Raw genomic sequence first — 55,212 nt, 5'->3', positions numbered from 1 at the left:
TGACTGCTCCGGGCGAGGTGCGCCCGTAACGGCAGATGACCAAGGCTTTGCCTTGGTTATCCAATAATCAGCGGCTGAAAATCGGGCTTTTCGGCATCCCTAAGCCGCCAATTTCCGGCTGATGAGTAACTTGTTCGGAGTTTCCCTTGAGGCCGTCAGGGGGCGACTTTCCACTCAAAACGCGATTGGTGCACATCATGACCCGGAAGGTGCAGGGCCGTTTGCAATCTATTTCGCGCCTGCTTGAAGCTGGAGTAGGACGAACTGAAAATACGAAAAGAACGGAATATTAAGGCTTTGATTTTTCGGCAAAATTTAAAATTTTTTATCTTTCAATACTGCTGGAGAAAAGTAAAAGCTAAGTGGTAGCGCTGTAATGACTCTGCCATGAACTAAAGATCAAAAATGGTAGATGATGACATCGACCAATATATATAGCGATGCGCCATACACATGGCCAGCATGGAATAAATAGAGGGTTTTTTATTGGGAAATAGTCTAGGGGTCTTGTTATCATCTGATATCTTGCCAGTGGGCCATCTCCACCTGTGCGACACAGTACTTATAAGAGAGATCACCATGGACCCATCTATTCCTTGTGCTAGGGAGGATGGGTTGTGGTTAGGCGCAATTCTAAGATTTCAAACTTTACCAATCGTGGCCAGCACTTTGGGAACTCATGGGTAGTCTATAGCCATAAAGCTCGAAGAAGCCTTACGATTGTTAACGACATTGAGCTATGCTACTGGCTTACATTTTTGGAGTTTCAGCCAGACGTACTTAAGTTTAACCTTCATCCCGCATTCCGTATATTACCCACCAAAACGCCACGAAAAATCCTACTGACATCCGAAGCTACTCTCGTAGACGGAGCGTTAGAATGGCATTTACTTTATTCTCCAGAAAAAATCAATTTTGACTATCTGGCCGAGCTGAGAGAGCACGCCAACAGTTGTGGTGCAACGCTGCGAGAATTTACACCAGCGACTATCATTCCGCACAAATATAAAATAATGCCTCTGCTGAAGGTATGTGCATGCTTGGCAGCTGGAAAAGAATATTCTCTTCCGCCAGAAATAGTAAGCAAGGCTCAGTTTTACATCAGGCAGCGCGTCAGAGGTCGCATGAGTGATCTCTACGAGCAACTACGAGATTTTGACACGGCAACGGTGCACTATCTTGTTGCAAGAATGTTTGTCGAGGGTCGTCTTAAAGTTGAGTTGTCACCGTATTTTTTCAGTCCCAGCACCGAATGGGTGAGCGCATGAATGTTCGTGGGCGCTTAAAGGGTATCAATCTAGAAGAACTGATGCATGTTAATCCGGAGGCACTTCAAGAAAATATTAGAGAGGTGTTTGCCAATAGATTGACTGTTATTCGGTTAATTAACCAGGGTAGAACAGGAAACTTCATCTATCGTCGATGTGGTATCTCGAACTCCGAGCAAACTCGACTAGCTAATAGATTTCTCCAGCGTGACCCTGAAGGTAGATATTTTGGCGATCGTGCCCTGATTCCCCAGATGCGTACAACAGAGTATCGGAGGAATGCGCCTGTACAGCCAATGAGAAGCCAGCAGCAGGGTGGTTTGAGCGGAGTTCTTAAGCTGACATTAGAAAGGCATCCTACAGTTGCGACTGAAATTTCTAATTTCATTCTCCGATTTCACAGTGACTTTTCTGGTCAGAAATTTGATCGAAAATTCATTGCAGCAAAATTCAGATCGATACTGAAGGAGTCCGGTGTTACGGAAGATGAGTGGCCATTTAACCATAAAGGGTTAGGTCAAAGGACGATTGAGAAATATATTAATGAAATCCTGCGCAGCGATTTCATGTGTGCTGCTTCGACGCTTGGAGAGTTTGGCGTAACACATGCACAAATAGGTAGTGGGGAGCAAGGGTTGATCAGCCCCAGTCTACCATTTGACGTAGTGCAACTGGATGCCTACAAGGTCGACCAAATGTGCATAGTTAAAGCGGAGCCACTGCCCGGAATTCACACATCAAGAGTTATAGATCGTTTTTGGCTGTTGGCCGCTGTGGATACCGTGTCAACGGGAGTGCTTGCTGCGAGATTCGTGTTTAGCAGCGAGGTAAGGGCTCAAGACGTAGAGGATGTTTTGATCAGCGCTTTTCTGGGAAATTGGAAACCACGCGACGAAGCTGAGTTGCAGAACTTATCCTATGTTCCAGGTAGTGGAATGATTGGCTATGTGCTTCCGGAAACGAAGGGAGCGCTGTGGGGGGCGCTTTTTTTAGACAATGCGATGGCGCATCACGCGGACAGGATCAAGATTAAGCTAAAGGAATTGATTGGCTTCTCCGTAAGCTATGGTCAACTTAAACGACCTGAACGGCGATCCATAATTGAAAACACTTTTAAGCAGATTGCAGAACAAGTTATGCATCGGAGCCCGTCAACAACTGGGAGTGGACCCGGATTTGGCCGAGCAACTGACGCCGAAAGTAATGCAGAAAAATATGAGATATTTGTGGACGAGGCTGAATGTCTGCTCGACGTTTGGTTGGCTAACTTAAATGTAACCCCCAGGTCCGGCTCTACCTTCTCAATGAGTCCTGTTGAATTGATTCGAGCGCATTTGAATAATTATAAAGTGCCAATTTACCTTCCGACGGCGCGGGAAGAGAGCCTTAACAAAACTAAGCTAAGCCTGGATGTTGAATACTGTATTGTCAGAGGAAGTGCCGAGTCAGGAGTGGCCCCGCACATCACTATCGATAAGGCTCGGTATACCAACAAGGTTCTATCAAGGTCGCTGGAGTTAGTAGGGCAGCGACTGCTCGTCAAAATTGACCCCAAAGACCTTCGGCAAGTGGAAGCGATTCTTCCCAATGGGCAATCGCTGGGTTGCCTGAGCGTATTGGGCTACTGGTCTAAGACTGCCCACAGTCGAATCACACGGAAGCTGATCAATCGTGCACTCAGGGACAGAACGCTGGAAATAACGCGAAAAGACGACATTGTAATGTCCTTTGTAGATAACCTCTTGAGGAAGCGGAATAAGCGAAGCTTACTGGAATGGCAGCGAATGGAAAGGGAGCTTTCATCATTAGGGCAAAGCTCGTCAGGTGACGATTCAGAGAGCATTGAACGAACTGCATTTCAGCTCACTGACGGTGGAGTGACTAAGTTGGAGTTTCTGGATGATTTCTTTGATCAGTCCGCAGGGGGCGTTGCTGATGAATAGAGATCAGATGGATGCTCATGCCGTGTTCAGAAAGGATTTCACGGTAATAACCAATGCAATAGCAAAAGCAAGCAGCACGGCATTGGAAGCCATATTCATGCGGCAAACTGGCCTGATTTTTCACGGCCTTTCAAGAGTGGGAAAAACTTCGTGCATCAAGACCATCAACTCCAAGCTTCGCGGGTTTATGCCGCGCGCTTATGTAATCCAAATTGAGGTGGTCAAGAAAGAGGGTTCCTTCACAAACAATATACTCGATCAGCTAGCCACGGAGGAAGGTGTGAAGTTTCGAAGTCGAGAAACTCCGGTAGGTAAGTTAGATAGGATATCAGAGCACGTCATTAATCGTTGCGCCGAAAAATTTTGCAATCATTGGGTGCTGCTTCTTGACGAGTTTCAAAGACTTCGACCTCATGATCTGCATGTGCTTTTTGATTTGTTTAACAGGCTGGATCGTAAAGGTATTACTATGACCATACTATCGTTTGCGATGCCAGCTGTTTTCAAACAACGTGAAGATCTCATGTATGCTGGAAACAGCGAGCAACTAATCGCGCGATTCATGAGTGAGCTCATCGAGTTTAAAGGCTGCACCAGCGCTCAGGATCTCGCGGTAATATTGCAGACTTTTGACGAAAAATCGGAATATCCTCCTAAATCAGGTATCACCTATACCAATGGTTTCGCACCTCAAGCATTCGCAACGGGGTTCAGGCTGGAGCCACTTCACGGCTCATTCTGGAAAGCTCTTAACTCCGCCTCTGCCGGAGGCTATAAGAACAACGTACCTCTTGAACATCTATTTTTATCAATTCGCTACCTGCTAAGGTATCTGTCGCAAAATGACTATTCCAGGATTGTCATTCCAGATAAGTTGCTCGATGAGGTGGTGCAGAAATCGAATCTTCCGCAATTTTGTATGCTCAATGGAGGAGGGCAGGGGTGAAGCAACTGCCATTTTTTATTCGACGTGCCTATCCATTCGAGTCTACTGTCGGAATCATTGCCAGCCTGGCGCGATTCAATGGGGTCAATCCTGTCGATGTAATGCGGTGGCTGGAAATAAGAAGCGCTGGGAGTGTTCATAAGCTTTTCTATCTACCCGAGAGGGTTGCCAGCGCTCTGCCCTCAAGTCGGGCGCATGACTACAGGATGCATTTCCCCTCAGCGTTCCGACTGGCACCGTTCTCAGCGACAATGGTTGTACGGTACTGTCCGGAGTGCTTAGTCTGGGGATATCACTCTACCTTTTTTTGCCTGCCTCAGGTTGAAACATGCCTGATTCACAATGCCCCCCTCAAGCCGCTGTGTAAATGGTGTCACAGCATGTTGAGTCGTGATCTGCTTGATGCACCATGCTCACAGTGTGGTTTCTATGTTTGCCAAGCATTAAACCAAGTTAAATACCGCTGTTCCCCAACGATCGCGTTAAAAACATATAGAGCGGGAAAAGCACTAGCGGCGTGGTTTAAATTTGTCCGGAGCGGTGCACAATCAGGATCACCTTTCTTTATAAAACTGGACAAACTAGATAGCTACACTGAAGACCCCATTGATAAAGTACTCATCACTTCCCTCGGTTGCCCGATTGCTAAGAATGAGGGCGTCGTACGGCGTCAAACCAAGATCGTGAACTGGGAAGTGCCGTCCAATCGCCGTCATTGGAAAGATTGGCAAGGCGCATGCCGAAATATAGAGACAGTCCATTTGCAGAGACATGAGTATTGTCTTGCGCATTGCGAAGGGTTGCTAGGGTATTGGGATGGAGTAAAGACACCTAGACCAACATGCCTCAAAACTGCTATTTACCTGCTCATTCGGTTGCGGCTAGCCATAACCTCCAGTGTGCCGTGGCTGCCTAGCAAGTTGGATTGCTTAGGTTTTGGATACATTGATGCGCTTCAACAATCGACATTCATTGATCAAGAGATTCCAGTGGTTTTGGTGAAAGTATATTATTTGAAGTTGTTATACGATGCTAGCATTTATCTCGAGCTTGGTTATGTCATAAGATTTAGAGTTAGAATGTGGCAAGGGCTGCTCCATGAGTTGGCGGCGCCCGCCGGCATCTCGATGAGGCGGGAAACAGTATTGGGGGTCGTTTCTGAAAAAATGTTGCGGTGCCCACATGTGCGTCGCGTCGTTAATACTCCTCATCTCTACATCTGTCGCGACAGCGACTCTAGTTGGACTTTGTCCTTGGCTTGCAGTGGAACTCAGCAAGTCATTATGGATTTATAGTGCTGTAAACGAAACAGCTATTTAGGAGTTCAATATGGTACCTAAAGGACCTTCCATTACACGCTTGGATGTAGCGCGCGCGGTTAATTTTTTGATTGGAGCAGGTGAGCAGGTGACGATTAGGGCAGTGAGAAATACTATCGGAGCCGGCAGCTTTACTACAATCAGCAAATATCTTCATGAGTCTGCGGTGCACTTGGACGGTGTTGGTACGCATGAGACGGATGAAGTCGCTGAGCGTAAATTGCCCAAAAAAGAGCTGGCTCCGCTACTGAAAAGCTCTGCAAGGGTGGACTGCCGTACAACCTCAGTGCTTGATGGCCTTGCAGGAGAGTTACGAGAGATTTTTTTTCAATGCGATGAGGTCATCCGCAAGGCTGAAATTGAAATAATTACTGCGCGAGAAAAGCTTCAGAGATCCATCTCAAACGCGGATAGACTAACGCACGAAAAGCACGCGCTTATTCATGAGGTTCGTAAATTGCGGGCTGAACTCGCGGCGCTCAAGGTGCATATTCAATTCAAGAATCAGTAGTAGCTTGTATCAAGCCCCGACTTCACTGGTTTCGGCTCGAGCGCTGTCGAGCTATTCACCTTGAGGCGGCGAGACCAGCCTTCAGCATATTGCTTTGGGCTGCAGGTTAACCGTGGCTTTCTGTTCTGCATGGTTCAGGATCACGAAGGCTATTAATCGCGGAGCGCCGACTGATCCGACAAAGCCCTTCATCGAAAATGCCCTCAGTAACCATGCTCCGACTTGTGGGGCAGCGATTTCGTAAAAGCGAATGTTTGGCGTTTTCTCAGGGACTTCTGTCGCTGTCAGATCTTTCTTCCGAAGCAGTGGCACCCACGGCCGGGCCTAGCAACTGGCTCGCCTGACTGGATAGCAGCGACCCCGCCTGGAAGTAGTTCATCACCGTGGTGACGCTGCGGTGCTCAGTCATAGCCATCACTTCGCCGAGCGGTACGCTCTGACGCCCTGCCTCGGTGACGAAACCTGAGCGCAGGCTGTGCGCGGCCCAATCGCCGTCCAGGCCCGCCAACTGCGCACGGCGCTGGACAATTCGCGCCACCTGGTCGGCTGACAGGCCTTGGGTGCCGACCTTGCCACCCCTATAAATTCGACGGAACAGCGGTCCGGATTCGGCAGGCGCGACTTCCAGCCAGGCGGCGAGGGCTAGTGCTGCCGGCCCACGTAGCGGTTTCTCGCGGCGCAGCCCGCCGGTGTCGGTTTTAGTCGTGCCCAGTGCGTAGAGCCAGGTGTCAGCATCCAGTCGGCGTACATCACCGATCTGCAAGCCGACCACTTCGGAGCGACGGCGGCCACCGCCACTCCATGCCAGCAGGAGGAGGGCGCGATCACGTATCCCGCGCACGCCGTCGGTGCAAGTGGCAAGTAGCGCTTGCAACGGCTCGAGGATGATGGCGGTTTTCTTGCGCACCGACACGCCATGGCGCGACTGGGCTTTGCGCGCTTCGCGCAGCAAGGCCTTCAACGCCGCCGTCTCGGTTGGACTGCCCCAGCCGTTAATCCGATGCCATTTACCGAGTACCGCCAGGCGATGGCTGACGGTGTTGTAGGCCAATGGGCCGAGTTTGGCCTTGACTCGCGCAGCCACCAGCGCGGCGTCGATGGTAGGTGGCAAAAGGTGCACCCAGCCACCGCCAGCCGTCGGACGAGCCAGGTGGTCAACCACAAACTGTATGGCTACCGAGGAGGGCAATGCCGCATCGCCCAGCGCCTGGCCGTAGCGCAGTTGCAGCCACGCCGACCAGTAGGCGAGAGCGCTGCGGTAGCTGCGCAGGGTGTTGGCTGCGGTACCAGCGGCGATGAACGCCGCTGCCGCTTCCTGGGCGTTGATCGCCAGAGAATGTAGGTCCAGCTGCGTTTCGTTGGCCAGCGATAGGTGTTCTGTAATATTTAATACGTTCAACGTATTATATTTCCAAATTCAAACAAATAAGGTCGGATAACATTTGTTTATCAGATCTAATTTAACAGGAGACAGGGTATGGCGGTAGGCGTGCCGGAAACCGATGTATTCGCGGCTGCGGATGCGGTCTTGGCCCGCGGCGAACGGCCGACGGTGGAACGAGTTCGGCTGGAGCTCGGGCGTGGCAGCCCGGCGCGCGTCGGTGCACTACTGGATCAGTGGTGGGGGCATCTGGCCGAGCGGCTTCGCGGTGAAACACGGCTGCCAACACTACCGGCAGAGGTTTCGCAGTCCTTTGTCGCGATCTGGCAGCAGGCCATGCTATTGGCGGAGGGCGTTGCCGAGCAGGCGCTGGCCGAGCGACGCGCCGTGATAGAAGCCGAGCGGTTACAAGTGGCCGCAGTCGAGGATGAGGCACGACAGTTGATAGCCAAGGCCCGGCAGCAGGTAGCTGCCGCACAAGCAGCTCAGCACACTGCCGAGACTCGTCTAGCCGACTTGGAGCTGCTGCTGGTACAGCACCAGACACAGCTGGCGGACCAGAAAAGCCGCTGTACGGAGCTTGCCGAGGAGCGCAGAGTAGCTGTGCAGGAGGTGACTGTGTTGCGCCAAGAGTTGCAGGTCGCACAGCAGCAGTTGATCCACGAGCGTGATACCGCGACGGCCTACCTGCGCGGTATCGAAGATCGCGCCCACCGCGAGGTCGATCGAGCTCGTGAGGAGAGTAGGCTAGCCGCCGCTCAACTCAAGATCGTGACAAGGCAACACGGCCAGTTGCGCCAGCGGCTAGACACAGTGTTATCCCAACTTCTCGAGGCACAACAGGTCGCTGCCGCTGAGAAGGCACGGGCCAGCACCCTTGAGCAGCAACTGGTGAGACCTACCCGAGCCAGGCGCACAAAGGCTAAGCCGACCAAGTCGAAATCCAAAGCGGCTGCTCAAGCGGAGACTCCCGGCTCTGGGTGTTAGTTCTGGTTCCTTGAGGACGCTGATTCGCCTAGTGGCTAAGCGTTTAACTTTGTCGCGGAGTCCATGTGCTCAACTAATTCGTCCGTTCGGTCTGGAACGAGGGGGGTCTTGCTCAGCACAATACAGCGAGTAGTGCCGACATACTCTTCGATGAGATAGAGACTGTCCCCGACCTCAACGCCCATTACTTGGAGAATTTCATCAGGAATCCGGATGGCGCCATCGCCGTCCCAGTCTTGAATCACTACCCGAGTTGCAGCCATCTTTCGAAACCTCTGATGGTAGAGCTGGCGCCCTACAATGACGGACTACTTCTGTCGTTGCGAAATGCCCTCTAAGCATTGATGTCATTCCGTCGCAGATGCATTTCGGCCGAAAAAATAACGTCGGTGACAATCAGTGCCTCCAAGTTTTTCCGGTGATGCATTGAGTAGCTGACGCCATCGGCGACTTTATAGAGGTAGCCCGGATCTCCGGCGGGCCCATCTCGAACGATGCAAATTTCTTTCAGTGGCTCCATCAACCACGTTGAGTGGCCATTGACGTGTGCCGGTGTGACCAGCTGCACTTCCTCCACCCAGGCCAGATTCGACTGATCATCAATGATCTTTTTTAGATCATGGGCGTGATTAAGCATCAGCATGCTTCGATAGGCCTGACGGCCGTGGCGTCGGGCGATTTGCAGGTAGAACCAGGGCCAGCTGATCTCCTGCTCAACATAGCTCCACAGTTGGGCGGTGGTGCCCTTTGCGGTATCCAAGTGGATCTCCGCACTCCGGTAAGTCGTGAACATAGCCCTGCACCTGAAAATGAAACCTATAGATTGTAGCCCTATAGTGTACGTGAAGGCTTCATCGATCCCTTTTTAAGGATCGGCAAAATGGAGCTGAACACAGCATTCGGGCTGGCGCTTAAAAGGCTGCGCAAGCAGCAGGGCCTTACCCAGGAAGACTTTTCCAACGTCAGTAGCCGAACCTACCTGAGCAGCCTGGAGCGCGGCATTAAGGGGCCGACCATCGAGAAGGTCGAGCAACTCGCCAGCGTGCTGGATGTCCACCCGGCTACCATTCTGGCCGCCGCCTATCTGATCAAAGAAAGCGGAGTAGCGCGCCGTGACCTCGTTCTGCGGATTGAGGAGGAGCTCAGTCGCCTTGAGAATGCGCATTATTGATAATACGACTATGATCTATCAGTCACGCGATAGGATTTGAAATGGAGCGCAATCCCTGAGCCCAATGAGGCCTTCCGGGCATTACTTGTGAGATCTACTGCCAGAGTGCTCGGGTGGAAGGTTACGTTCGCAGCTAAGCTCAAGTGCTCTGCGCATCCACTGAGGCATTTTGCAGGTCATCAGGGTGATTTGGTCTGCAGGCTTGAGCGCGTTTTGGATGGCTGTAATGCATCCTGCGTTTGCACCTTCTTTGCCTAGATAAAAGAGAGCACTGATTGCTGTCCCAACTTCGGTTCCGGCATGCTGCATAACCGATGGCTGAGCATGTATCAGACGTACCTCACCTTTCCCGAAATGGAATGATCGACTTGGCCCGCTAGTGTAGTAAATCGGGACCAATGGCATCTGGGTGCTGAGACCAAACATTCGTACAGCATTGGCGCCATGCATTTGGAGGGTTTGACGGTTCTGCCTGGCAATCAACCTCACGACCTCCCAAGCACTAGGCCGGTACCGCGCTACATACCGACTAGGTTTGGGGCGCATGTAGATGCCTCGATGTAGCCTCTCTAAGTCGCCTCTGTTGACCAGCAGTGCTATTGCCTTGTAAACGGCATTGCGGGTGCCAAACTCCGCAAAGTTCCTGATAGAGAAGGGCTGTCCTTTCGGTAGGCGCTTGACCCGCTGTGCAATGCGGATAGATGTCGATTGAGATTTATCATTCGGCATTGCGGTTTCCACGCCTAGGATATGAACTCTATCGCTGCTTCCTGCGACTGAGGAAGAACAGCGATCTAAATAGGTCTCGGTTTTTTTATAAACCGTCCTGCCTAAGAAAATAACGACGCTCGAACTCTATCGGCGATAGCTTCTCGGTGAAACTATGTCGTCGCTTGGGGTTGTCGAATACATCGCTCCATGCTTTGCCGCGGCTCTCGTAGATTCTGCGCTTGATCTGCTCGCGCTTGAGCACTTGGAAAAAGCTCTCGGTGACTGCGTTGGCATGATGTTTGCTGGGTGACTCATGCTGCTCGTCAGATTGTTGGCTCGGATAAAGCGCTGCCAGTCCGCACTACTGAACTGACTGCCTTGGTCGGAGTGAATCATCACCTCTTGTCGCGGCTTGCGTCGCCATACCGCCATCAGCAGCGCGTAGATAGCCAGATCGCTGCTCATGCGGGGCTCCATCGACCAGCCGATGACCCGACGAGAGAACAGGTCGAGCGCTACTGCCAGGTAGAGCCAGCCTTCATAGGTGCGTATGTAGGCGATGTCGGTGCCCCAAACCTTGTTCGGCTCACTGACATTGAACTGGCGTTCCAGTCGATTCGGTGTCGGCGTAGCTGGCTTGCCATCGTAACGGCCAGGCCAACGACGATAGCACGTCTGCGAGCGCAATCCTTCCACACGCATCAGCCTGGCAACACGATGTCGTCCGCAGCGCTCACTCAGTTCACGCAAATCCGCATGGATCTTGCGGCAGCCGTAGACACCACCGCTTTCCAGCCATGAATGCTTGGTCATGATCGTCCTTGGCTCGCGCAGACTTAGGCCCGTTCAGCCAGCCTTAGTAGCCGCTGGGATGCACTTTCAGCACCTGACAGAGGCGTTGAACGGCGTAGTCCGCCGAGAGCTGGCGGACAAAAGCGTACTTCAGCCGGACTCCTTGGCAAAGTACGCGGCGGCCATTTCAGGATGTCGCGCTCCTAGGTCACTCGCTGAGCTCAGCACGTAGGCGGCGCAGTTCGGCCTGCTGATCATCTTCGCGCTTGCGCTGGGTCCGGTATAGGCCGGGGATGTCTACTGGAGCGGGGGTAGTCCACTTACTGTAGTGCTTAGTCCACACATACAGGCTTTGTGTGGATACGCCCAGCCGAGCCGCAACCTCGGCAGCAGGGAGGTCGCATTGGGTCACTTGCTTGACCGCTTCGATTTTGAGTCCTCAGGGTAACACTGGTTGCTCATGGTACCTCCTAAAGGCCTCAATTATGAGGCCCGGAGGCCTCTAGGGAAGCGGGGCGATACACCTGCCTGCAGAGAAAAATTGCAGCGCTTCGCGCACGGAATGAAAATTTTGTGATCGGTGCAGGGTATAAATTGGCAGGCCATATTCAATTCCGCTATATGTCCAGGCGACAGCTCAAGCTCCCGAGCTGAATCAGCGCCTAAAGAAATTGGCAAGTCCTGTAGCAAGCAGTAGAGAATGTTAAAAATAAGCGGGAATCACCTGTAGAGACATGGGAGCAGAACAGTGACGATGGCATACGAACGCACCCGTAGCGTCGTGCAGACACGGGAGTTTTTGCAGGCTCTGTCCAAAGATAAGAGCCTTCCTGAGAACATACGACGTCAGGCAGAAAATCTGCTTAGACACTACCCAACAGCAGAAGCCATCTGGTTGGCTGGTCGGGTGGAAGAGCGATCAAAGGAAGAACTCTCGCTGCTGGCAGACAAGCATGGCCCCATGCATCCAGTGCTAGTTAGCTGGCTGCTGAGTGACCCCATGTTCTGTGGCCGCGAGGTCGGCTCCATTAGTATCGTCCACGATTTTTGAGTTGTTAGTTCTGAGCGCTTTCTCGCCATATGCAGGGTGAGCTGATAGTCGCCACTGGGGCTAGCGTCGCCAATAAATGGGGGCTGACAACACAGGTTCCTGTTCGGTATGTATTCCTAACCACCGGACGTTCTAGGGTGCTTCAGGTTGGCAAGACCACGGTATCGATTCGGCATGCGCCTCGATGGCTGATGGCTCTTGGCGCTACTGGAGCGGGGGATGCCATTCGAGCATTGGATTGGCTGGGCAAGGCAAGCGTAGGTGATGCCGTTTCAAAGCTTCATAAACTACTACCCGAGAGCGAATGGCGGGCTCTAGTGTCAGCTCACCTCTCGTTGCCTGCCTGGATGGCGAAAGCCATCTGCGCTCGGTCGAATTGCACCTGAGCTCGCTTTGTCATGCTGGGCTAGCTGTCAGCTGTAGTCTGCTTACCGGCAGACCGACATCAGCTGGAATGGGGGAATTCAATGTGAAAGCCCGTGAGGCCAGCCGCTGAAGTACACCAAATGCGGCCTTTGTGAGCCTCGATTATGGATCGGGTGATGGCAAGCCCGAGCCCGGCATTGCTCGGGCTACCTTCGCGTCGAGCAGGATCTACCCGGTAAAAGCGGTCGAAGAGTTTCTCTAGATGCTCCGAACTGATTGTGTTCCCAGGGTTCTCGATGCTGAAGGTAGTTGAGTCCGCTGTCTGGCGGATCAGGACCGAAATTGTCTTTCCCGCCGGCGTGTAACGCAGCGCATTGGACAGCAAGTTGGACAGCGCTCGATCAAGCATCAGCCGATCTCCTAGCACTTGGCCTTTGCCTGTGAGCGATAGTTCAATGCCGCGCTCTTCGGCCAGGAGGTGGTAGTAGTCAAACAGTTTGAAGACTACGTCAGCCAGTTCGATCCTGGCCTGCTCTGGGATGATCAGGCCATTATCAGCCTTGGCCAAGAACAGCATGTCATCGATCATGCGAGACATGCGCTTCAATTCCTCCAGGTTCGAGTACAGATTCTCCTCGTAGGCATTGATATCGCGCTTCTTGCTTAGCACCACTTCAGTGTGGGTCATCAGGTTGCTGACGGGGGTGCGCAGTTCGTGTGCGATGTCAGCGGAGAAATTGGAGAGTCGAATGAAGGCCTCTTCAAGTCGGGCCAGCATCGCGTTGAAGGACAGTACCAACTGCTGAAGTTCCTGTGGCACCGGCTCAAGAGGAATCCGTTCCTGCAATGAACGGGCTGACATCCCGGTGGCCACGCGAGTGACCTGTCGCAGCGGCCTGAGGCCACTGCGAGCAACCACCCAGCCAAGCGCTGCACTGACCAAGGCACTGATGACCAATCCAATCCAGAACCATCGCTGCAGCGTGTCGAAAAAGTGTGTGTGATTGGTGACATCGAGAATCAGCAGAGCTGTAAGCGGTTCAGGTTGGTCAATCACAGAGATTTGAGCCGTCATGCCCCGGTACATGTGCTCGTCTTTCTGCCACTCCCACATGCTCTGCTCATCGGCACGCCTGAAGCGTTCCGGCACTTCGACTGCTCTGGGGTCGGAAAAGAGCACTGCGCCGTCGCTGGCCAGGATGGTTGCGGCCAGATCCTGATGCGCCCCCAGTAAGGCTCGCAACTGCGGTAACTCCTCGGAGAGGCTAGCTCCGCTGCGAGCGTTGTTGAGAATATGTTTGGCTGATTCGAGTTTTTCCACCAGGGCCTGCCGGTCCAGCATCTTGAAGTGGTGCTGGCTGAGCATGTTGAAGCTCAGCCCCGCTACTGTCAGGACGGCAATCACCGCGGACATGAACATCAAGCTCATGCGGGCGGTCAGCGAGAGGTGCTTCATATTCACTCCGGCGCATCCATCATATACCCCATGCCGCGGGCGGTATGGATCAGCTTGAGATCAAAATCGTCATCGATCTTGGCGCGCAGCCGACGTACAGCGACCTCAATGACGTTGGTGTCGCTGTCGAAGTTCATGTCCCAAACCTGCGAAGCAATCAGCGATTTCGGGAGCACTTCGCCGCGCCGGCGCAGTAGCAGTTCCAGCAGTGAAAACTCCTTCGCCGTCAGGTCAATTCTTTTCCCACCCCGGACAGCGCGCCGTTTCATCAGATCGACTTCCAGATCGGCAATTTTCATGGTGGTTTGCGTGGGTGAGCCATTGCCTCGGCGCAGCAGCGTTCTGACCCTGGCCAGAAGCTCTGAGAAAGCAAATGGCTTGATCAGGTAGTCATCCGCGCCCAGTTCCAACCCTTTAACGCGATCCTCCACACCATCGCGTGCGGTCAGGAACAGCACTGGGACGTCTTTTCCGGCGGCGCGCACCATGCGCAGCACTTCCCATCCGTCCAGCCCCGGCATCATCACATCCAGGATCAGCAGGTCATAGGGCTCGCTCAGCGCGTGCTGCAGGGCATCCGTACCTGTCATAACCCGGTCGACATTGAATCCCGCTTCGGTGAGGCCTTGCTGCAGATATGCACCGGTTTTGGGTTCATCTTCAGCTACCAGTAGTTTCATGCGAGCAGACTCCAAAAAACGGGTGGCCTGAGTTTGCAGGCAAACAGCGGCACCAACCAGAAGCTTACGAAAATGTAATCCTGGTTTCAGGTCGCTGACAGGGTGGCTTGTCTAGGGTGCAAGCATGAGCACTAGGTTGTGCTCTCGGCCCTCGACAGACCAAAAGCAGAGGTGCCGGCCTCAGTTTGCAATGATGGAGACTGCCCCATGAAATCGCTGAAACCTTTGCTTCTGGTTGGTTCGCTACTGCTGTCTTCTATGGCTTGGGCCGAAGGGGGCAGCGACCGTGTATTCGAGCGCATCCAGCAGATGCGCGACAAAGCAGAAGCCGTGCTGATCCAGGCGGAGAAAGCCCCAGCCAGCGAGCGACATGTGCACATGCAGGAGCACATGAAAATGCTCGAAAACATTATGAGTCAGCTGCACGACGAACATCCTGCTCCGGGTATGTCCACCGAAGAGCATCTGGCCTGGATGGAAAAGCATGACAAGCTGGTAGACGACGTGCTGGGCCAAATGATTCGCGAGCACAAGCTGATGATGGCCGACAAAGAGTGCCATCCGTAAGGATTCCCCCATTTTCCAGGCCTTCCGTGATTGCTCCTTTGGCCTAGCGGCGCCTCTATGGCGCCGTGCTTTTTCCCAGCTGACGCAATTGTAGTTTTGGGGTCAGCGGCCTGGCAGCAAGCGGGTAATAGCATGAGATTTCCAGCATCCCAGCGAGGTCTCACCATGAAACGCCTACCCCTTAAGTTACTGATCAGCACGCTGTTCATCAGCACTGCTATTCCGGCAATTGCCGAGCCCAGTGGAAGTGATTTTGGGCAACAAGCCAAAGCGACGCCGGCGACTCGTACCATCTTGGTGAAGATGGACGACATCAACTACAGCCAGAAGACGATCAACGTAAAGCCCGGCGAGACCGTGCGCTTCGTTCTGAAGAACGAGGGCGCATTGATGCACGAGTTCAACATAGGGCAAGCGGCGTCCCAACTGGCGCACCAACGCAAGATGGCGGCCTTGTTCAAGGACGGCACGTTGACACCGACCGGCATGGCCGAAAGCATTGTCTGGCATGAGCGTTATGGCATGGGAGACTCCAATCCTCCCGGGTATCCGGAAGTCATCAAAGCCAAGCATGAAGACGCAAACGCCATCCTCGTTGAGCCCGGCACGACCAAAGAGTTCGTTTGGACATTCCCCCAGGCCGGGGCCTTGAGTTTTGCCTGCACGTTGCCTGGGCATTACCAGGCGGGAATGGTAGGTGATTTCGCCCTGCGTTAGATCGGCACCGGTGCTACCCATTGGCCGGGGGCTGGGTGGCACCGATCTGACAAACCTTACTGCAATGTAGTTTTCGCGTCAGCGTGCCGGCAGCTGCACTCAATCAGCATAGGGGCGCATACCTCCTAACTACCCCAGAGGCACACCATGAAACTCAAATCCCTTTCTTTGATCACCACCATGGGTTTGCTGCTCAGCGCAGCCAACGCGATGGCCAGCCCGGGCCACAACAAAGACAGCATCGGCCAGCCGGGAGATATTCAGGCAGTAGATCGCACCATCGAGGTACGGATGGGGGACATCTTCTTTGAACCCAAGGCAATGGAAATCAAGGCGGGCGAGACGGTTCGCTTCGTACTGCTGAACGAGGGAGCCCTGCTGCACGAGTTCAACCTTGGCAAAGCGGCATCCCATGCTGCACACCAGAAAGAAATGGCTGCGATGTTTCAGAACGGCACGCTGTCCCCGACTGCAGCGCATGACATGAGCAAAATGGACCACGCTATGGGCGGTATGAAGATGGTCGGCATGGAGCACAACGATCCCAACAGCGTTCTGGTCGAGCCAGGTGCACGCGAAGAGCTGATCTGGACCTTCTCCAGGGCTACTGATCTGGAATTCGCCTGCAATGTTCCTGGACATTATCAGTCGGGAATGGTCGGTAAGGTGACCGTACGCTGAACACCATTGATACGCGTCAACTCTGCCTGGCCTGAGCAACCTATGCTGATTCTATGGTCATTGAACCGAGGCTATTGTCATGGACCACACGCACCATACCGGCACTACGGAACCACCTTTTTGGAAGAGCAAGATTGGCATCGCACTGATCATGCTGGCCGTAATCGGCATCTTCTATGTCGCGCGCGAGCATTACGGTCATCTTTCGCAGGCTTTGCCATACCTCATCCTGCTGCTATGCCCGCTGATGCATCTGTTTGGCCACAATCATGGCGGGCACTCCCACTCCAGCGGAGCCGCAGTTTCCAAGGACGAGGATAGGAAGTAACTCGAATGCAAAAGACCTCCTGCCATCATGACCAGGGCCATGCACATCACTCGCACGGCCACCCAGAGAGCCCACGCGATCCGGTGTGTGGCATGGAGGTCAAAACTGATAGCCCTTACCAGGAGAACTTTGAGGGAAGGGCCTATCGGTTCTGCAGTACAAAATGCCAGGAGAAGTTCCAGGCAGCCCCTCATCAGTACATGAGCCATCAATCGCATGCTGTGCATCACCAGCATGCCGCTCCGCCAGAGTCCTCAACTCAGGCAAGACTGGGGGCTGAATACACCTGCCCGATGCATCCCGAAATCCGCCAACCGAGCCCTGGAAACTGCCCAATCTGTGGGATGACGCTCGAACCCGTCATTCCAGAGCTGGAAGAAGAAGAAAATCCGGAGCTGAAAGACTTTTCGCGACGGTTCTGGTGGACCCTGCCATTGACCGTCATCGTGACCGTGCTGGCGATGGCTGGTCATTCCTTGCAGCTGTTCCATGGAACATCCCAGAACTGGGTTGAGCTGGTTCTGGCAACGCCCGTGACGCTTTGGGGTGGCTGGGTATTTTTCACTCGCGGAATAGACTCCATCCGGCACCGCAGCCCTAATATGTGGACCCTGATCGGATTAGGAACTGCAGCCGCCTACCTCTACAGCGTGGCAGCCACCCTGGTGCCGCAGTGGTTCCCGGCGGCCTTCGTTCAGGATGGACGCATCGGCGTCTACTTTGAGGCCGCCGCGGTGATCATCTCGCTCACGCTGTTGGGCCAGATGCTCGAACTCAAAGCCCGCTCGCAGACCTCTGCCGCCATTAAGTCACTCCTGGGATTGGCCCCCAAGACTGCCCGGCGCATCAGGCCTGACGGCCAGGAAGAAGATATTCCGCTGACCCACGTCCATAAGGGTGATCACTTGCGTGTCCGGCCGGGCGAAAAAGTCCCGGTGGATGGCACCGTGCTGGAGGGCGAGAGCGCTGTCGACGAGTCGATGCTCACCGGCGAGCCGGTGCCCGTCACCAAGCGGGCAGGGGATACCCTCATCGGTGCCACCCTGAACACCCACGGCAGCCTGGTGATGGAAGCGCAGAAGGTGGGCGCCGAAACCATGTTGTCGCAGATCGTCCAGATGGTGGCTAAGGCCCAGCGTTCCAAGGCGCCCATGCAGCGTATGGCCGATGCCGTGGCAGGGTATTTCGTGGTGGGGGTGATCCTGATCGCGATCCTGACATTTTTTGGCTGGGGGGTGTTCGGGCCGGAATCAGGTTGGGTATTTGGCCTGATCAACGCTGTGGCCGTACTGATCATTGCCTGCCCATGCGCCCTGGGCTTGGCAACGCCGATGTCGGTCATGGTCGCGACCGGCAAGGCCGCCAGCAGCGGTGTGTTGTTCCGCGATGCCAGCGCTATCGAGAACCTCTGCAAAATCGACACCTTGATCGTCGACAAGACCGGGACACTGACGCAGGGGCGGCCGGCCTTTCATAGTGCAGAGGGAACCGGGCCGTTCGACTCGGTCGAGGTTCTGCGCTTGGCCGCAAGCCTCGACCAGGGCAGCGAGCATCCGCTGGCGCATGCCATTGTCGATCATGCGCGTGAACAGGGTCTTGCCTTGGTGAAACCGGAGACCTTCGAATCTGGCTCTGGTATTGGTGTGCGCGGACAGGTCGATGGCCATCAACTGCAGCTTGGGAACACAGCGTTGATGGAGGAGGCGGGCGTCGATATTACTCCGCTGCGTAACCGTGCAGAGCAACTGCGCCTGGAGGGCATCAGCATCATCTATCTGGCCGTCGATGGTCGCCTGGCGGGTCTCCTGGCCGTTTCCGATCCAATCAAACCGACCTCCCAACAGGCTGTTGCTCAACTCCAGAACGCTGAGGTGAAGGTCATCATGGCCACTGGCGATGGCCTCACCACAGCAAGAGCCGTGGCGAAGCAGTTAGGCATCGAGGAGGTGCATGGCGAGGTGAAACCGCAGGACAAGGAGAAATTAGTCGCCGAACTGCAGAGCTATGGCCGGCGTGTTGCCATGGCAGGCGACGGCATCAACGATGCGCCGGCCTTGGCCAGGGCCGACGTAGGCATCGCTATGGGCACGGGCACCGACGTGGCGATGAACAGCGCCCAAGTGACCCTGGTCAAGGGAGACCTGATGGGCATCCTGCGGGCGCGCACCTTGTCGGTGGCCACGGTGAAGAACATGAGGCAGAACCTTGCCTTTGCATTCCTCTATAACGCGATGGGAATCCCGCTAGCGGCCGGGCTGCTGTATCCGCTGACAGGACATCTTCTGTCGCCCTTGATCGCTGCTCTGGCAATGAGCGTCAGTTCAGCTTCGGTGGTTTTCAATGCGCTTAGGTTGAAAGCAACGGACGTTGGCTAGTCTGCTAGACAAGACGATGTGCCTACCTGCAGGGCGACTTTTTAAATGCGCATCTGACCGGGAAATGCCGTACGGTAGCTTGCAACTTGACCTATCAGTCGCATTACCTGATGACGGGGGGACGTTCTATGGATCGTTGCCGCTGCGAGTAGGAGACTGACCTTCGTTACCCCATGAGGATTCTCCGTGGCCCGCATTCGCCGACTGCAAATTAGCAACTTCCGGTCTATCCAGACGCTCGACTGGGTGCCGGCCCCCGGAATTAACTGCCTCATTGGTCCGGGTGACAGTGGGAAGTCCAGCATCCTGGATGCGATTGACCTTTGCGTCGGCGCCCGCAGAGGCGGCACGTTCGGCGACATGGACTTCTTCGCATTAAACGTCGATGTACCCATCACCATCAGCGTGGCGCTTGGCGATTTGCCGGTATCGCTGATGGATATCGATGTCTACGGCGAGTTCTTGCGTGGATTCCATCCCGGTACGGGGGAAGTCGAAGACGAACCGCGAGCGGGGCTGGAGACCGTCATCACCTTGCGTCTGCAAGTTGGTGCCGATTTGGAGCCTGTTTGGACACTTTTCTCCGAGCGCGCGGAGCAGCAGCAACTTGAACGCACTCTTCCCTGGAAAGAACGAGCGGCACTAGCGCCCGCCCGTATCGGCAGCTTTGCGAGCTCGAACCTGTCGTGGAGTCGTGGCTCAGTGCTCAATCGACTTACCGATGAGCGCGCCGAGCTTGGTGCTGAACTGGCGCGCGCCGCTAGGCAAGCAAGAGCGAACTTTGGCAATCAAGCAGCCGAACATCTGACCCAGACGCTTGAGGTCGTGCAACGCACAGCACAGCATCTTGGCGTTTCGGTCGGGGCTATGCCTCAGGCGCTCCTTGACGCACATTCTGTGTCGATTGGCGAGGGGGCGATCGCGCTGCACAGTGAAACAGGTATTCCGCTGCGCTCCCTTGGCACGGGCTCGTCACGCTTGCTAGTGGCAGGGCTTCAAAGGGCTGCGGCCAGCGCCGCGCCAATTGCCCTGGTTGATGAGGTGGAATACGGGCTTGAACCTCATCGGCTCATGCGATTCCTGGACTCGCTGGGTGCAAAGGACGCTGCCGCTCCGTTGCAAGTGTTCATGACGACGCACTCGCCGGTCGCGCTGCGCGAGCTGTCCGGCAGCCAGTTATTCGTTGTTCGGTCAGCACCTCAGCGCCACAGTGTTATGCCAGCTGGGGAAGCCAACGAGGTACAAAGTACCCTTCGGAAGGACCCCGAAGCATTCCTCGCCAAATCCATCATCGTTTGCGAGGGGGCCAGCGAGGTTGGCTTCGCGCGTGGCCTTGACCAATGGTGGGTCAGTCTTGGCGCTACCTCATTCCTGGCCCATGGCGGCGCGTATGTGGACGCCGGCGGGGGAAGCCCCGATAACAGTCTTATCCGGGGAACAGCACTTCTGAACTTGGGTTACCGCGTGATGGTTTTTGTAGATGCCGACAAGCCTTCGACCGCGGGGCTCGCTGAAGCATTCTTGGCCGCCGGCGGGCAAATTCTTACATGGCGACCAGGTCTCACTCTGGAGGACGAGATCTTCCGCCATCTCAGTGACCAAGCACTCGATGCACTTCTGGCGAAAGCCGAAACAATAGTGGGTGCAGAGCTGATGAACGCACACATTCAGACGAAGTCCCAAGGCCGCGTGACGCTGAACGATATCCGAGCCGAGCGACTCGTGGATGGGTACTCACCTGAGAGACGAGAGCTGCTGGGAACCGCATCCCGTATCCGCAACAGCGGCTGGTTCAAGTCGCTGACAACCTATCAGGAGGTTGCAAGGGACATCGTCGGTCCGTCTTTACAGAACGCCGAACCGGGCTTCATGGCAGTCACGAATCAGCTCTGGACGTTTACAAGTGCCCCCTGAGATTGATCTTTTCGCTATCGAGCGTGGCTCCATAACGGCCCCCGCAGGTTGTGGAAAAACGCAATTGATTGCCGAGACGCTCATCGCGCATAGGCAGAGCAAACCCATCCTCGTCTTGACACATACGAACGCCGGCGTTGCGGCCATACGGGCGCGCCTGAGACGAGCCGGTGTTCCTAACTCCGCATATCGAGTCTCCACCATTGACGGATTCTCGATGCGCCTGATCGCTAAGTTCCCAGCGCGAAGCGGCCATAACCCGCAGATCCTACAGCTGCATCAACCCAATACTGACTACCCGGCAATTCGGGAGGCCGCCATGCAGTTGTTGCAGGCCGGTCACCTCGCTCAGCCCCTTCGCGCCACCTATGCACGGTTGCTTGTCGACGAGTACCAAGACTGCAACGTCGTCCAGCACGCCATCGTGTCTGGTTTGGCCCAGGTGCTTCCGACCTGCGTGCTCGGTGACCCGATGCAAGCCATCTTCGACTTTCGTGGCAATCGACTGGTGCATTGGGCGAATGAGGTGCAACCCCTGTTTCCCGCAGCGGGAGAGTTGAGGATACCGTGGCGCTGGCGGCTGGCTGGAGCTGAGAACCTCGGGCAGTGGCTGCTCGCCATAAGGCAACAACTTCAAGCTGGTCAGCCGGTGGATCTGCGCACGGCTCCAGCAGAAGTGCGTTGGGTGCAGCTAAACGCCGGAACCGAAGTTCAGCAGCGACTGGTGGCCGCGAGAACCGAAGCTCCCAACGCTCAGGGTAGCGTCCTCATCATCGGGGACTCCATCAACGTGCAAGGTCGCCATCAGCTCACGAGCCAGACACCCGGTGCCATGGCCGTAGAAGCCGTCGACCTGAGAGATCTCGTCAACTTCGCCAGGAACTTTGACTTGCAGGGTGCCAATGCTCTGGCACAACTTGTGGAGTTTGCTTCCAGCGTAATGACGGGGGTAGGTGCAGCAAACCTGCGAACGCGCGTGGAGTCGCTGCGTGCAGGAAGGGCCCGAACGCCTCCGACCGCGGCCGAGGCTGCGGCGATCGATTTCGTAGCAGCGCCAACATTGGGGCAAGCGCTCCGTGTGATCGATACGCTCGCTGAGCAGCACGGGGCACGTGTATACCGACCGGAGGTTCTGTACTGCTGCCGGTCTGCAATGCAAGCGGTGGTGGGAGGTGCTGCCGACTTTCTGAGTGCAGCCATTCAAGCGCGAGAGCGCAATAGACACCTTGCCCGACCGATCGCAAGACGCTCTGTAGGCAGCACATTACTTCTCAAGGGGCTCGAGGCGGATGTCTCGGTTGTCCTGCATCCTGAGCTTATGACCCCCCAGAATCTATACGTCGCACTGACGAGGGGCGCAAGGCATGTCGTGGTGTGTTCACCAACCCCCATCCTTACGCCCGTGGTAAACGGCTGATCCTTTTGTAGCGCTTACGGGCTTGACCTTGCCATCGTGTCAAGGTCGATGCTGTCCGTGCGGTAACTTGAGCCGCGGACGAAATGAGGTGAAAGACATGTTTAGTCTGAGTGTTGCGGGGATGGGCTGTGGCAGTTGCGTGAGCAAAATCACGAAGGCCATTCAAGCTCTGGATCAGGATGCACGAGTAGAAGTGGATCGAGCGGCCGGCAAGGTCACCGTTGAGAGCACAGAAAGTGCCGAATCGATCCGCGAACTCATCCAGGAGCTTGGCTATTCGGCCCAGGTCAGCGCTTGAGCGCTGACCTGCTATCCCACTAAATATCCAGTTCTGAGAGCTCTTTTAGCCCTGGGATACTGGTGACCTCGTTGGTCATACCTTCTGAACCATCTCGGCCGCGAAGCCAGTTTGAGTGATCGCCTGGCTCGCGCATTTCCAGCGTGTCATAGGAGTACCGCTTGCGCTTGAACAGGCTTTTCAATGCAGCGAACTCGTGGCTTTTTTCGTCTTCTATGCCGACGACTTCTCCTGCAAGCCGCTCCCAGTGACCAACGCCGTCGGCCAGCATTGCCTGATAGGTCTCCGGGTCAAGCAAGGCTTGCTGTTTGAAATGAATGATGCGGTGAGTCATAGAAGCGCTCGGAGTGGCCAAAGAGAGAGCGCTAGCCTAAAGGTTCCGGGTCATTCGTGTAATAGCTGGCCGCGCTTTAGCAAACCGTCGTTGACCCACAACTTCAACCAGGTCGCGGCTTGCAAGGGAGCTTGCTCGCCATGCGTGGCGCTCAACGACTCGCAGAGTTCAGCGAACGATCCGCCCTCGATGAGAAACTGCAATGCCGAAGCCTCCGCTGGCTCCAGGCTCCGGTACTGGCAGACGAGTTCATGACGCCAAACAAGACAGGCTAGGTTCGTTGGCAGGCGGGTAATATCAGGCAGCAAGCTGCCGGACTTGGCGGCTTTCCACAACTCCAGCGTGTTGTACTGCAGCTGCAACCACCGGGCAGATGCAGTCAGGGAAACCCTGAGTGAAATCCAGTCTTCAGCCGAAAAATCACTGATGGCCTGCAGTGAAAGCACTTCGACGTCCTGAGCATCGAAAGCCAGTGTAAAAGCCCACTCAAGCTCCGCGAGTTCGCGCATCGGCGATAGTTGGGGTTCTTCGACGTAGCTGCTAATGAACTCGGGCAGCTTCTCGCCCAGCCAGCGAATGCTGAAATGTCGTGGTGGCCAGGCGGCCAAGTAGGCCAGTGCGAGCTGCTCGAATGATTCGTTGCCGATCCAGTGAAGCAGGGCAGGGAAGTCTTCTCGCAAGACCGCAAGCAGGCGCGAACGGTAAGCGTTGTGGTAGATCTGCAGGCCTTCGAGAGCACTCAGCGCTGTGCTACCTCGGATCTGCTCCAAAAGCTCGTTGGAGGGCAGGGCACTGTCACCTGTCAGGTAAGTTTCAAATGCAGTCTGTAGGGCGATCAGGCTCAAGGGGTGGCCCCCGATATCACAGATTTGGCGATAGCACGGGCATGTGCTAATTCGGACAACAGCTCTTCCAGCGGCGGAAACTGGTCATCCCGCTCGATCAAGGTCGATGTCGGGCCCAAGTAGCTCAAAGTCTTGCTGTAGAGAGACCAAACCGGATCAGCGATGGGCTGGTCATGGGTGTCGATGAGGTACTGCCCGTAATCGCTGTGCCCGGCCAGATGAATTTGACGAATCCGCTCGTGCGGCAATTCCAAGATGAACTGCCATGGGTCGAAATCCTGATTTCGTGCGCTGACGTAGACGTTGTTCACGTCAAGGAGCAATTCGCAACCGGTCAGGAAACTCAGTTCCGAGAGAAACTGCGATTCGCTCATGCTGGACGTCTTCCACTGCACGTAAGAAGAAACGTTCTCCAGCACAATGGGACGTTCCAGAACATCCTGCACTAGACGCACCCGCGCGGCGACATGCAGCAGGCTTTCTTGGGTAAACGGCAGCGGCAGCAGGTCGTGGAGTTGATGGGCGTTGCCGCGACTCCAGCACAAGTGGTCGGAAACCCACTGGGGCTGTATCCGGTCCGCCAGTTGCTTGAGCTGTCGTAGGTAGCCCATGTCCAGGTTATGCGAACCGCCGATCGACAGCGATACTCCGTGCATCACCAACGGGTATTGCTCGCCAATCGCATCGAGAAAGTAGAGGGCCTTGCCACCGCCCACCAGGTAATTCTCGGAAATGATCTCAAACCAGTCGACCGCAGGTCGCTGTTCAAGAATCTGCTGGTAATACTCACTGCGAAGGCCAAGACCGAAACCCAGTGTTTTGCGCTTACTCATTCAAGACTCCAGCAGGGGAGTGGCAGGCACTCCCCGCAACGGCATTATTCGCTGGTCTTGCCACCGGCCTCATCGCACTTGGCCTGAGTCATCAGCTTGAAGCCCTGGCCTTTGCATTCTCCCTGGCCTTTGCAGGCATTTTTGGCGGTCATGCAGTCGTTCTGGCCCTTGCAACCGTTGACGCCGAAGCACTTCACTTCAGCTGCTTTGGTGTCCTGGGCGGCCTGGACAGGCAGGGTAGCAAACAGGCTGGCGGCCACGAGAGCCAGAGCGGCACCGGTAGCGACGTTGGATTTATTCGACATAGTGACAATCTCTCTTAATTGTTGGTGGTCTTATCCGCGGGTGCGAATGACCCTGAGTAGCTTAGGCATCGCTGCCGAGCATGCCCTCTCAAGAAATTCGCAAGGCTTTATGAGGGCATGAAAGACAGTACCGAGCCTTCTGGATGGGCTACAAGAAAGAAATAGCAACCTGACAGAACTGTAATGTTCGGCTCAGGTTGCTGACAGGCCCTCTTAGTTAACGTGACATCGAGCCTAAAGCTCGGCCTCTGCAGTTGCAGGGACCACTTAACTTACGAGGAATACCCAAAATGAAATCGATCAAAGCTCTGCTTGTAGTTACTGCTCTGAGCATCTCCAGCTTGGCAATGGCTGAAGGTGGTGCTGACCGAACCTTCGCGCGCATGGAGCAGGCACGCCAGACGTCTCTGGAGGCCTACCGGGTGGCCCAGCAGCAGAAAGTTGAGGCTCCTGTAGCCAGCAGTCCAACCGAGCAAGCAGAGCACACCAACTGCTGAAGTCATCTACCTTACAGAAATGTAATCACCCGGATGGTTGGGATATGGCAGTTTCATACTGCTCATCGTCGGTAAGGCTTGTGCAATGCACCGACGTGGAAAGTTGAGGGGTAAATCCCCGACATTGAAGCAGCCATGAACCCGAGACCGGGCACACCATCACCGGCTCATTTGACGGATTGGACAAAACGGCATGCAAAGCAAAACCACAAGGCGCACCTTCGTCAAAGGCCTGGCAGCCACCGGTATTATCGGCGGACTTGGCCTGTGGCGCACGCCGGTCTGGGCGGTGAACAGCCCCGGCCAGCCCAACGTACTGACTGGTAACGAATTCGACCTATTCATCGGTGAAACCCCGGTGAACATCACCGGCGCAGCGCGCACGGCCATGACCATCAACGGCTCGCTCCCTGGGCCGATTCTTCGTTGGCGCGAAGGCGATACCGTCACATTGCGCGTGCGCAACCGCCTCAAGGAGGACACCTCCATCCATTGGCACGGCATCATCCTGCCGGCGAACATGGATGGTGTTCCTGGCCTGAGCTTCCATGGCATCGCCCCTGACGGCATGTATGAGTACAAGTTCAAGGTCAACCAGAACGGTACCTACTGGTATCACAGTCACTCGGGGCTGCAGGAGCAGGTCGGCGTATACGGCGCGCTGGTCATCGATGCCAAGGAGCCCGAGCCCTTCAGTTACGACCGTGATTACGTCGTGTTGCTGAGCGACTGGACGGATGAAAATCCAACGCGGGTACTGGCCAAGCTCAAGAAACAGTCGGACTACTACAACCAGCACAAACGCACCGTTGGTGACTTCATCGATGACGTAAGCGAGATGGGTTGGTCCGCCGCCGTAGCCGATCGCAAGATGTGGGCCGAGATGAAGATGAGCCCGACGGATCTCGCTGACGTCAGTGGCTACACCTACACCTACCTGATGAATGGCCAGGCACCCAATGGCAACTGGACCGGCATATTCAAACCAGGCGAAAAGATCCGCCTGCGCTTCATCAACGCCTCGGCGATGACCTATTTCGATGTGCGCATCCCGGGCCTGAAGATGACTGTGGTTGCGGCCGATGGTCTGCACGTCAAACCGGTCAGCGTCGACGAGTTCCGTATCGCCGTGGCCGAGACCTACGACGTGATCGTCGAACCAGACAGCGAACAGGCGTATACCGTGTTTGCACAATCCATGGATCGCACTGGCTATGCGCGCGGCACCCTTGCTGTACAGGAGGGGTTGAGTGCACCAGTACCCAGCCCCGACCCGCGTCCGCTGATTGCCATGGGCGACATGGGTATGGATCACGGCAGCATGGGCGGTATGGATCACGGGAACATGGCCGGGATGGATCAGGGCAATATGGCGGGAATGGATCATGGCAGCATGCAGGGTGGCATGGCCGGCATGGATCACAGCCAGATGGCTGGAATGGATCATTCGGGCATGGCAGGCATGGCAGGCATGGCAGGCATGGCAGGTGCCATGCAGGCACACCCAGCCTCAGAGACCAACAACCCGCTGGTCGATATGCAAACCATGACACCAACGCATAAGTTGGACGACCCAGGTATTGGTTTGCGAGACAACGGCCGACGCGTCCTCACGTACTCTGACCTGCGCAGCACCTTCCTCGACCCGGATGGTCGCGAACCAAGTCGCACCATCGAGCTGCACCTTACCGGGCACATGGAGAAATTCTCCTGGTCCTTCGATGGCATCAAGTTCTCTGACGCCGAGCCTCTGCGCCTCAAGTACGGCGAGCGTGTTCGCATCACGCTGGTCAACGACACCATGATGACTCATCCGATCCATCTTCATGGCATGTGGAGCGACCTGGAGGATGCGAACGGCAATTTCCTGGTGCGTAAACACACCATCGACATGCCGCCAGGTTCCAAGCGCAGCTATCGAGTGACTGCCGATGCGTTGGGTCGTTGGGCCTATCACTGCCACCTGTTGCTCCACATGGAAATGGGCATGTTCCGTGAAGTTCGTGTGGATGAGTAAAGGAGATTTCTGATGAGCACTTTTATGAAGCGAAATGCCCTGGCTGGCAGCGCAGTCATGTTCAGCCTATTGGCTGCCCTGCACGCACCGGTTTCGTTGGCAGGTGAGGGGCACAGTGAGCACGAACAACATGCTGCCGAGTCGGCTGTGCCCAAGACCGCCAGTGGCAATCACGCAGATCAGTCGAAGGATAAGGCGGCTGGCCAGCATATGGATCATGGCGCCATGGATCACGGAGACATGAAGCATGACGGCATGAATCACGAAAACATGATGGATAAGCATGGCGGCACCGAAGCCGAAGCAGGTTCGAACCATGACCACTAGGTTTTCACGTCCATCTCTCTTGGCGCTGGCTGTGTCGCTGAGTGCGTTCAGCGGCGGCGTTACTTTGGCTGCGGAAGAAATGGATCATTCGGCAATGGGGCACGGCACCATGTCGATGGACCATAGCCAGATGAGCCACGGCGCTACCAAAGCGCAGATGGAGGGCATGGATCACAGCAAGATGGACCATGGTGCCATGCAGGGTGCTTCGGGCAGCATGGATCATAGCCAGATGGGCCACAGCCAGAGCCAGAGCCAAGAAAAGGCTCCAGCCATGGACCACAGCAAGATGGATCACGGCGCCATGCAGGGTGCTTCGGGCAGCATGGATCATAGCCAGATGGGCCACGGCCAGAGCCAAGAGAAGGCCCAGGCTATGGATCACAGCAAGATGGGGCATGGCGCCATGCAAGGACAGATGGAGGGCATGGATCATTCAAAGATGAACCATGGCTCCGCTGAAGCCCCGAGAACCACCAGCCGTACGCCGATTCCCGTTCTGACGGATGCTGATCGCCAAGCGGCTTTCCCGCCATTACCTGGCCACAAGGTTCACGACAGCGCCATCAACAGTTTTTTCCTGCTCGATCAGCTCGAATACCAGGACGCAGATGAGGGCAGCACCCTGGCCTGGGATGCGTCGGGCTGGGTAGGCGGTGATATCAACCGGGTCTGGTTCCGCTCCGAAGGCGAGCGTACCAACGGCGTGACCGAGGATGCTGAATTACAGCTGCTGTACGGCCGCTCGATCGGCCCTTGGTGGGATGTCGTCGCGGGCGTTCGCCAGGACTTCAAACCGGAGTCGCCGCAGACTTGGGCCGCCTTCGGTATCCAGGGCATGGCGCTTTACGCCTTTGAGGCCGAAGCCACGGCCTTCGTCGGCGAGAATGGCCAAACTGCTGCCCGACTGGAGGGCGAGTACGACATTCTGCTGACCAACCGGCTGATTCTCCAGCCAACTGCCGAAATGAACTTCTACGGCAAGAACGATCCTGAGCGAGGTGTGGGGTCTGGGTTGGCAAATACCGAGCTCGGCTTGCGTCTGCGTTACGAGATTGTCAGGCAGTTTGCCCCCTATATCGGGGTTTCCTGGAGCCGCTCCTATGGCAACACGGCAGACATGGTGCGCGACGAGGGCGGTGATGTAGACGAGGCGCGTTTTGTCGCCGGTATCCGGATGTGGTTTTGAGAACCTGACATGAAAAGAACAATTAAAACTTTGGTGGCGGCCGGCGTGGTCGGTAGCACAGCTGTCCTGGCCGGCGCCTACTTTGGCGTGGTCAACGTGGGGGCCGACGATCCCCATTTTCCTGCAGTGCATGCGTTTCTCACGATGGCCCGTGACCGCTCTATCGAAGTCCGTTCGCGGGACATCGAGGTTCCCAACCTGGATGATCAAGCTCTTATTCGCGCCGGTGCGGGCAACTACAACTCCATGTGTATCGGCTGTCATTTGGCGCCAGGTGTGGCGGAGACCGAGCTAAGCCAATCGCTTTATCCTGCGCCCCCCAACCTCGCCAAGATCGGTGTCGATGGCAATCCGTCAGCAGCGTTCTGGGTGATCAAGCATGGCATCAAGGCAACGGGTATGCCTGCGTGGGGCAAGAGCATGGGAGACGAGTACATCTGGGGCATGGTTGCCTTCCTCAACCAACTGCCGACGATGGATGCCAAGCAATACCAAACACTCGTCGCATCCAGTGGCGGCCATCAGCACGGTGGTGGGGAAACGCAGATGCATAACCATGAAGGACAGCACGGCGACAACAAGCCTGGCCATCATGACAATAGTGGCGGTGGCGATGACCATCATGGATCAGGTGATGCTGGAGAGCCTGGTCATCACGATGCCGCGGCTACGGATAGCGAGGGTGGCTCCGCACCTAAGGCAGGTCACCATTCGGATATGAGTGGCGATGACCACCATGCTGGGGATGAGGCGTCGTCCAACGGAGGTGATCATCACGCCGAGCAGGCTCCGAACGCCTCGCCCAAGACCCACACCCACGCCGATGGCAAAGAGCACGTGCATGAAAGCTAAATATCTGGCCTTGCTGGCCGCTCTCTCCGTCACATCTGCAGTTCAAGCAGCTGATGCCCTGACGATTGATGTCCATCGTGATGCCAATTGCGGATGTTGCAAGAAGTGGATTTCACACCTCGAAGCGAATGGCTTCAAAGTCGTCGACCATGTCGAAAGCAACATGTCGGCAGTGAAGCAAAGTCTGGGCGTTGCGCCGCGGTTGGCGTCTTGTCACACCGCGGTGATTGACGGCAAGTTCGTCGAAGGTCATGTGCCGGCGGCTCAGGTCATCGAGCTCACCAAGCGCGATGATCTCGTGGGCATCGCTGTTCCCGGGATGCCGGCGGGCTCCCCCGGTATGGAAGTCGATGGCGTACAGCATGCCTACCAGGTCATTGGCTTGACCAAGGCGGGGTCTGATCAGGTCGTTGCAGAATATCCCGCTCAGTAGTACTGCCTGCCAGCACGGCCGCTTGTGTGTAGTGGCCGACTCTTTTTCATACGCCCTTTAACCTAAGTAAAAAAGGCGCCCGAGGGCGCCAAGGGCTGTCTCCAAACCAAAGGAGCACTACGAGGGGACAGCAGGACCAAGGCGCGAGCGGGCAATCAACCCGCCCGCTTGCCAGGGTTAGAGAACTTCCAGCGGGTACTCGACAATCAGGCGGACTTCATCCAGATCCGACTCGTAATCGGTCGCGCGAGTGGTCATTTGGCGAACACGGAAAGACATATCCTTCAGTGATCCAGTCTGCACAACGTACTTGGCCTCGATGTCCCGCTCCCAGCGCTTCTGGTTGGTCAACGGATCGCCGTTGTCATCACGGCGCATATAGACTTCGTTGGCCTTGCTGTAGTCGGCATCCCAGCCTTGGGCATATCGAGTCATGAAGCTCAACCCAGGCACACCGAAAGGCTCCATATCCAGGTCATAGCGCACTTGCCATGACTTCTCCTTCGGCGAGTTGAAGTCGCTGTACTGGATGGAGTTGTCGAGGTAGATGGAGTCCGATTGGCGCAAGTAGTCGAAGTCATCATCGCCATTGTTGCGCTGGAGACCCACCAGCACTGTGTGAGCGCCGAATTGGATGCCGACCTTGCCGCTCCAGATGTTGTTATCGAAGCTCCCGAGGAGCTGCTTCCCTTCATCGACCGCCTTGTAGTAGTTCAGCCCGCCGATCAAGGCGACATCGTCCGCAAGCGGGTAGCTCAGCGTGGTGCCCGCGTAATATTGATTCCAGGCATCCTTGAGGCGGCTGGTGTAGAGACTAAAGCCGACGTTGTCATTAAGCGTGTAATCACCACCGAAATAGGCGATCCATGGCGAGTCCACTTCGCCTGCGTAGAAGGTAGCGAAGCCGTCGCGCATGCTGCTGGTATTGGGTTGGCTCATCGAGTGGAGGCGACCACCTTGAAGCGACAGTCCTTCCACGCTGCTGTTGAGCACGGTGATACCTCGGAAACTCTCCGGTAAAAGCCGCGCATCACCGTATTGGACGACAGGGCTGACAGGAAAGACGTCGCCTACCTTGATCTCGGTATCCATGAACCGAGCTTTCACCGCGCCACCCAGTTTGGAGTAGTTATCCTCAGCCTGCCCGAGGCTGTTGTAAGGCAGCACATCGACTGAGCCACCGGCTCCTGAACGGCCGTCGCCGGTGTCAAGTTTGAGTCCTAGCATGGCAAAGGCATCGACACCGAAGCCTATGGTGCCCTCGGTGAAGCCAGACTCGAATCGGCCTATCACGCCATGCGCCCACTCTTCCGAATAGCCATTACCCGAGCTGCTGGACTGGCCTTTGCGGAAGTCACGGTTGAAGTAGAGATTTCGATTGAGGATGGTCAGGCTGCTGCCTTCGATAAATCCCTCGCCTTTCTCGTCGGCGGCCATTGCAGCTTGCCCGGTACTGATGCTCAGAGCGAGTAGAGAAAGTCCTAACAGGGTTCTGTTATTCATAAATGCTCCTGATGTTATTGGCAGTTGTCATTGTGTGGTCGCATATATGTGCCAAGCGCGCCGTGCATAACCAGGCGCGCCTTGGCCATATTTCCACATGCCAAATAACGTCAGGGTGACTTGAAAATTACTTTTCAGTCAGCGCGATGTCATTTATTAGTTTTGGTTCCGGCAACCTGTTCCGGCTGCACGGTATTCAAGAATATTCAGATCGCCGTTGGAGTCCTCGTAGGTCATCTGGGCTGGCATCACATTGCAGCTAGAGTCCGTTGAGGTAGTGGCCACGACCCTGGCGATATCGAGCTTCATGCCGTAGCGGTAATGAATAACTTCAGGCGGATTCTTTCCGTTAGCGGCAGCATACTCTTGCATGGCCTGCTCATTGGCCTGAATCATCCGACCATAAACACGATCAGCGCCGCCTTCTGCCAGAGTGGCAGAGGAAACAACCATAGCGGCAAGGGCTGCAATAACTTTGAGGCTTTTCATGTTTAATCACTCCTTCAAGGTGGTGATTAAAATATATCCGCTCAACCTGTCATAAAAATGAAGTCAAAGTTACATCGCCGTAATGCTTCCTGCCGCGTTACCCGGGCGAGTCAGCTTGGCGCGTGGCTTGCCCGGGTTTGTAAAGCTATAGCTCCTGCGGTGCGCGAACCTTCTGTGTACGCTGCCTTCGCATCAGCCAGTACGCGGCCGGCAAAACCAACATGGACATCAGCGGCGCGGTAATCATGCCGCCGACCATGGGCGCGGCGATGCGCTTCATCACTTCAGATCCGGCACCTCCGCCCCAGAGGATTGGCAACAGGCCGGCGATGATCACGGCCACCGTCATCACCTTGGGCCGCACGCGCAGCACTGCGCCTTCACGAATTGCCTCCAGTAGTGCCGGGTCACCGCTGCGCCCGGCATCCATACGTGCATGCCAGGCATTCTTCAGGTACAGCAGCATGATCACCCCAAATTCCGCCGAGACGCCGGCCAAGGCGATAAAGCCGACCCCAGTGGCAACCGACAGGTTGAAGCCGAACCAGTAGAGCAGCCAGATGCCGCCCGATAGGGCGAAGGGCAGGGTTGCCATGATCAGTAGGGCCTCACCGAAGCGGCTGAAGGTCAGGTAAAGCAGCACGAAGATGATCAACAAGGTCGCCGGTACCACCCAGGCCAGCCGTGCATTGGCGCGCTCCAGGAACTCGAACTGACCGGAGTAGGAGACGGTCATGCCAGCATCGAGTTGTACCTGCTCAGCTACGCGTTGCTGCAACTCGCGCACGGTCGATGCCAGGTCGCGCCCACGGACATCGACATAGACCCAACCGGACAGACGCCCGTTCTCGCTGCGCAGCATTGGCGGCCCTTCGGTCAGACTAACCTGGGCGACGGTGCCCAAGGTGATCTGCTGGCCGGCTTGCGTGAGGATCGGCATACGCCGTAGTGCCTGCGGACTGTCTCGCCACTCCTTGGGATAGCGCAGGTTGATCGGGAAGCGGGCCAGTCCTTCAACCGTCTCACCAATATTGCTGCCGCCGATGGCGCCCGATACCACCGCCTGCACATCGGCGATGCTCAGGCCATAGCGCGCCGCGGCCAGTCGATCGATCTGGATGTCCACGTAACGGCCGCCAGTAAGGCGTTCTGCCAAGGCCGAACTCACCCCAGGCACCTCTTTGGCCACGGCCTCGATATCGCGCGTTATGCGCTCGATGTCGACCAAGGAGGTTCCGGATACTTTCACCCCAATGGGGCTCTTGATCCCCGTCGCCAGCATGTCGATGCGGTTGCGGATGGGCGGCACCCAGATATTGGACAGCCCCGGAACTTTTACCGCGCGATCCAGTTCCTCGATCAGCTTTTCGGGTGTCATCCCCGCGCGCCATTGATCGCGTGGTTTGAACTGCACCGTGGTCTCGAACATTTCCAGCGGTGCTGGATCGGTGGCGGTCTCTGCTCGCCCGGCCTTGCCGAATACCCGTGCCACTTCGGGCACCGTGAGGATCATCCGGTTGGTTTGCTGCAGCAGCTGGGTGGCCTTGCTGGCCGGCAAGCCGGGCAGGGCTGATGGCATGTACAACAAGTCGCCCTCGTCCATCGGCGGTAGAAACTCTCCTCCGAGTCTGCTGAGGGGCCAGAGACTGGACAAAAACACTAGCAAGGCCAGCGCTAGGGTCACCTTAGGCCAAGCCAGCACCCACTCCAGCACCGGCCGGTATGCACCGATCAGCCAACGATTCAAGGGGTTCTGTTGTTCGCTGGGGATATGCCCACGAATCCAATAGCCCATCAGCACCGGTACCAAGGTGATCGAGAGGCCAGCGGCGGCAGCCATGGCATAGGTCTTGGTGAATGCCAGCGGGCCAAACAGGCGACCCTCCTGGGCCTCCAGGGTGAAGACCGGGAGGAAAGACAGGGTGATGATCAAAAGGCTGAAGAACAGCGCCGGCCCGACCTCGGCCGCAGCTTCGCCGATCACCCGCCAGTGCGCCTCGCCCTGAAGCGGTTCACCGGGGTGTCGAGCCTTCCAGGCCTCGATGTGCTTGTGCGCGTTCTCGATCATCACCACGGCGGCATCGACCATGGCGCCGATGGCGATTGCGATCCCGCCGAGCGACATGATGTTGGCATTGACGCCCTGGTAGCGCATGACGATGAAGGCCATCAGGATGCCCAGGGGCAGGGTGATGATCGCGACCAGCGACGAGCGCAGGTGCCAGAGGAAGATCAGGCAAACCAGGGCAACCACCGCGAACTCTTCCAGCAGCTTGTAGCTGAGGTTATCGATGGCGCGGTCGATCAATTGCGAACGGTCATAGGTGGTGACCACCTCGACGCCGGCCGGCAAGCTGCCCTTCAGGCTGTCCAGCTTGGTCTTCACCGCGGCGATGGTATCGCGGGCATTCTTTCCGGAGCGCAAGATGACCACGCCGCCTACCACTTCACCCTGGCCATCCAGCTCGGCAATGCCACGACGCATCTCTGGCCCCAGCTGAATGGTGGCCACCTGACCCAGCAGCACCGGAACTCCGCTGGCCGAAGCCCGCAGCGGCACATTGCGGAAATCCGCCAGGCTCTCTAGATAGCCTGAAGCCCGCACCATGTACTCGCGCTCTGCCAGCTCCAGGATGGCGCCGCCGGTTTCCTGATTGGCGCTCTTCAGCGCCGCTTCGACCTCCTGCTGAGTTACCCCATAAGCCACCAGCTTCTGCGGATCGAGCAGCACTTGGTATTGCTTGACCATGCCGCCGAGGGTGGCCACTTCGGCTACGTTGGGCAGGCTCTTGAGTTCGTACTTGAGGAACCAGTCCTGCAGTGCCCGCAGCTGGGCAAGATCATGCTGGCCGCTGCGGTCGACCAAGGCGTACTGGTAGATCCAGCCCACGCCGGTGGCATCCGGCCCAAGGGTGGTGGTAACACCCTCGGGCAGGCGTTCCTGCGCCTGGTTGAGGTACTCCAGCACCCGCGAGCGCGCCCAGTAGAGGTCGGTGTCGTCCTCGAACAGCACGTAGACGAAGGAGTCGCCGAAGAACGAGTAGCCGCGCACCGTCTTCGCCCCCGGTACCGAGAGCATGGTTGTGGCCAGTGGGTAGGTCACCTGGTTCTCGACGATCTGCGGTGCCTGTCCGGGAAAGCTGGTTCTGATGATGACCTGGGTGTCAGATAGGTCCGGCAGTGCATCCAACGGCGTGTTGCGCAGCGACCAGAGGCCCAGGGCGGTGATGAACAGGGTGGCCAGCAGTACCAGGAAGCGGTTGCCGATCGACCAATGGATCAGGCGCGCGATCATGGCTGGTCTCCTTCCTTGCGGAGCTGCTCGATCAGCAGGCCGGAGTTTGTCTGACGTGCGGCGATGCGTACGTGATCTCCTGGCTTAAGTCCCACAGCTACTTCGGAGCTGACCAGAGGAAAAGCCATGGTCATACCTGGCATATTCAGGCTCTCGAAGGGGCCATGCTCCAGGGTGACTTGTTTCCCGTCCAGTGCGCGAATAACGCCGTGAGACACATGCAGCCCCTCCGTGCTGTCCTGTTCTGCATTGCCGGCCAGGATGCCCTGCAGGCTGGCTTCCGAATCGATGAGGAACTGGCCGGAGGTAACGACCGCCTGACCTTCCTCAAGACCGGAAAACACCTCCAGACGCCCATCGGCCTCGCGGCCCAAGGTGATTTCCTGGGGACGGTAGCGTCCGTCGCCTTCGGCCAGCATCACCAATGCACGCTTCCCGGTGCGAATCACGGCTTCACTCGGCACAAGAAGCGTGGATTGTTCGACGGCACTGTTCAGGCGTACGGCGGCGAACATGCCGGGGCGCAACTTACCGGCAGGGTTGGGTAGCTCGCTGCGTACCGTGAGCGTGCGCGTTTGCGGATCGGCACTCGGCAGCAAGGCTATGACGCGGCCCAGCAGCGGTCGATCAGGAAAGGCCGTCAGGTTGGCGCGGATCTCGTCCCCGACCTGGATACTTCCGGCCATGGCCTCGGGTATCGCCGCATCGAGCCAGACACTGGACAGCCCGTTGATCAACGCCAGATCCTGCCCGGCTTCAACGGTCATCCCGGCGCGTACCTGCAAGGCTTGGAGCTCGCCGCTGATAGGTGTGGTGAGGGTTTGCACTGCCCGCGGTTTGCCGCTGCGGCGAACCTGCTCTATCAACGCTTGTGGCATGCCGAGCAGGCGGAGGCGCTCTTGGGCCGCAGTGATCAAGCGGGCGTCACCGGTACGCAGTACCGCGAGGAACTCCAACTGCGCGGCGGACCACTCGGGAATCAGCAGGTCGACCAGGGGTGTTCCAGCTGGCAGTACATCGCCAGGGGCACGCCCGTAAACCCGCTCGACGAATCCGCCAGCGCGGGCCTGGAGGTTCGCTACCTCTCGCTGGTTATAGGCCAGGGAGCCGACCACCTCGATATCCGAGGGCAGTACACCGCGGATCACCGTCGAGGTCCGCATTCCGAGGTTCTGCACGGCTTGAGCGGGGACGCTCAGGACAGACGGATCTTGCTCGGATCCTGCGTATTTAGGGACAAGCTCCATATCCATGAAAGGTGACTTGCCCGGTTTATCGAAGCGCTGCTCAGGCTGCATCGGGTCGTACCAATAGAGCACCTTGCGCTCGTCCGTCGGTGCGGAGCTAGGCAGTAGCTCGTGTTTGGCTTGCCGCTGGGCCAGCCAGTAGCCACCGCCCGCCGCGCCAATGCCCACGGTCAGCACGGCGACCGCAAAACCAAATGTCGATATCTTCATTTCAGGCCCTCCACATAGGCGTAGTACAGGCTTGCGGAGAGCTGGCTCAACTTGCGCTGTTGTTCAATCTGCCGCAGTTGCGCATCAATCAGGTCGCGCTGGGCAGTAATAACGGATGTGAGCTGGCTGTTACCGGCTTGGTAGGCGGCCAGTTCGAGATCGGCACGTTTGCTTGCAAGCGGGATCAAGGTTTTTTCGGTGCGTGACAAGGTCCTGCGCAGTTGCTCAAGCTCGGCAATACCGCCTTCCAGCTCAGCCTGATGGGCGCGCAGTAATGCTTCCTGCTCGGCTTCCATCTGCGACACGCTTTGTTGTCTGGCGTTGATCTTGGGCCCCTGACGTGTGCCTACGAACAACGGCAGGTCGAAGGTAAATTGCACCATCACCATATCGCCGAACTGGTTGTCGCGATTGTTGTAGGCAAACTCAACACCCCAGTCGGGGGTCTTCTCGGCGATGGCCTCGTTCAGCTCGGCGCTAGCCTCGCCGACTCGGGCGGAGGCAGCGCGCAACTCAGGGTGTGAGGCAATGCGTTGCTGCAGGTGCGGTGCCACCAGGTTCAGACTGGGAACACCTCCTTGCAAAGGCTGGTCAGCCTCGTTGCCTATCCAGCGGCGCAGCTTGGCACGAGCTACTGCCACATCGCGATTCAGTTCATCTCGCCGATCTTGTAACGCCAAAGCTTCCTGGTCGGCCTGCAACAGCTCGCCAGGCTGAGCACTACCGCCGGCAATCAGCGATTGCACGGTCGAGCGGAGCATCTCGATCTGACGGTCCAGTTGATCGAAGAGGCCAACACTGCGTTCGGCGTAGTACACATCCAGCCAGCTCACTGCCGTCTGGCGCTTGATCTCCAACTGCATGGCACGCTGCTCGGCCTCGGCTCGGCCTACTGAAGCCTCGGCCAACTGGCGCCGAGCCTGACGCTTGTCACTGTTGGGGACTTCCTGCATGAACCCAATGCGGCGCATGGTCATGGAGTCACGATTAAGCGTGTAACGGTCAGGGCCTTCGATCGGCAGGTTGTCGATGCCTAGAATCAGCTTGGGATCGGGCAGGGCGTCTGCGGGCTCGACAGCCTGCTGTGCCGATGCCACCTGCGCCTGGCGCGCGAGGTTCTCAGGGGCACTCTGCTCGGCCAGAGCTTGGGCTCGTTCGAAAGTTAGGGGCTGCGCCTGCGCGGCAAGCCAGGGAGCTGCCCAGAATGCGGCAGCCAACACACCGAGAAAGCCACGGCGTGGAAAAAGGAAAGCGGACATGCTTTCGCCTCCAATGCGATTGATCGAAGTCGCGACTACGAAACGTGACCGCGACGATGCGCCTGACTGTAAGGCGCGGGATGATCACTGCATTAGACGAAACGAGGAGGGCGCCAGAGTCCTGCGGGCTCTCGCTTAATCACCGACTGGGTCAGCAATATCTCGGGGCGTGAGGGGAGAGGGGATATGCTCTTGATCACGGTGGTCTGGAGAAGTCCTCCGGTCTTGCATTCCTGGCCGGGTTTGCAAGGGGACTTCTTGGCCACCCCATCAGACTTGTCCATTTGCTCGCAGCACGGAGCATCGGCCATTGCATGGCCCTGATGATCGGCGCTCTGCATCGGGCAAGGTTGTGCCGGCATGCTGAAAGCCACACCGCCGAAGGCCGGCAGCACGAGGCTAGCAATCATTACCAGGATCAATCCAATCCGACGCACAGCAATTCACCAGGCGGGGCGATAGGGCGACGATAGCAGATTGCCCCGGGGCATGAACGCTCGTTTTGGCGATAACAGCACTTCGTTGATTTGGATCAAATAGAGTGTCATGCAGGGTAGGGTGCCAAAAGCAGAGGAACTGTCAGGTGATTGCATCACAGAGTGCCAGCTGGCACGGCAAAGCCTGGGTATCTCCAGGTTTCGGGGTGTTTTTAGGGCAGGTAGGCAATCATGATTGGCATCGCCACATGGCTCACCAGATCACCATTGGTATCAACCGCGACTTGACGGTGACTACATCTGACAGCCACGTCACGGCCCGAGCCATTTGCATTCACGCGGGCGTCACTCATCGAATCGAAGCAGTTGAGGTTATTTCGATTTACCTTGATGCACTTTCTGAGGAGGCACGGGCATTCAATGCCTCTACGAGCATCTTGCCTATCGATGTGCAAAGCATTGTGTCTCTGCAGAGACTGTTGGCAACTCCCTGTATCACCGCACAGCAAATGCGGGGAGCGGTTCGCCAATTTCTTAATCTCACCGATCTGCCGATCATCGATCCACGGCTGCAACTTGTCCTTGAAGCCTTGAACGAGCCCGCCAATGGCAGACAAGAACTGGCAGACCTGATGCACCTGTCGACGACTCGTTTTTCTCATTGGTTTGTTGAACAGACTGGCTTGCCATTGCGCAGCTACCGTAAGTGGCTTCGCCTAGTCGCTGCGTTACAGCTCATTACGGCTGGCCAAAGTCTGACAGGGGCCGCCCATGCTGCAGGATTCTCGGATTCCGCGCACTTTTCCCGCACCTTTCGCAGCCTATTTGGCCTCGATCCTTCGTCAGCTCTGAGCCAGGTCAGTCTCAGCAGCTGAGGTCAGCTTTTTTGTTCAAGCCAGAACCCTGGGGACCGCCTAACGTAGGGGCATCAAGAAGAGGGGGCTGCATGATGAGCAATTGCTTCAGGTTTCTGATCCGCTGGTTCAGCTATCCCGTCATATTTGGCGGTACGGCTGGCTGGATGATCTGGCAGCTTTACGAGGGCGTGCCATATTGGCCCAGCACAGCCCTGATTGCAGTAGTCGGAATTATTCCGGTCGCCATGCTGGAGCGTCTACAACCGTGCCGTCAGAGCTGGCTTACCGACCACGGCGACACACTGACCGATCTGCTTCACCTGATCGTGAATCTGTCCGTCATCCAGTTCACCGCTGCGATTCTGGCTCGACTGGGCGATTGGGTGCCTGATGCCGCTCGCACCTTTCCAACGACTTGGCCGCTCTGGATCCAGTTGCTCATCGTAGCCATGGTTTTGGATCTCAGTCTCTATGCCATGCACCGACTCAGCCACTATGTGCCGTGGCTATGGCGCTTACATGAGCCCCATCACAGTGCAGAGCGCCTCTATTGGATGAATGGCGAGCGTCGACATCCACTACACGCGGCGATCATGGCGGGCCCTGGACTCTTGGTGCTCTTCGCGATGGGGACACCTTCAGCTCTCGTCGCAACCTGGTTTGGCATCCTGACAGTGCATCTCGCATTTCAACATTCCAACCTGGACTACTCGCTAGGCTGGATGCGCAATGTGATTGGCGTCGCGGAGACACACCGCTGGCACCACAAACGGGAGTTCGAAGATGCCCAGGTCAATTTCGGCGAGTTCTTACTGCTGTGGGATCACCTGTTTAGAACCTTCTATGACGCGGCAGAAAAGCTCGGCGATGCCCAGGTAGGACTGCAAGAAGGTGACTACCCGACTGGGTATCGGGCTCAACTGGTAGCTCCGTTTAAGCGGGTTTCACAAGCTAATAGGATTCGCCGTACCCACTCGGCGGGCTAGCACAGGACCGACCTCGCTGGCCGTTCAGTCGAGCCCAAAGTGGGTGTTGGAGCCCAGGTCAAACAGCATGCCTAGCGGGAAGGCCTGAGCCAGCGGGACACAGGTTTTTGGATCTTCACTTCCGGATGCTGAAGAACAAAACAGGTAAAGCGTTCTCCATTTTTGAAGATTAGTGCTGGGAATTTTCTATTTTTAGTTCGGTGTACTGCTGGTGACATACGAAGCACATCTAACCGAACACGTTATTTAACATAATATACATTATACGAACCTAGACGTATTCCCCCCAGCCCACACCCAGAGTACATTTCAACCCCTGAACCCCACCCGGAACGCTGCGCCTCAATCCAAGGATCGACACCCTCCATGCTTCACCATCCCTCCGCGCACCAGATCATCGATCTCTACGACCGCCATGCCGACACCTGGGATCGACTGCGCGGCAATCATTTCCCCGATCGCAAATGGATCGAGCGTTTTCATTCGCTGCTGCAACCGTCTTCACAGGTCCTGGATATCGGCTGTGGTTCCGGTCAACCGGTGGCACGTTTGCTGACCGAGGCTGGTCATCAGGTGACTGGCGTGGATGCCTCGGCGCAGATGATTGCCCAGTGCCGCGTGCGATTCGCCGAGCACGAATGGATTCGCGCCGATATGCGCAAGCTGGACCTGGGTCGCCAGTTCGCCGGCATCCTTGCCTGGAACAGCTTTTTCCATCTGCACCCCGACGACCAACGCCGGATGTTCCCGGTGTTCCAGCGCCACGCAGCACCCGGCACGCTGCTGGTGTTCACCAGCGGCACTGGCCTGGGCGAAGCCCTGGGTGAATTCCAGGGCGAGACGCTGTATCACGCCAGCCTCGATCCGCAGGAATACCGCAATCTGCTGTGCGAACACGGTTTCGAGGTGCTGGAGCATGTGGTCGAAGACCCGGAAAGCGGCGGCCTGACGGTCTGGCTGAGCCGTGCCCTGTCCTCTTGAACAATGCAATTAATTTATAACTAAACTAAATAATCATTTAGTTTAGTTATAAATAGGTGCACGAAGCGCTGACATCGTCACCCTCCTCGCGCACGCCGTTCCCGCTCACGGAATCACGAAATCCACCTCGATATTGCCGCGGGTCGCTTTGGAGTACGGGCAGATCTGGTGCGCTTCGGCGACCAGGGTCTGCTTGTCTTCCTGCGTCAGGCCCGGCAGGTGAACGGTCAGTTGCGCGACCAGGACGAAGCCACCATCGGCGCTGTTGCCCAGGGACACGTAGGCATCTACCGCGACGTCATCGGGAATGCGCACCTTGTACTTCTGCCCCGCCCGGCGCAAGGCGCCGATAAAGCAGGCGGACCAGCCGATGGCGAACAACTGCTCGGGGTTGCTGCCCGGCCGCCCGGAACCCGGCGGGCTCAATACCAGGTCGAGTTCGCCGTCGCGGGTACGACCGCGGCCTTCGCGGCCGCCGCTGGTGTGGGTGTGGGCGGTATAGAGGATGGTGACAGGCTTGGTCATGCTGATATCTCCAGATGGCTACGTCGCTCATGCCCGCCGCCAGGTGCGTTCGGGCTGCTCCATTTGGACCTCGGCATGTATCGGCGACGTATCCAGCGGCAGCGCTATTTGTAACCGAGTCCGCGCTGTTCGCCCGGTGGATACACAGCGATACAACCCTGCAGGGTCACTTCGCGGTCTTGCGCCACTCGCGGATCTGCTCGAGGGTTGCGGTCACGCCACCGCAGACCACCACCAGCACACGCTCGTAGCGGCGCAGTTCGGCACTCGGCGCATAGGCCAGGGCCAGCGCAGCACCACAGGCCGGCTCGACCAGCAGCCGATGGTCGGACAGAAAGCGCTCGCAGGCGTCCAGCGCGTCGGCATCGCTGACCACATGGCTGAACACCTTTCCACCCTGGCTCAGCATGAAAGCCTGTTCGCTGACCTGCTTGGCACCCAGGGAGGTGGCGACGCTGTCGATGCTGTCCAGCACCACCCGTTCGCCCTTGGCCATGGCGGCTGCCAACGAGGCGGCACCGGCGGTTTCCACGGCGAACACCGGCACATCGTCCCAGCCGTTGCGCCGCAGCCCTTCGCAGACACCGGACAGCAGCCCGCCCCCACCCACCGCCAGGACCACCGCATCCGGCGTGAAACCGTCTGCGGCGACTTCGTCCACCAGGCTGGCATGGCCCTCCCACAGCAGCGGGTCGTCGAACGGATGAATGAAGGCATCGTCCTCGCCCAGCAGTGACAAGGCCAGTTCATTGGCCTCCTGCCAGACCTTGCCGTGGACGATGACCTCGGCCTGCTCCTGGCGAATCAGCTCGCGGGCGCGCTCGGTGGTGGTTTCCGGTACGACCACGGTCACCGGCAGGCCCAGGCAACGTCCGGCATAGGCCACGGCGATCCCGGCATTGCCGCCGGAGGACGAGATGAACCGGCGCTTGCCCTGCCGCGCATGGTGTTCGCAGGCCAGGCCGATACCGCGCAGCTTGAACGAACCGGCAGGCTGCAGCGCCTCCAGTTTCAGCCAGACCTCCTGGCCGCTGGCCAGGCTCAGCGGGCGTGACGCCAGCAAGGGCGTGTGCAGATGCAGGCTCATGCCGAGGCTCCGAGGAACAGGCTGCCGCGCATATACAGGCGCGCTTCGCCGCTGATGATCACCCGGCCGTTGTCCGCCAGCTCGCAACGCAACTGGCCGCGCCGCGCACCGCCCTGGCGGGCGACGAAGCGGCGCTTGCCCAGGCGTTCGGCCCAGTAGGTGACCAGCGAGGTATGCGCCGAACCGGTCACCGGGTCTTCGTTGACCCCGACCCGCGGGCCGAAGAAGCGCGAGACGAAATCGAAACCGTCGCTGCCCAGCGCCGTCACGGCGATGCCGCGCACGTCGTAGTGCATCAGGGCGGCGAAGTCGGGCTTGAGGTTCTCCAGGGTCTGCGCATCCTCCACCACCACGATGTAGTCGTCGCTGCGGTACAGCGCTGCGATCCGGCAGCCCAGGGCTTCGGCCAGGCCGGCTGGTGGCGTGTGTGGCTGGGGATGCTTCTGCGGGAAATCCATCGCCAGGCGATCGCCCTCGCGGCTGACCCGCAGTTCGCCGCTGCGGGTGAAGAAGCGCAGGGTCGACTCGCGGGCGCCGAGTTCGTTGAACAGCACCCAGGCCGCGGCCAGGGTGGCGTGGCCGCACAGGTCGACTTCCACCTCGGGGGTGAACCAGCGCAGCCGGTAGCCCTCGCCTTCGGCGACGAAGTACGCGGTCTCGGAGAGGTTGTTCTCTTCGGCGATGCGCTGCAGGGTGACGTCGTCCAGCCAGTGCTCCAGCGGGCAGACCGCCGCCGGATTGCCGCCGAATACGCGATCGCTGAAGGCATCGACCTGGTAGATCGGGAGTTGCATGGCGCTTTCCTTAACCGTTGCGGATTTCTTCGAGGTAGTTGTAGATCGTGTAGCGACTGACACCTAGCGCCGCCGCGGCTTTCTCCACCGCGCCCTTGACGATGAACAGCCCGCCGTCGTGCATCTGCCGTACCGCTTCGAGCTTCTGCGTCTTGCCGAAACGCACGCCACGCTGGCGGGCGTCCTGCAGCGCGCCGTCGATGATGCGGTTCATCAGCTGTTCCAGGTCCGGGGCCTCGCTGGGTGCCGGCGGCGGTTCTTCGGCGCTGCCGAGCAATTGCTCCAGGCAGGCCTGGGCGGCGGCGATACCGCTGAGGTCGCTGTTCACGCAGAGGCTGGCGAAGGGTTCGCCGCCGGCATCGCGGAATACGGCGGTCGCGCTGCGCAAGGTTTTGCCGTCATGGCCCTGGGTCGGGTAGTTGCCGATCACCACCGGGGTCTGGCTGCCCTTCTCCAGCGCCGCCCGCAACACGGCGTCGAAACCGCGGTCATGGCGCGGGCCGGCGAGGATCGGGCTGCCAATCTGGCGCCCGCTGATATGACCGTTGACGATGGCCAGCACCGAATGTTCCGGGTGGGTCAGGTCGTGCAGGACCACTTCGGTGTTGCGGCCCAGGACGGTGCCGAGCATGCGCACGGTGGCATGCAGCACGTCGAGGACCAGTTGGCGTTCCGGGGAGGCAGGCATGGGACTGTCCGGGGTGGTTGGACAGGCAAAATATCAACATTTAGTTTAATTTTCAACAAAACATCTGTTCTGCCCTGACCGCGAGCACGTCGATCAGGGCTGCTCCACATCCAGCGCCTCGCCGATCGCATAGAAGTGCCCACCGGCCACATAGTGCAGGCTGCGCAGCGCCGGATCGGCCTTCTCGAACAGCCAGTGCCCATCGACGAACACCCGCTCGTCCGCCCAGGCGGCCACCACTTCGGCGATGAACAGGTCGTAGGTGCTCTGGTTGTGGGGCTCGTCGATCACCCGGCACATCAGCCAGGCCGAACACCCGGCCACCAGCGGCGCCGGATAGCCATCGACGCGAAACAGTTCGACGCCGGCCTGGTCGAGTTTGTCCGGCTGCTCGGCCAGGCTGTGGCTGCCGACCTGGTGAGTCAGTTGCAACTGCCCGGCATTGGGCACCTGCACCACCATCCAGCCGCTGTTCTCCACCAGCGCGCGGGTACGGGTGATCTTGTCGATGACCACGGTGACCTTGGGCGGGTCGAAGTCCAGGGCGCAGGCCCAGGCGGCGGCCATGACGTTGTCGACGCCGGCGTGGCTGGCGGAAACCAGGACGGTCGGGCCGTGGTTCAGAAGGCGGTAGGCTTTTTTCAGGTCGACGGGGTGGAAGTGGGGAGACATTCGGAACCTCGGTGTCAGTGGTGGGACCGCGTTGCGGTCCTTCGCGAGCGAGCTCCCACAAGGATCGCGGGAGCGAGCTCGCGAATACTGACTCAACCGCGATACAGAATCACCAGGTCATTGATCACCGAAGGCCGCTCCTGCCCCAGCACATGGATATTGATCTCCAGGGTCAACTGCGTCCCGCGTCCGAGCAGTTCCACGCTCTTGACCCGCGCCCGCGAGTGAATCCGTGCCCCCGCCGGTACCGGCGCGGGGAAGCGCAGGCGGTCCGAGCCATAGTTGATCTGGGTGCTGAAACCAGTGATCTCGAAGCCCAGTGCCAGCTTCATCCGCGACTGCAGCACCTGGACCAGCGCGCCATGGGCGATGGTGCCGCCAAACGGACTGTGCAACCGCGCCCGCTCGGGATCGGTGTGAATCCAGTAGTCATCCCCGGACAGCTGGGCGAAGGCATCGATCAATGCCTGGTCGACCACGATCACATTGCTCCAGTCGCTGAAACTGTCGCTGACCAGCGCCTGCAACGCCGCGGCATCATTGAAGTCGATGCGGGTGACCGCCGACGTCTCCACCTCCACCACCGGTGCCAGCCCCGGCAACGGTTCCAGCGCTGCGGCGTCCTTCTCCACGGCGGTAAAACGCAGCAGGCGATTGCCCTTGCCGTCGACCTCGGCGAACACCGGCTGCAGCTCCATGCCGACGCGGATCTCGTCCTCGTTCAGGCCGACCAGGGTGGTGTTGATCCGCACCCCTTCAGCCAGTTCCACCACCGCCAGCTTCTGCGGCATCTCGTCGGCGAAGTCCGGCAAGGTGGCAATCCGCGTCAGGGTGTAGCTGTACAGCATCGCCCTGCCCTGCACCTCGCGCCAGGCCAGGTCGTGGGCCAGGCATTGCGGACAGTGCCGGCGCGGATAGAACACCCAGTGTGCACAGGCATTGCACTGCTGGATCAGCAGGCGGCGGGCCTTCAGGCCTTCCCAGAACGGCGCGGAGATTTCCGTGGCGACGGGCATCGGTTTGTTGTTGGACATCGCTCAAGCTCCCTGAAGAATCAATGCGCCCTGCTCGCTCATCACGCCGCCGGTACCGGAGACGTAGACGTTGTCGCAGCGCTGCAACTGGCGCTCGCCGGCGGCGCCGGCAATCTGCGTCACCGCCTCGATCACCTGCGACATGCCGCCGGCCGAGCCGGCCTGGCCGAAACTGAGCTGGCCGCCGTGGGTGTTCATGGGGAAATCGCCGCGGAAGGTCAGGTCGTGCTCGCGCACGAACGCCATGCCCTCGCCCTTGCCGCAGAAACCGGCGTCTTCCAGGGTCAGCAAGGCGGTAATGGTGTAGCAGTCGTAGATCTGCGCGGCGTGCATGTCGGTCGGTTTCACCCCGGCCATGGCGAAGGCCCGCTGCGAGGCCGGGCCGATCGGCGTGCGGAGCATGTCCTCGGCATAGGACGGCGACTTGAACGCCAGGTGCTCGCCGAAGCCGGTGACGAAGGCCGGGCGCTTGCGGGCCCGGGCGGCCACTTCCTTCGAAGCGACGATCATCGCCGCGCCGCCGGCCACCGGCATGACGATCTCCAGCACATGCAGTGGGTCGGCGACCATGCGGCTGGCCAGTACCTGCTCCACGCTCAGCGGCTGGCCGAAGAACATCGCCTCCGGGTTGGCCAGGGCGTTGGTCCGTTGATCGACGGCGATCTTGGCCATGGCCCGCGGGTCGTAGCCGTACTGTGCGGCATAGCGCTGGGCGATCATCGCGTAGCCGGTGTTCTGCCCCATGTGCCCGTAAGGCAGGTCGAACTCCGCTTCCGGCGCGCCGAACGCCGTGCTGTGCCCGCCGAAGCGCATGGCCCGGGCCATCCAGCTCGGGTCTTCGTCCGGGCCGAACGGCGCCATGCGCGCCGGCAGCACGCACAGCACTGCCTGGCACAGGCCCAGTTCGATGGCGGCGGCGGCGCGCCAGACCATGCCCACCGAAGTGCAGCCGCCGAGGTCGACCACTTCGGCGAAGTTCAGCCGCAGGCCGAGGTATTCCGCGGCCATGGCCGGGACGAACACCGAGGCTTCGTGAAACTGCGGGCCGTTGATCACCAGCCCGTCGAGGTCCTGCGCGCTCAGGCCGGCATCGCGCAAGGCGCGAGCGGCGAGGTCGGCGACCTGCTCCAGGTGGAACATCTTCGGCGCCGTGGCGTACTTCTCCGGCTTGTATTGCGCGGTGCCAACAATGGCCGCGTGCCCTTTGAGGCCCATGTTTCCTCCCTGCCCGGGCCCCTGGCCCGGGTGTCGTGTCGATGGATGTGGATCAGAAGCTGTATTTCATCGAGAAGGTGGCGTAGTCGCGGTCGGCGAACGGCCGCTTGATCGGGTCCGGCGAGCCCAGGTAGCCGGTGTAGTTGAGGCCGACTTCGAGGTTGCCCAGGTACTTGAAGGTGGTGCCTACGCTGATGCGTCGGTCGCCCTGCACCCCGGAGATGCTTCCGGCCATGGGTGTCGAGCCGCTGAACACGTTGGAGAAGCGCACTGGCACTTCCAGATCCCAGCCCTGGAAAACCCCCGGATAACTGAACGATGCGCCCAGGGTGTAGGCGCTGGCCGTGCGGCTGCGCCAGGCGGACGAGGTCTTGTAGCTGTAGTCATCGGACTCTCCCACCATGCCGGCCAGCGACGGCAGCAGGTTGACGCCTTGCAGGTTGGGCGCCGCCGAGGTGGCGTCGACGCTGTCGGCCCGCACATGAATGATTTCCCCGGTCAGGGTGGTCTGGCTGGCCCACGGCCGATCGCCCAGCACGCGCATGGCCGAGAGCTGCATCTGCTGGCCCTTGCCGCGGGCCGGGACCGGGCCCAGGCCGGTGTTGACCATGATCGGCGCGCCGTCGCGGTACGACCATTCGCCGCCGATCTGCACCTCGCCGATCTTGGTCGAGGCGCTGATCCCGGTGAGCTTGATGTCCTCGAAATACTTGACCCGGTAGCCGTTGGCGGCGAAGGCATACAGGCCGCCGCCCACTGGTAGCGGGTTGTAGCCGACCAGGGCGGTGGCCGGGTTCTTGTCGTGGTAGTTGACGTGGAACAGCGACATTTCGATCGCCGGCACCGGCCGGAAGCGCACCTGCACGCCCCACTGGCCACTGTCGCGCGGCTCGTCGGTGCCGCGGTAGGCGACCCGTCCGGTCGGGGTGATGAGGAACTCGCGCCCCGGGCCGATCACGTCGCTGCTCGACAGGTAGCTGCCCACCGGCGGCAGTTCGGTGCCCTTCCATTCGTACTGCACGTAGGCGCCGAAGGTGATCTGCGGATTGAGGCGGAACGAGGCGGACACCTGCCCCACCGGCAGCAGCACTTCCTTGACCTCGACGCCGGGCTGCGCGGCTTTCACCGCATCGGAGGGGTTCTGCACGCCGTTGACCCCGGGGTAGTACAGGCTCTCGCCCCAGGACTCGATGTGCCGGCCGGCCTTGACGTCGAGCATGGTGTCGTTGTCGAAGCGCCAGCCACCGAACACGTAGGCATCCAGCAGGCGCGTGCGGCCGCCGCTGTAGTAGCGGGTGCGGCTGGTGAACTCGTCGTGGTCGCCGCTCTTGTTCACCGTGGCCGGCGAGTCGTTGTCGTTGCCCTTGTGGTAGACGTCGTCGTAGAAGGTACTGGCGCGCACCACCGCGCCGTAGTTGTCCTTGCGCAGAATCATCTCGCCCAGCGCGCCGACGCGGTGGGTGGTCAGCGCGCCGCGGTCGAAGTTGCGGTTGGCGTCGTCGGCGTTGACCCCGAGCAGGCGGTCGCTCTGCTTGCCAAGGCGCATGCCGATGCCGTAGCTGGTGGTCACCGACCAGTCGATGGTGGTGCCATCGTCGAACTCGAGGGTCTCCCCGGCCGAAACCTGGGTCGCCACCAGGGCGATGGCCGTGGCCAGGCCGCTGAGCTGAAGCCCTCGTGAGCCAAGGCCAGGCGTTTTCTTGTTGTTATCGATCACACTGACTCTCCTGTTGGGCAGCCATTCCGGCCGCCAGTTTTAGGCAAGGTTGGCGCGGCGCCGGTAGCGATACAGGTCGCCGTCCTCCTCGCGAAGCAGCAGCCCTTCGGCCATGAGGTAGTTGGCATGGGCGAGGGTTTCGCCCAGCGCCATCAGTTCGTCGAAGCGCCCGCTCAGCCGGGGGAACAGCACGCTCATCAGCTCGCGCGCGGTGCGTGGTTCGGCGCAGCTGTCCAGCAGGCGCGCGAGGTGGGCGTGGTGATGCGCCGCCAGTTGCTCCAGGCGCGCATGCAGGTTGCGGAACGGTCGCTCGTGGGCCGGCAGGACCAGTACGTCATCCGGCACGCCGCGCAACTGCTCGATGGACGCCAGCCAGTCGCGCAGCGGATCGGCGTCCGGTTCGGTGGCATGCACGCCCACCGTGGAGGTGATCCGCGGCAGCACCTGGTCGCCGGCAATCAGCAGGCGGTCGGCGGCGCTGTACAGGCAGACGTGCTCCGGCGAATGCCCGCGCCCTACCCTCACCTGCCAGTCGCGGGTGCCGATGCGCAGGCACTGGCCATCGCGCAGGCGCCGATAGCTGTTGAAGTGCAACGGGCGGAAATGCCCGTCCTGGATGGTCCGGTACATCTCGCCGGCCTGCTCCGTGGTGAAACCGGCGCGGGCGTAGTAGTCGAGGAAATCCCAGCCCGGCGCGTCGCCTTCCGGGACCTTGACGTACAGCGCCTGGTACTCCGCCTCGCTCATCAGGATCGGGCAGCGGAAGCGCTCGGCCAGCCAGCCGGCGACCCCGGCATGGTCGGAATGGAAATGGCTGCAGATCACCGCGTGCAACGGCAGGCCGGCGCACGGCCCGGCCAGTACCGCGTCCCACACCGCGCGGGTCTGCGCGGTGTTCATGCCGGTATCCAGCGCCACCCAGCCGTCGCCATCGCGCAGCAGGTACAGGTTGATATGGTCGAGCCGGAACGGCAGCGGCATGCGCAGCCACAGCACGCCATCCGCCACCTCGCGCACCGCGCCGCTGTCCGGGGTCTGCGGCCAGGGGTAGCGCAGACCGTCGCGCAGTTCGTGGCCGTTCGCGTCGAACTCAGCCATGATCGGCGACCACGAAAGGCGCCAGCTCCAGGCGCTGCAGCAGTTCCAGCGAATACGGCTGGTAGCTGCGGGTAGTCTCGTCACGGATGAACAGCGGGTCGGTGCATGCCTGCGGGCTGTAGCCCTGGCGCTGCAGGTCGACCTTGCGCAGCTTGAAGGTGCTGGTCAGGTCCGCCGCCGCGCTGACCCTGACGAACACCGGCGCGGCATAGCGCGGCAGCCGGGCTTCCGTCAGCTGGTACAGGGCCTGCGGATCGAATGCCTGTCCCGCCTGCATCAGCACCGCGGCCATGCCCGCCCGCCCCTCGTGCCCCGGCACCTGCACACCGTAGATGTTGATCAGTTCCAGGCCGTGCAGGTCGCCGAGGGCATCGGCCACTTCCTGGGTCGAGACGTTCTCGCTCTTCCAGCGGAAGGTGTCGCCGATGCGGTCGACGAAATAGCAGTAGCCATCGGCGTCCTCGCGCAGCAGGTCGCCGGAGCTCCACCAGGCATCGCCTTCGCGCAGCACATTGCGGCGGATCTTGCTTTCGCTGGCTTCGGCCGAGGTGTAGCCCTCGAAGCGCCCGCCGCCGATATCCGGGTGGTCGACGATGAAGCCCATGGCCTCGCCGATCTCGCCCACTTCGGCGAGCTGATAGAAGCCGTTCTCGTCGCGGGGGTGGCAGTCGTTCTCGATGTCGTAGCGGATCAGGCGCAGGTTGGTGCGGCTCCAGTCCGGAACCCGGCCGCAGGAACCCGGGTAGTTGTCGACATTGATCAGGTTGGTATTGGCCTCGGTGGCGCCCCAGCCCTCGAAGACCTGGATCGGACCGAAGCGCTCGATCCAACGCTGCCACGACTCCGGGGTCAGGCCGGCGCCGAGCATGCAGCGCAGGCTGTGCTGGCGTTCGCCGGGCTGTGCGGGGCGATTGAGCAGGTAGCGGCAGATTTCGCCGATGTACTGGAACACCGTGATGCCGTGACGGTTCACATCGCGCCAGAACTCGCTGACGCTGAACTTGCGCCGCACCACGATACTGGCCCCGGCGCGCAGCGCGGTGGAGGTCACCGAGGTAGCGGCGGCGCCGTGGTACAGCGGCAGGCAGCAATAGAAGACGTCGGCGCAGGTGGCCTCCAGGGTGACTTCCATCACGTCGCCGGACGACAGCCAGCGCATGTGGCTGTAGCGCGCCGCCTTGGGCAGGCCGGTGGTGCCGGAGGTGAAGATCAGCAGGGTCGGCGTCTGCGCCTCGACCTGCGCGCGGATATCCCGCGGGAAGGCGGTGCGCGGTGCGCTGTCCAGGCGGCTGGCGAACTGTCGGTCGATGAAACCGGGGATGGCACCCGGCCAGGGATTTTCCGCATCGGCCACCAGCCAGTAGGCCAGTGCCGGCAAGTCGCCGGTCTGCAGCAGATTGCCCAGGCACTCCTCGCCGATCACCAGGGCTTTCGCCGCAGTGGTGGCCAGCGCATGCAGCAGCGGCTTGCCATTGACCTGGGTGTTGATGAAGGCCACCACCACGCCGAGCTTGACCAGGCCGAACCAGGCGCTGAAGAACGCCGGACGGTTCTCCATGGCGATGGCGCAGACATCGCCGGCACGCAGGCCCTTGGCGTAGAAGGTGTGCGCCATCTGGTTGGCGCGGGCATCCATTTCGGCGTAGCTCAGCACGTCGTCGCCGTAGATCAGCAAGGGCCGCTCGGCGAAACGCTGGGCCTGCTGTTCCAGGCGATCGGCCAGGGTGTAGAGGTCCGCCGGCCTGATCTGCGCGCTGGCCGCGGAGCGCCGGTCGAGCAGCGCCTGGGTCTGTTCCCGCGGCACCACGATGCTCGCTGGCAGGTTCATGGTGTCACCTCCAGCGCGGCGTCGAAGCGCGGGTAGTCGGTGTAGCCGCGGCTACCCGCGGTGTACAGGGTCTTGCGCTCGAAGCCGGCCAGCGGCCGGCCGTGGCGCAGGCGTTCGACCAGGTCGGGGTTGCCGATGAAGTGACGGCCGAAGGACACCGCCGCGCCCTCGCCCGCCTCCAGCGCGGCGCGGGCCGAAGCGCCGTCGAAGCCGTCGTTGAGGATCAGTTTCTGACGCGCGTGCTCGCGCGCAAGACCGAAGGCGTCGAGCCCGTCGACGGGCGAACGCATCACATGCAGGTAGGCCAGCGCCAGGGGTTCCAGGGCCTGGCACAGGGTGACGGTGGTCGCCAGCGGGTCTTCGTCGTGGATGTCGTTGTACGGGTTGCCCGGGCACATGCGCACGCCGACGCGCCCCGCGCCGATGGCTGCGGCCATGGCTTGCACAGTCTCGGCGACGAAGCGCACGCGCTTGCTCGCGCTGCCGCCGTAGGCGTCGTCACGCTGGTTGCTGCCGGACGCGAGGAACTGCATGGGCAGGTAACCGCTGGTGCAGTGCAGCTCGACCCCGTCGAATCCGGCGTCGCGGGCATTCAGCGCGGCCTGGCGGTACTCGTCGATCACCGCGGCGATGCCGTCCAGGCTCAGTGCTTCGGGCTGCTCGGTGTCCACCATGCCCTGGGCGTCGCTGAACACCTGGGTCCGCGCGCGGATCGCCGAAGGCGCCACGGTCGCCGCGCCTTCGGGTTTGTTGAAGCGACTGGCGGCACGACCAACGTGCATCAGTTGCAGGACGATGCGACCGCCCGCGCCGTGTACCGCCTCGGTGACCTGGCGCCAGGCGGCAATCTGCTCGGCGTTGTAGATCGCCGGGGTGCGGCAGTAGCCCAGGCCGCTGGCGGACGGCGCGGTGCCTTCGGCGACGATCAGCCCGGCACCGGCACGCTGGCGGTAGTACTCGACCATCTCGGCACCGGGCACCGCACGCGCATCGGCGCGGCTGCGGGTCATGGGGGCCATGACGATACGGTTGGCCAGCTGCAGTTCGCCCAGGCGCACCGGCTCGAACAGAATGCTCATGTCAGCTCCTTCGTTTCTTGTTGTTTCCCGGGCTGACGGGCCTGCCGCAACCCCGGACATGGGCTGCATGATTGACGTCGAACGAGGCGCGAACATCGTCCGACAAGACTAGTTTTGCGCCTTCGGGTATCGTCTCGGGCACCTTGCGTACAAGCGTGGAAAATGGTCTGAACGGACGATGAAGCGGGTGCCGGATGCGCCGACGATCGAGCTCGATAGAACAAGAACCGGAGCAGCGCAGTGAACCCATCCAACCCTGTCACCTGGCGCACCCACTACGCGCTTCTGGTGCTCGCCAGCATCTACGTCTTCAACTACATCGACCGCCAGCTGATGGCGATCCTGATCGAGCCGGTGAAGCTCGAGTTCGGCATCTCCGATACCGGCATCGGCCTGCTCTCCGGGGTGACCTTCGCGGTGTTCTACACCGTGTTCGGCTTTCCCCTGGGGCGGCTCTCCGACCGCATCGGGCGCAAGCCGGTGATCGCCTTCAGCTGCATGGCCTGGAGCCTGATGACCATGCTCTGCGGCATGGCCGGCAACTTCCTGACCCTGGTCCTGGCGCGCATCGGCGTGGCGGTGGGCGAAGCCGGCGGCACGGCGCCTTCGGTGGCGATGGTGTCCGACCTGTATCCGGCCGAGCGCCGCTCCACGGCGTTGTCGGTGCTGATGCTGGGGTCGAGCCTGGGCGCGATCGTCGGTCTCGGCCTGGGCGGCTGGATCGCCCAGCACCATGGCTGGCGCTATGCGTTCCTGCTGATCGGCGCGCCGGGGATCCTGCTCGGCCTGGTCCTGCTGCTCACCGTGCGCGCACCGAAGCCGCGGGTGATGGCGGCAGAACAACGCGCGGCGGTGCAGGACGGCTGGCTGCAGACGCTGCTGGAGCTGCTGCGCATGCCGTCATTCGTCTGGCTGGTGCTGACTGGCGGCGCGGCGGCGATCGCCGGCTATGCCATCGGCACCTGGAGCCCGAGTTTCCTGATCCGCTCCCATGGCCTGAACCTGCAGGAGGCCGGCTTCCTCGTCGGGGTGGTGGGTGGCACCGGCTCGACCATCGGCACCCTGGTCTGCGGCATGCTTACTGATCGTCTGGCGCGCCGCGATGTGGGCTGGCAGATCGGTGTGCCGCTGCTCGGCACCCTGCTCAGCATTCCCTTCGCCCTCGCCTATTTCCTCTGGCCCCAGGGCATTGCCTTCCATATCGGCAGCATCGCCGTGCCGCAGGCGTTCCTGTTCTACAGCGCCTTCGGCTTCTTCGGCGTGTGGTGGGCGACGCCCTGCCTGGGCGCGATCACCCACCTGTTCCCGGCGACGCGCCTGGCCCAGGCCACGGCGATCTTCGTCATGGCCATGACCCTGCTCGGGGTGGGCATCGGGCCGTTGCTGATCGGGGTGCTGAGCGATTTCTTCGTGGGGACGCTGGGCGGGGAGTCGTTGCGTTATGCGCTGGCGGCGTCGGTGTCGTTGCTGGTGCTGGCGGCGTTGTTCCTGGGGATGGCGTTGCCAAGGTATCGGCGGCAGTTGCGGGGGGAATTGTCGGGGAGCCGGATCGAGGCCGCCAGGTGCCTGTCTTGAGTCTTGCAGCGCCCTCAAGATCGAGCGCCGTCCGCACGGCGCATCGCGGGCTACGCCCGCTCCCACATTTGTTGCAACGTACCTATGCCTGACAGGCCATGGTTGACCGCCTTGTTGGTTCGACT

The 55,212-nt window shown here is 59.1% G+C and carries 53 protein-coding genes and 1 pseudogene; 27 read left to right on the top strand and 27 right to left on the bottom strand.

Annotated features, from left to right (window positions below; translation table 11 throughout):
- The first annotated feature begins 617 nt into the window (after window positions 1–617).
- From RTI28_RS28035 to RTI28_RS28015, 5 genes are all read left to right on the top strand, one after another.
- A complete protein-coding gene (locus tag RTI28_RS28035; protein ID WP_139233659.1) occupies window positions 618–1,268 on the top strand; it encodes a hypothetical protein in 651 nt (216 codons plus the stop codon).
- The gene (locus RTI28_RS28030; protein ID WP_140422125.1) at window positions 1,265–3,211 is read left to right on the top strand and encodes a hypothetical protein; all 1,947 of its coding nucleotides are present in this window, start codon (window positions 1,265–1,267) and stop codon (window positions 3,209–3,211) included. Before RTI28_RS28035 ends, RTI28_RS28030 begins: the two co-directional genes overlap by 4 nt.
- Window positions 3,168–4,157 (top strand): ATP-binding protein, encoded by a 990-nt coding sequence (locus RTI28_RS28025; RefSeq protein WP_036992958.1) that lies wholly within the window; start codon window positions 3,168–3,170, stop codon window positions 4,155–4,157. The genes RTI28_RS28030 and RTI28_RS28025 overlap by 44 nt, the downstream gene beginning before the upstream one ends.
- Before the next feature lie 380 nt (window positions 4,158–4,537).
- On the top strand, window positions 4,538–5,452 hold the full coding sequence (locus tag RTI28_RS28020) for a hypothetical protein (protein WP_316923504.1): 915 nt from the start codon (window positions 4,538–4,540) through the stop codon (window positions 5,450–5,452).
- 34 nt (window positions 5,453–5,486) lie between these two features.
- Window positions 5,487–5,987, top strand: coding sequence for a DNA-binding protein (locus RTI28_RS28015; protein WP_079385020.1), 501 nt, complete (start codon window positions 5,487–5,489; stop codon window positions 5,985–5,987).
- Between the two features lie 265 nt (window positions 5,988–6,252).
- Here RTI28_RS28015 and RTI28_RS28010 read toward each other — a convergent pair whose 3' ends face one another.
- Window positions 6,253–7,386 carry a site-specific integrase gene (locus RTI28_RS28010; RefSeq protein ID WP_003452352.1) on the bottom strand — a complete coding sequence of 378 codons (1,134 nt, stop codon included), beginning with the start codon at window positions 7,384–7,386 and terminating at the stop codon, window positions 6,253–6,255.
- Between the two features lie 78 nt (window positions 7,387–7,464).
- On the opposite strand from RTI28_RS28010, the gene RTI28_RS28005 reads away from it, so the two are divergent.
- Window positions 7,465–8,355 (top strand): DNA-binding protein, encoded by an 891-nt coding sequence (locus RTI28_RS28005; RefSeq protein WP_036992954.1) that lies wholly within the window; start codon window positions 7,465–7,467, stop codon window positions 8,353–8,355.
- Between the two features lie 35 nt (window positions 8,356–8,390).
- Here the strand turns inward: RTI28_RS28005 and RTI28_RS28000 are convergent, their stop codons facing one another.
- Both RTI28_RS28000 and RTI28_RS27995 read right to left on the bottom strand, forming a co-directional pair.
- Window positions 8,391–8,618: an AbrB/MazE/SpoVT family DNA-binding domain-containing protein gene (locus RTI28_RS28000; protein ID WP_036992951.1), complete on the bottom strand. Its 228-nt coding sequence runs from the start codon at window positions 8,616–8,618 to the stop codon at window positions 8,391–8,393.
- A gap of 71 nt (window positions 8,619–8,689) precedes the next feature.
- On the bottom strand, window positions 8,690–9,148 hold the full coding sequence (locus tag RTI28_RS27995) for a hypothetical protein (RefSeq protein ID WP_036992949.1): 459 nt from the start codon (window positions 9,146–9,148) through the stop codon (window positions 8,690–8,692).
- An 87-nt stretch (window positions 9,149–9,235) separates the two neighbouring features.
- On the opposite strand from RTI28_RS27995, the gene RTI28_RS27990 reads away from it, so the two are divergent.
- On the top strand, window positions 9,236–9,526 hold the full coding sequence (locus tag RTI28_RS27990; RefSeq protein ID WP_003452348.1) for a helix-turn-helix domain-containing protein: 291 nt from the start codon (window positions 9,236–9,238) through the stop codon (window positions 9,524–9,526).
- Between the two features lie 81 nt (window positions 9,527–9,607).
- Here the strand turns inward: RTI28_RS27990 and RTI28_RS27985 are convergent, their stop codons facing one another.
- Both RTI28_RS27985 and RTI28_RS27980 read right to left on the bottom strand, forming a co-directional pair.
- Window positions 9,608–10,255 carry a DUF6088 family protein gene (locus RTI28_RS27985; protein ID WP_316923503.1) on the bottom strand — a complete coding sequence of 216 codons (648 nt, stop codon included), beginning with the start codon at window positions 10,253–10,255 and terminating at the stop codon, window positions 9,608–9,610.
- Window positions 10,256–10,340: 85 nt separating this feature from the next.
- Window positions 10,341–11,491: pseudogene (locus tag RTI28_RS27980) on the bottom strand (IS3 family transposase).
- A 292-nt stretch (window positions 11,492–11,783) separates the two neighbouring features.
- Between RTI28_RS27980 and RTI28_RS27975 the strand changes: the two are divergent.
- The gene (locus RTI28_RS27975) at window positions 11,784–12,080 is read left to right on the top strand and encodes a BPSL0761 family protein (RefSeq protein WP_074971673.1); all 297 of its coding nucleotides are present in this window, start codon (window positions 11,784–11,786) and stop codon (window positions 12,078–12,080) included.
- A 29-nt stretch (window positions 12,081–12,109) separates the two neighbouring features.
- Window positions 12,110–12,466 carry a DUF6088 family protein gene (locus RTI28_RS27970; protein ID WP_228846182.1) on the top strand — a complete coding sequence of 119 codons (357 nt, stop codon included), beginning with the start codon at window positions 12,110–12,112 and terminating at the stop codon, window positions 12,464–12,466.
- Window positions 12,467–12,525: 59 nt separating this feature from the next.
- On the opposite strand, the gene RTI28_RS27965 is transcribed toward RTI28_RS27970, so the two are convergent.
- The gene (locus RTI28_RS27965) at window positions 12,526–13,902 is read right to left on the bottom strand and encodes a heavy metal sensor histidine kinase (RefSeq protein ID WP_316923502.1); all 1,377 of its coding nucleotides are present in this window, start codon (window positions 13,900–13,902) and stop codon (window positions 12,526–12,528) included.
- Window positions 13,903–13,904: 2 nt separating this feature from the next.
- Window positions 13,905–14,582 carry a heavy metal response regulator transcription factor gene (locus RTI28_RS27960; protein WP_003452340.1) on the bottom strand — a complete coding sequence of 226 codons (678 nt, stop codon included), beginning with the start codon at window positions 14,580–14,582 and terminating at the stop codon, window positions 13,905–13,907.
- Window positions 14,583–14,789: 207 nt separating this feature from the next.
- Between RTI28_RS27960 and RTI28_RS27955 the strand changes: the two genes are divergently transcribed.
- The 8 genes from RTI28_RS27955 to RTI28_RS27920 all read left to right on the top strand — a co-directional run bounded on the left by RTI28_RS27955 (window position 14,790) and on the right by RTI28_RS27920 (window position 22,879).
- Window positions 14,790–15,149 carry a co-regulatory protein PtrA N-terminal domain-containing protein gene (locus tag RTI28_RS27955; protein ID WP_068827124.1) on the top strand — a complete coding sequence of 120 codons (360 nt, stop codon included), beginning with the start codon at window positions 14,790–14,792 and terminating at the stop codon, window positions 15,147–15,149.
- Window positions 15,150–15,314: 165 nt separating this feature from the next.
- Window positions 15,315–15,866, top strand: coding sequence for a plastocyanin/azurin family copper-binding protein (locus RTI28_RS27950; RefSeq protein WP_316923501.1), 552 nt, complete (start codon window positions 15,315–15,317; stop codon window positions 15,864–15,866).
- 147 nt (window positions 15,867–16,013) lie between these two features.
- Entirely contained in the window at window positions 16,014–16,547 is a 534-nt protein-coding gene (locus RTI28_RS27945; protein WP_316923500.1) for a plastocyanin/azurin family copper-binding protein, read from the top strand.
- Window positions 16,548–16,626: 79 nt separating this feature from the next.
- Complete coding sequence (locus RTI28_RS27940) at window positions 16,627–16,875, top strand: DUF2933 domain-containing protein (protein WP_009686142.1); 249 nt, start codon at window positions 16,627–16,629, stop codon at window positions 16,873–16,875.
- 5 nt (window positions 16,876–16,880) lie between these two features.
- Window positions 16,881–19,250: a heavy metal translocating P-type ATPase gene (locus RTI28_RS27935; RefSeq protein ID WP_316923499.1), complete on the top strand. Its 2,370-nt coding sequence runs from the start codon at window positions 16,881–16,883 to the stop codon at window positions 19,248–19,250.
- A gap of 186 nt (window positions 19,251–19,436) precedes the next feature.
- Window positions 19,437–21,164, top strand: a complete 1,728-nt coding sequence (locus tag RTI28_RS27930; RefSeq protein ID WP_316923498.1) for an ATP-dependent nuclease — start codon at window positions 19,437–19,439, stop codon at window positions 21,162–21,164.
- Window positions 21,154–22,581: a UvrD-helicase domain-containing protein gene (locus RTI28_RS27925; protein WP_003452322.1), complete on the top strand. Its 1,428-nt coding sequence runs from the start codon at window positions 21,154–21,156 to the stop codon at window positions 22,579–22,581. Before RTI28_RS27930 ends, RTI28_RS27925 begins: the two co-directional genes overlap by 11 nt.
- A gap of 97 nt (window positions 22,582–22,678) precedes the next feature.
- Window positions 22,679–22,879, top strand: coding sequence for a heavy-metal-associated domain-containing protein (locus tag RTI28_RS27920; protein WP_003246756.1), 201 nt, complete (start codon window positions 22,679–22,681; stop codon window positions 22,877–22,879).
- Window positions 22,880–22,898: 19 nt separating this feature from the next.
- Here the strand turns inward: RTI28_RS27920 and RTI28_RS27915 are convergent, their stop codons facing one another.
- From RTI28_RS27915 to RTI28_RS27900, 4 genes are read right to left on the bottom strand one after another with little or no spacing between them, the layout of a single operon-like run.
- Window positions 22,899–23,213 (bottom strand): hypothetical protein, encoded by a 315-nt coding sequence (locus RTI28_RS27915; protein ID WP_036992927.1) that lies wholly within the window; start codon window positions 23,211–23,213, stop codon window positions 22,899–22,901.
- A gap of 50 nt (window positions 23,214–23,263) precedes the next feature.
- Window positions 23,264–24,058, bottom strand: a complete 795-nt coding sequence (locus RTI28_RS27910; RefSeq protein WP_009686147.1) for a DNA-binding domain-containing protein — start codon at window positions 24,056–24,058, stop codon at window positions 23,264–23,266.
- Window positions 24,055–24,891 (bottom strand): DUF692 domain-containing protein, encoded by an 837-nt coding sequence (locus RTI28_RS27905; RefSeq protein WP_003452318.1) that lies wholly within the window; start codon window positions 24,889–24,891, stop codon window positions 24,055–24,057. Before RTI28_RS27905 ends, RTI28_RS27910 begins: the two co-directional genes overlap by 4 nt.
- A gap of 44 nt (window positions 24,892–24,935) precedes the next feature.
- Window positions 24,936–25,196: a membrane protein gene (locus RTI28_RS27900; protein WP_004577564.1), complete on the bottom strand. Its 261-nt coding sequence runs from the start codon at window positions 25,194–25,196 to the stop codon at window positions 24,936–24,938.
- Window positions 25,197–25,486: 290 nt separating this feature from the next.
- Here RTI28_RS27900 and RTI28_RS27895 point away from each other — a divergent pair, with 290 nt between their 5' ends.
- The 6 genes from RTI28_RS27895 (at window position 25,487) to RTI28_RS27870 (ending at window position 30,511) form a co-directional block, all read left to right on the top strand.
- Window positions 25,487–25,693, top strand: coding sequence for a co-regulatory protein PtrA N-terminal domain-containing protein (locus RTI28_RS27895; RefSeq protein ID WP_003139535.1), 207 nt, complete (start codon window positions 25,487–25,489; stop codon window positions 25,691–25,693).
- A gap of 193 nt (window positions 25,694–25,886) precedes the next feature.
- Window positions 25,887–27,710, top strand: a complete 1,824-nt coding sequence (locus tag RTI28_RS27890) for a copper resistance system multicopper oxidase (protein WP_316923497.1) — start codon at window positions 25,887–25,889, stop codon at window positions 27,708–27,710.
- Window positions 27,711–27,722: 12 nt separating this feature from the next.
- Window positions 27,723–28,037: a hypothetical protein gene (locus RTI28_RS27885; RefSeq protein ID WP_009686150.1), complete on the top strand. Its 315-nt coding sequence runs from the start codon at window positions 27,723–27,725 to the stop codon at window positions 28,035–28,037.
- A complete protein-coding gene (locus RTI28_RS27880) occupies window positions 28,027–29,226 on the top strand; it encodes a copper resistance protein B (RefSeq protein WP_047149788.1) in 1,200 nt (399 codons plus the stop codon). Before RTI28_RS27885 ends, RTI28_RS27880 begins: the two co-directional genes overlap by 11 nt.
- A 9-nt stretch (window positions 29,227–29,235) precedes the next feature.
- Entirely contained in the window at window positions 29,236–30,078 is an 843-nt protein-coding gene (locus tag RTI28_RS27875) for a c-type cytochrome (RefSeq protein WP_003139525.1), read from the top strand.
- Window positions 30,068–30,511, top strand: a complete 444-nt coding sequence (locus tag RTI28_RS27870) for a DUF411 domain-containing protein (RefSeq protein WP_009686151.1) — start codon at window positions 30,068–30,070, stop codon at window positions 30,509–30,511. The genes RTI28_RS27875 and RTI28_RS27870 overlap by 11 nt, the downstream gene beginning before the upstream one ends.
- Before the next feature lie 177 nt (window positions 30,512–30,688).
- Here RTI28_RS27870 and RTI28_RS27865 read toward each other — a convergent pair whose 3' ends face one another.
- The 5 genes from RTI28_RS27865 to RTI28_RS27845 form a co-directional block, all read right to left on the bottom strand.
- Window positions 30,689–32,014, bottom strand: coding sequence for an OprD family porin (locus RTI28_RS27865; protein WP_003452303.1), 1,326 nt, complete (start codon window positions 32,012–32,014; stop codon window positions 30,689–30,691).
- Window positions 32,015–32,170: 156 nt separating this feature from the next.
- Window positions 32,171–32,503, bottom strand: coding sequence for a DUF2790 domain-containing protein (locus RTI28_RS27860; protein ID WP_003452302.1), 333 nt, complete (start codon window positions 32,501–32,503; stop codon window positions 32,171–32,173).
- A gap of 145 nt (window positions 32,504–32,648) precedes the next feature.
- Complete coding sequence (locus RTI28_RS27855; protein WP_003452300.1) at window positions 32,649–35,798, bottom strand: efflux RND transporter permease subunit; 3,150 nt, start codon at window positions 35,796–35,798, stop codon at window positions 32,649–32,651.
- The gene (locus tag RTI28_RS27850; protein ID WP_003452298.1) at window positions 35,795–37,255 is read right to left on the bottom strand and encodes an efflux RND transporter periplasmic adaptor subunit; all 1,461 of its coding nucleotides are present in this window, start codon (window positions 37,253–37,255) and stop codon (window positions 35,795–35,797) included. The genes RTI28_RS27855 and RTI28_RS27850 overlap by 4 nt, the downstream gene beginning before the upstream one ends.
- On the bottom strand, window positions 37,252–38,514 hold the full coding sequence (locus RTI28_RS27845) for a TolC family protein (RefSeq protein WP_003139513.1): 1,263 nt from the start codon (window positions 38,512–38,514) through the stop codon (window positions 37,252–37,254). The genes RTI28_RS27850 and RTI28_RS27845 overlap by 4 nt, the downstream gene beginning before the upstream one ends.
- A gap of 583 nt (window positions 38,515–39,097) precedes the next feature.
- Between RTI28_RS27845 and RTI28_RS27840 the strand changes: the two genes are divergently transcribed.
- The 3 genes from RTI28_RS27840 (at window position 39,098) to RTI28_RS27830 (ending at window position 41,775) form a co-directional block, all read left to right on the top strand.
- The gene (locus RTI28_RS27840; RefSeq protein ID WP_036992910.1) at window positions 39,098–39,826 is read left to right on the top strand and encodes an AraC family transcriptional regulator; all 729 of its coding nucleotides are present in this window, start codon (window positions 39,098–39,100) and stop codon (window positions 39,824–39,826) included.
- 71 nt (window positions 39,827–39,897) lie between these two features.
- Window positions 39,898–40,794, top strand: a complete 897-nt coding sequence (locus RTI28_RS27835; RefSeq protein ID WP_228846183.1) for a sterol desaturase family protein — start codon at window positions 39,898–39,900, stop codon at window positions 40,792–40,794.
- A 366-nt stretch (window positions 40,795–41,160) separates the two neighbouring features.
- The gene (locus tag RTI28_RS27830; protein ID WP_316923496.1) at window positions 41,161–41,775 is read left to right on the top strand and encodes a class I SAM-dependent methyltransferase; all 615 of its coding nucleotides are present in this window, start codon (window positions 41,161–41,163) and stop codon (window positions 41,773–41,775) included.
- A 105-nt stretch (window positions 41,776–41,880) separates the two neighbouring features.
- On the opposite strand, the gene RTI28_RS27825 is transcribed toward RTI28_RS27830, so the two are convergent.
- From RTI28_RS27825 to RTI28_RS27775, 11 genes are all read right to left on the bottom strand, one after another.
- A complete protein-coding gene (locus RTI28_RS27825; RefSeq protein WP_316923495.1) occupies window positions 41,881–42,300 on the bottom strand; it encodes an Ohr family peroxiredoxin in 420 nt (139 codons plus the stop codon).
- 166 nt (window positions 42,301–42,466) lie between these two features.
- Window positions 42,467–43,387: a pyridoxal-phosphate dependent enzyme gene (locus tag RTI28_RS27820; protein WP_316923494.1), complete on the bottom strand. Its 921-nt coding sequence runs from the start codon at window positions 43,385–43,387 to the stop codon at window positions 42,467–42,469.
- Window positions 43,384–44,181 carry a PhzF family phenazine biosynthesis protein gene (locus tag RTI28_RS27815; RefSeq protein WP_316923493.1) on the bottom strand — a complete coding sequence of 266 codons (798 nt, stop codon included), beginning with the start codon at window positions 44,179–44,181 and terminating at the stop codon, window positions 43,384–43,386. The genes RTI28_RS27820 and RTI28_RS27815 overlap by 4 nt, the downstream gene beginning before the upstream one ends.
- 10 nt (window positions 44,182–44,191) lie before the next feature.
- The gene (locus RTI28_RS27810; protein ID WP_316923492.1) at window positions 44,192–44,869 is read right to left on the bottom strand and encodes a transcriptional regulator; all 678 of its coding nucleotides are present in this window, start codon (window positions 44,867–44,869) and stop codon (window positions 44,192–44,194) included.
- 93 nt (window positions 44,870–44,962) lie between these two features.
- Entirely contained in the window at window positions 44,963–45,541 is a 579-nt protein-coding gene (locus RTI28_RS27805) for a flavin reductase family protein (RefSeq protein WP_316923491.1), read from the bottom strand.
- Window positions 45,542–45,633: 92 nt separating this feature from the next.
- Window positions 45,634–46,575 (bottom strand): OB-fold domain-containing protein, encoded by a 942-nt coding sequence (locus RTI28_RS27800; RefSeq protein ID WP_316923490.1) that lies wholly within the window; start codon window positions 46,573–46,575, stop codon window positions 45,634–45,636.
- Between the two features lie 3 nt (window positions 46,576–46,578).
- Complete coding sequence (locus RTI28_RS27795; protein WP_316923489.1) at window positions 46,579–47,790, bottom strand: thiolase family protein; 1,212 nt, start codon at window positions 47,788–47,790, stop codon at window positions 46,579–46,581.
- Between the two features lie 52 nt (window positions 47,791–47,842).
- Window positions 47,843–49,507 (bottom strand): DUF1302 domain-containing protein, encoded by a 1,665-nt coding sequence (locus RTI28_RS27790; RefSeq protein WP_316923488.1) that lies wholly within the window; start codon window positions 49,505–49,507, stop codon window positions 47,843–47,845.
- A gap of 39 nt (window positions 49,508–49,546) precedes the next feature.
- Complete coding sequence (locus RTI28_RS27785; RefSeq protein ID WP_316923487.1) at window positions 49,547–50,605, bottom strand: MBL fold metallo-hydrolase; 1,059 nt, start codon at window positions 50,603–50,605, stop codon at window positions 49,547–49,549.
- Complete coding sequence (locus tag RTI28_RS27780) at window positions 50,598–52,433, bottom strand: long-chain-acyl-CoA synthetase (RefSeq protein WP_316923486.1); 1,836 nt, start codon at window positions 52,431–52,433, stop codon at window positions 50,598–50,600. The genes RTI28_RS27785 and RTI28_RS27780 overlap by 8 nt, the downstream gene beginning before the upstream one ends.
- Window positions 52,430–53,512: an alkene reductase gene (locus RTI28_RS27775; protein ID WP_316923485.1), complete on the bottom strand. Its 1,083-nt coding sequence runs from the start codon at window positions 53,510–53,512 to the stop codon at window positions 52,430–52,432. The genes RTI28_RS27780 and RTI28_RS27775 overlap by 4 nt, the downstream gene beginning before the upstream one ends.
- A gap of 240 nt (window positions 53,513–53,752) precedes the next feature.
- Here RTI28_RS27775 and RTI28_RS27770 point away from each other — a divergent pair, with 240 nt between their 5' ends.
- Complete coding sequence (locus tag RTI28_RS27770) at window positions 53,753–55,087, top strand: MFS transporter (protein ID WP_316923484.1); 1,335 nt, start codon at window positions 53,753–53,755, stop codon at window positions 55,085–55,087.
- The last annotated feature ends 125 nt before the right edge of the window (window positions 55,088–55,212 follow it).

The sequence above is a fragment of the Pseudomonas sp. zfem002 genome (assembly GCF_032621685.1).
In the GTDB taxonomy this organism is placed as follows: domain Bacteria; phylum Pseudomonadota; class Gammaproteobacteria; order Pseudomonadales; family Pseudomonadaceae; genus Aquipseudomonas; species Aquipseudomonas japonica.
The sequence above is the reverse complement of the archived record's forward strand: the minus strand, read 5'-3'. Positions and strand labels throughout refer to the sequence as shown.

Bases quoted from the DNA above. Each gene is read 5' to 3' on its own strand.
- RTI28_RS28000 (WP_036992951.1), bottom strand. From the start codon at position 8,618: ATGGCTGCAACTCGGGTAGTGATTCAAGACTGGGACGGCGATGGCGCC.
- RTI28_RS27955 (WP_068827124.1), top strand. From the start codon at position 14,790: ATGAAATCGCTGAAACCTTTGCTTCTGGTTGGTTCGCTACTGCTGTCT.
- RTI28_RS28005 (WP_036992954.1), top strand. From the start codon at position 7,465: ATGGCGGTAGGCGTGCCGGAAACCGATGTATTCGCGGCTGCGGATGCG.
- RTI28_RS27815 (WP_316923493.1), bottom strand. From the start codon at position 44,181: ATGCAACTCCCGATCTACCAGGTCGATGCCTTCAGCGATCGCGTATTC.
- RTI28_RS27820 (WP_316923494.1), bottom strand. From the start codon at position 43,387: ATGAGCCTGCATCTGCACACGCCCTTGCTGGCGTCACGCCCGCTGAGC.
- RTI28_RS28020 (WP_316923504.1), top strand. From the start codon at position 4,538: ATGTTGAGTCGTGATCTGCTTGATGCACCATGCTCACAGTGTGGTTTC.
- RTI28_RS27915 (WP_036992927.1), bottom strand. From the start codon at position 23,213: ATGACTCACCGCATCATTCATTTCAAACAGCAAGCCTTGCTTGACCCG.
- RTI28_RS27810 (WP_316923492.1), bottom strand. From the start codon at position 44,869: ATGCCTGCCTCCCCGGAACGCCAACTGGTCCTCGACGTGCTGCATGCC.
- RTI28_RS27940 (WP_009686142.1), top strand. From the start codon at position 16,627: ATGGACCACACGCACCATACCGGCACTACGGAACCACCTTTTTGGAAG.
- RTI28_RS27900 (WP_004577564.1), bottom strand. From the start codon at position 25,196: ATGTCGAATAAATCCAACGTCGCTACCGGTGCCGCTCTGGCTCTCGTG.
- RTI28_RS27855 (WP_003452300.1), bottom strand. From the start codon at position 35,798: ATGATCGCGCGCCTGATCCATTGGTCGATCGGCAACCGCTTCCTGGTA.
- RTI28_RS27905 (WP_003452318.1), bottom strand. From the start codon at position 24,891: ATGAGTAAGCGCAAAACACTGGGTTTCGGTCTTGGCCTTCGCAGTGAG.
- RTI28_RS27950 (WP_316923501.1), top strand. From the start codon at position 15,315: ATGAAACGCCTACCCCTTAAGTTACTGATCAGCACGCTGTTCATCAGC.
- RTI28_RS27965 (WP_316923502.1), bottom strand. From the start codon at position 13,902: ATGAAGCACCTCTCGCTGACCGCCCGCATGAGCTTGATGTTCATGTCC.
- RTI28_RS27960 (WP_003452340.1), bottom strand. From the start codon at position 14,582: ATGAAACTACTGGTAGCTGAAGATGAACCCAAAACCGGTGCATATCTG.
- RTI28_RS27935 (WP_316923499.1), top strand. From the start codon at position 16,881: ATGCAAAAGACCTCCTGCCATCATGACCAGGGCCATGCACATCACTCG.
- RTI28_RS27975 (WP_074971673.1), top strand. From the start codon at position 11,784: ATGGCATACGAACGCACCCGTAGCGTCGTGCAGACACGGGAGTTTTTG.
- RTI28_RS27970 (WP_228846182.1), top strand. From the start codon at position 12,110: ATGCAGGGTGAGCTGATAGTCGCCACTGGGGCTAGCGTCGCCAATAAA.
- RTI28_RS27800 (WP_316923490.1), bottom strand. From the start codon at position 46,575: ATGTCCAACAACAAACCGATGCCCGTCGCCACGGAAATCTCCGCGCCG.
- RTI28_RS27990 (WP_003452348.1), top strand. From the start codon at position 9,236: ATGGAGCTGAACACAGCATTCGGGCTGGCGCTTAAAAGGCTGCGCAAG.
- RTI28_RS27870 (WP_009686151.1), top strand. From the start codon at position 30,068: ATGAAAGCTAAATATCTGGCCTTGCTGGCCGCTCTCTCCGTCACATCT.
- RTI28_RS27785 (WP_316923487.1), bottom strand. From the start codon at position 50,605: ATGGCTGAGTTCGACGCGAACGGCCACGAACTGCGCGACGGTCTGCGC.
- RTI28_RS27795 (WP_316923489.1), bottom strand. From the start codon at position 47,790: ATGGGCCTCAAAGGGCACGCGGCCATTGTTGGCACCGCGCAATACAAG.
- RTI28_RS27920 (WP_003246756.1), top strand. From the start codon at position 22,679: ATGTTTAGTCTGAGTGTTGCGGGGATGGGCTGTGGCAGTTGCGTGAGC.
- RTI28_RS27835 (WP_228846183.1), top strand. From the start codon at position 39,898: ATGATGAGCAATTGCTTCAGGTTTCTGATCCGCTGGTTCAGCTATCCC.
- RTI28_RS27875 (WP_003139525.1), top strand. From the start codon at position 29,236: ATGAAAAGAACAATTAAAACTTTGGTGGCGGCCGGCGTGGTCGGTAGC.
- RTI28_RS27845 (WP_003139513.1), bottom strand. From the start codon at position 38,514: ATGTCCGCTTTCCTTTTTCCACGCCGTGGCTTTCTCGGTGTGTTGGCT.
- RTI28_RS27775 (WP_316923485.1), bottom strand. From the start codon at position 53,512: ATGAGCATTCTGTTCGAGCCGGTGCGCCTGGGCGAACTGCAGCTGGCC.
- RTI28_RS27825 (WP_316923495.1), bottom strand. From the start codon at position 42,300: ATGACCAAGCCTGTCACCATCCTCTATACCGCCCACACCCACACCAGC.
- RTI28_RS27830 (WP_316923496.1), top strand. From the start codon at position 41,161: ATGCTTCACCATCCCTCCGCGCACCAGATCATCGATCTCTACGACCGC.
- RTI28_RS28030 (WP_140422125.1), top strand. From the start codon at position 1,265: ATGAATGTTCGTGGGCGCTTAAAGGGTATCAATCTAGAAGAACTGATG.
- RTI28_RS27885 (WP_009686150.1), top strand. From the start codon at position 27,723: ATGAGCACTTTTATGAAGCGAAATGCCCTGGCTGGCAGCGCAGTCATG.
- RTI28_RS27995 (WP_036992949.1), bottom strand. From the start codon at position 9,148: ATGTTCACGACTTACCGGAGTGCGGAGATCCACTTGGATACCGCAAAG.
- RTI28_RS27945 (WP_316923500.1), top strand. From the start codon at position 16,014: ATGAAACTCAAATCCCTTTCTTTGATCACCACCATGGGTTTGCTGCTC.
- RTI28_RS28025 (WP_036992958.1), top strand. From the start codon at position 3,168: ATGATTTCTTTGATCAGTCCGCAGGGGGCGTTGCTGATGAATAGAGAT.
- RTI28_RS27865 (WP_003452303.1), bottom strand. From the start codon at position 32,014: ATGAATAACAGAACCCTGTTAGGACTTTCTCTACTCGCTCTGAGCATC.
- RTI28_RS27895 (WP_003139535.1), top strand. From the start codon at position 25,487: ATGAAATCGATCAAAGCTCTGCTTGTAGTTACTGCTCTGAGCATCTCC.
- RTI28_RS28015 (WP_079385020.1), top strand. From the start codon at position 5,487: ATGGTACCTAAAGGACCTTCCATTACACGCTTGGATGTAGCGCGCGCG.
- RTI28_RS27860 (WP_003452302.1), bottom strand. From the start codon at position 32,503: ATGAAAAGCCTCAAAGTTATTGCAGCCCTTGCCGCTATGGTTGTTTCC.
- RTI28_RS27850 (WP_003452298.1), bottom strand. From the start codon at position 37,255: ATGAAGATATCGACATTTGGTTTTGCGGTCGCCGTGCTGACCGTGGGC.
- RTI28_RS27985 (WP_316923503.1), bottom strand. From the start codon at position 10,255: ATGCCGAATGATAAATCTCAATCGACATCTATCCGCATTGCACAGCGG.
- RTI28_RS27880 (WP_047149788.1), top strand. From the start codon at position 28,027: ATGACCACTAGGTTTTCACGTCCATCTCTCTTGGCGCTGGCTGTGTCG.
- RTI28_RS27890 (WP_316923497.1), top strand. From the start codon at position 25,887: ATGCAAAGCAAAACCACAAGGCGCACCTTCGTCAAAGGCCTGGCAGCC.
- RTI28_RS27780 (WP_316923486.1), bottom strand. From the start codon at position 52,433: ATGAACCTGCCAGCGAGCATCGTGGTGCCGCGGGAACAGACCCAGGCG.
- RTI28_RS27805 (WP_316923491.1), bottom strand. From the start codon at position 45,541: ATGTCTCCCCACTTCCACCCCGTCGACCTGAAAAAAGCCTACCGCCTT.